Raw genomic sequence first — 56,279 nt, forward strand, 5'->3', positions numbered from 1 at the left:
AGTGTGGCTGATCATCCTCTAAAACCAGCTATAGATCGTAGACTTGGTAGGCCATTACCCCACCAACTATCTAATCTAACGCGGGCCGATCCTTCTCCGATAAATCTTTCCCCCGAAGGGCGTATACGGTATTACTCTCAGTTTCCCGAGGCTATTCCGTAGAGAAGGGTACGTTCCCACGCGTTACTCACCCGTCCGCCGCTCCCTCCGAAGAGAGCGCTCGACTTGCATGTGTTAGGCCTGCCGCCAGCGTTCGTTCTGAGCCAGGATCAAACTCTCAAGTTGAAAGCAACTTACGTTGCTATCCCTGACGTTCGAACCTCTGCACATCTGTTGACCCGGAGGCTAGTCCGGGTCGTCTCTGTTTGTTGTGCTTTGGTACCAAAGGTACCGAAAGCCGTCCAAACAGTGAAGCTGTCACTCTATCATCGGCCCGAAAGCCTAAGAGCGCGATATGCAGCGTTGATCATCGAAATGATCCAAACCGCCCACATATCTCTTCAGATACTCGCAATTTCAAAGAGCGTAGAGACAAAAACAACCAGTGCGCCCTAAACTATCGGCGCGCCGCCCGTCCTTACCTCTGAATTTCTTACACGCCTGACGATCAAGAAATCCCTCAGCAGCATCGCCACTTCAGTCCGTCTATCCCATCCCGCGTCCCGACATGCACCTCAGCGCCGCCGGTGAAGGGGGTTCTAAGGTTTCCAACTTTTACCCGCAAGCATAAAATTCAAAGAAACGTCACAAATTCCGCAGATCGCATTATTAGCGTTTAACTACAGATATTTATAACAGCAAAAAATCTGAATTTTTGCACTAAAACCGCTGGCATTGAGAGATCAGGACCACCCGGCGCAGGATTTCCCGCTGCTTCGAAGGCCTCTTCGAGTACTATGTGCTACTTTTGGACGCTGATTCACCCAAGTCCCAAGGTGCCACCGCCCGCTTTTCCAGACGTGCGAGAGTGGAAAAGCATGTCAGGCGGGCCGCTTGCGCGATCCGCCCGATGTCAGCTCACTCCAAAAATCAGGCGGTGCGAAGGCTGCGGCGCTTTCCCGTCAGGGGCAGTCGCAATGCCAGCAGAGCAAGGATCGCCCCCATGTAGATGTAGGGTTCGATCTGAAAGCCTTTGACCAGCAGGATAAAGTGCAGTGACCCGAGCAAGGCCGTCGCATAGACCAGCTTGTGTAGCTGCCGCCATGTCTTGCCCAGCCTGCGGATCGAGCGGTTGTTCGACGTGACCGCCAACGGGATCATCAACACGAAGGCCCCCATGCCGACCGTGATATAGGGTCGCTTCACGATATCAGCCCAGATCTGCGATAGGATCTGCACATCCAGCACCAGCCAGATCAGCAGGTGCCCGAGGATATAGAAGAAGGCCAGCAATCCAAGTGCGCGGCGATACTTCAGCAGGCTGATCCCTGCATAACGGCGCAACGGCGTGACACAGAGCCCGGCGATCAGTAGCCACAGCCCCCATTCGCCCATCTGATGCTCCATGTCCTTGACGGGATCGACCCCGAGCCGCCCGGTGACACCGGCCCAGAACAGGATCACCGGCGGCACCGCCCCAAGGATATAGAGCGGCCATGCAGGGACCTTGCGCAGCGTGCGATTGACAGGATCGGCGACGACACCGGGCAGCAGGGGAAGGGACAATGCCATCTCAGTAGTTCTTCTGCAGGTCCAGATCGGAATACATGCTGGCCACCTCGTCCCCGTAGCCGTTGAACATATCCGTCTCACGACGACTGCCGAAGAGCCCTGCGCCGATGACCCGCTCGGTGGCCTGGCTCCAGCGGGGGTGATCCACTGTCGGGTTCACGTTGCTGTAAAAGCCGTATTCCCGGTGGTTGGCATCCTTCCAGCTGGTGAAGGGCTGATCTTCCTGCAGGGTGATCCGCACGATCGACTTGATCGACTTGAAGCCGTACTTCCACGGCACCACCAGACGCAGCGGCGCGCCGTTCTGCGCGGGCAGGTCCTTGCCATAAAGGCCGGTCGCCATCAGCGTCAGCGGGTTCATCGCCTCGTCCAGACGCAGCCCCTCGCGGTAGGGCCAGTCGAGCACGGGACGCGAGACACCGACCATTTCATCCGGGCGGAAGGCAGTCTCGAAGGCGACGTATTTCGCGCCCGACTGCACCCCGACCTGATCCAGCAGCGCGCTCAGCTGAAACCCGTTCCAGGGGATGACCATCGACCAGGCCTCGACACAGCGCAGCCGATAGATCCGCTCCTCGATGTCCTTGCCCTTGAGGATATCCTCCAGCGCATAGGTGCCGGGCCGGTCGACCAGGCCGTTGATCTCGACACTCCAAGGCGAGGTGACAAGGCTATGGGCGTTTTCGGCGGGGTCTTCCTTGCCGGTGCCGAACTCATAGTAGTTGTTGTAGTTGGTGATCTCTTCGAGGGTATTGGGGGTCAGCCCCGTGGGCGCAGCAAAGGCCGGCCCCGCGATCGAGCCGATCCCAAGGCCAGCCATCGCGCCCGCCATGATCTGCCGCCGGTTCAGGTACAAACCCTCGGGTGTGACGTCGTTCTCGGTCAGTTTGCCGTTCCAGTTCCGCGCCATGAGGTCCTCCTGTCCTAACTCTCAGTTAAACTACGTCCTACCCCGGCTTTCAGTTTCGTCAAAATAAGGAATGGTAACGTCTGCGTGGCCATTGCGAAACATTTGCACCGGGTCCGACGGGGCAGCCCCCGTTTACTTGCGTGAATCCGGGGCCTGGACCGGGGCGGTATTGGGGTTGAGCGATGCGGGCAGATCGTCGCCGCCAAAGCTGGGGCGAATGTGGCGCAGCACGATGGAATCTCCGTTGGCCTGCACGATGCGCACATGGCGGCGGCGCATCAGGCGCGGCTCGGCCACGCCGACCGAGTGGGCGATCATCTCGACCTCCTTCACCACGGCCTTGGCGAAGTTCGCGACCTTGATGTACTTGCGCTCGGGCACCAGACCGCGTTGCAGGTGCGGATCGTGGGTGGTGATGCCCGTCGGGCAGGTGTTCTTGTTGCACTTCAGCGCCTGGATGCAGCCGAGCGAGAACATGAACCCGCGCGCAGAGGTGACGAAATCGGCCCCCGCGCAGATTGCCCAGGCCACGTCACCGGGGTTGACCATCTTGCCGCTGGCGATGATGCGGATGCGGTTTTTCAGGCCGAACTTGTCACGCATGTCGACCATGCGCAGCAGAGCCTCGCGCAGCGGCATCCCCACCATATCCATCAGCGGCATCGGGGCAGCGCCAGTACCGCCCTCGCCGCCATCAATGGTGATGAAATCGGGTGCGCATTCCGGGCCACGGGCGCGGATCATCTCGAACAACTCCTCATAGGCGTCCGAAGAGCCGATGACGGTCTTGAAGCCGACCGGCTTGCCCGTCACGTCGCGGATATGGCCGATCACGTCCAGCAGATCGCCGAAATTGTCGATCTCGGCATGGCGGTTCGGCGACACCGCATCCTTGCCCATCGGCACGCCCCGGATCTCGGCGACTTCGGCGTCAATCTTGGCGGCGGGCAGGATGCCGCCCTTGCCGGGCTTGGCGCCCTGCGCCAGCTTCAGCTCAAACATCCGCACCTGAGGTTTCGAGGCGACGGCGCGCAGCTTGTCGTCGCTGAGGTTGCCATCGTGATCGCGCACCCCGAATTTCGCCGTGCCGATCTGAAACACGATATCGCATTCGGCTACCAGATGGTGCGGCGACAGCCCCCCCTCACCCGTGTTCAGCCAGATACCGGCCTCTTTCGCGCCCATGCTCAGCGCCTCGACGGCGGGCTGTGACAACGCCCCAAAGGACATTCCCGAGATATTGAAAATCGACGGCGCCATATAAGGGTGTCGCGCATAGGGGCCGATCTGCAACGGCTTGGTCAGGGCGAACTGGTCATCCAACGGCGGAAACACCGCGTTGACGAAAATCGGCGTGCCGGGGATCGACAGGTTCTTGGTCGAACCGAAGGCCACCGTATTCCCCTGACCCTTGGCCGCCGTATAGACCCAGTCACGCTGCGCGCGGTTAAAGGGCATCTCCTCGCGATCCATGGCAAAGAAGTACTGGCGAAAGAACTCTCCCAGCTTGGTGAAGATGCCGCGGAACCGCCCGATCACGGGATAATTCCGCCGAACGGCATCCTCGCGCTGGCTGATGTCGAGCAGGAACATCACGACCACGGCAAGCGCCGCTAGGCCCATGGCAAACACAAAGGCCACGATCAGCCATTCAACAACTGGGGCGACCAGCTCCATACCGTAACTCCTCTCGCGGATTCTCCGCTCTCCCGGCACAATGTCCGACAGGTCATGGCGCAGCAACCGGAACTCTATGAAAACTTGACACGCGCGCGTATTAGTCTTGAACTGAGCGGCAGAAAAATGCTCAACCGCCCCGTCATTCTGACTCTCGGCCGGTCCGCGGACCAAGAGCCTCCATGAAACACACCGAAGTGCTCACCCGGTTGCCCAGATAAGATTTTTACGCTGATGAACACGCAAAGTTACATTCTGACAGATCTGTCTGCAAAGTTCGCCGCCGCGCGCTCTGCGGCCGACAGCTTTGCGATTCTGGCGGATGTAGCGCGCCCCTTTGGCTACACCCGGTTTCACTATACCCAAGGCTACCTCAATCAGGATCTGACCTTGTTTGACCGCGCCGCGCATTCGCGGATGGGCGCGGAATACTCCGCCATCATCGACGCCAATGCACATGAGCTGGCCGACCCCCTGATTGATCACTGCCTTGCCTCTGATCGTCCCAAGATGTGGTCCGAGCTGGCGACGGATTACCATTCGCCCTTGATGACCGAAAAACACCGCAAAAAGATCAACATCGTCAACGACTACGGCCTGCGCAGCGGTGTCACCTTCCGGATGCGGCGCACCCGTTATGGCAATGGCTGGTTTTATGCCGGCATCAGCTTTGTGCAGGAGCCGGGCGAATCCTCTGCTGAACATGACCGCGCCTATCTGGAGCATGCCGCCCACATCTCCAAGATCGCGGAAATTGCCGTCACCAGCATGAATGTTGGCGACATCTCGCGCCAGCGGTACGGATTGTCTGCGCGCGAATATGATGTGCTGAACCTTCTGGCCGAAGGTCTTCAGGTGCAGCAGATTGCAGATCGCCTCAGCCTGGCCGATCGCACCACGGCACATCATCTTGCCGCCATGCGCGCCAAGATGGGCGCACGCAGCAATGCGCAGGCCGTCGCGATGGCGATGAGGATGCAGGTGATCTGAGGGGCCGTCTGGATTTAAAATTTGCGGGTTTAAAAGTGGCGACCCGACTTCAGGTCGCCACTCTGAATAAATTGATTTAAAATATTATGTTGGATTTTCGGTGTCCCAACACGAGGACATTTGCCAAGGCGGCAGACCAGCCGCAATTGCACAAAGATGCAATTGACGCGGCCAGAGGTTCCGACCGCGTCAATCTCTAGTCTCCACAGACTTTTGTGGCTGAATCGCCCGCAGCGCCGGACCGTCACGCCCATCTTTTCAGCAGGCTCAGGCCCGGCACCACAGCCGTTTCAGTGCACCGTCGCTTCATCCGGCTTGCCGCGATCGCTGGCGCCGACCCGGTTGCCGATCAGCAACCCTTCGGCTCCTGCGGTCACCGGCACAGTGTCGCCATCGCGGATATCGCCCGCCAGCAACGCCTCGGCCAGCGGATCCTGCAGCACGCGCTGGATCACACGTTTCAGCGGTCGCGCCCCGAACACCGGGTCATAGCCTTCGTCCGCCAGCCATTTGCGCGCGCCATCGTCCAGCTGCAGCGTGATCTTGCGCGCCGCCAGACGTTTCAAAAGGCGCGACATCTGGATGTCGACGATCCCGGCCATATCCTTGCGCGCCAGACGGTCGAACACGATGATCTCGTCCAGACGGTTCAGGAACTCGGGGCGGAAGTGCGCCCGCACCGCGTCCAGAACATCGCGCTTGGCCTCACCGGCATCAGCCCCTTCGGGCAACCGGCTCAGCGCCTGCGCGCCGAGGTTCGACGTCAGGATGATCAGCGTCTGCTTGAAGTCGACCTTGTGCCCCTGACCATCGGTCAGCACGCCATCGTCCAGCACCTGCAGCAGGATGTTGAAGACATCGGGGTGCGCCTTCTCGACCTCATCAAACAGCACCACCTGATAAGGTCTGCGCCGCACGGCCTCGGTCAGCACACCGCCTTCGTCATACCCGACATAGCCCGGAGGGGCGCCGATCAGACGCGCTACGCTGTGCTTCTCCATGAATTCGCTCATGTCTATGCGCACCATCGCGTTGTCGTCGTCAAACAGGTACTCGGCCACGGCCTTGGTCAGCTCGGTCTTGCCCACACCCGTCGGCCCGAGGAACAGGAACGAGCCCAAGGGCCGGTTCTCGTCGTTCAGACCGGCACGCGCCCGGCGCACCGCATTGGCCAGCGCGCGAACAGCCGAATTCTGGCCGATGACGCGCTTATGCAGGCCGTCTTCCATGCGCAGCAGCTTCTCGCGGTCGCCCTCCAGCATCTTCGCGGTCGGAATGCCCGTCCAGCGCTCGACCACCTGAGCGATCTGCTCAGGCCGCACGGCCTCTTCAACCATGACGCCTTCGGCTTCCTGCTCTTCGGCCTCGCCCAGCTGTTTTTCAAGCTGCGGGATGATGCCATAGGACAGCTCGCCCGCGCGGGCGAGGTCGCCGTTGCGTTTGGCGATCTCAAGGTCCGCCCGCGCCCGGTCGATCTGCTCCTTGAGGTCGCGCGCCCCAGCCAGCTTGTCGCGTTCCGCCTGCCATTTGGCCGTCATGCTGTCCGAACGCTCCTGCACATCGGCAAGATCGCGTTCCAGCGTTTCCAGACGGTCCTTGCTGGCGGCGTCATCCTCGTTGCGCAGGGCCTCGATCTCGATCTGCATCTGCAGGATGTTGCGATCCAGCTGATCCAGTTCCTCAGGCTTGGAGTCGACCTCCATCCGCAGGCGGCTGGCGGCTTCGTCCACAAGGTCGATCGCCTTGTCGGGCAGAAAGCGGTCGGTGATGTAGCGATGGCTGAGCGTCGCCGCCGCCACCAGAGCCGAGTCGCTGATCCGCACGCCATGGTGCAGCTCGTACTTTTCCTTGATGCCGCGCAGGATGCTGATCGTGTCCTCGACCGTCGGCTCGGACACCATAACGGGCTGGAAACGACGGGCCAGAGCGGCGTCCTTTTCCACATACTTGCGGTATTCATCCAGCGTGGTCGCGCCGATGCAATGCAGCTCGCCCCGCGCCAGAGCGGGCTTGATCAGGTTGGCGGCATCCATCGCGCCGTCGGCCTTGCCGGCCCCGACCAGGGTGTGCATCTCGTCGATGAACAGGATCACCTCGCCCGCAGCCGCTTCGATTTCCTTGAGGATCGCCTTCAGCCGTTCCTCAAATTCCCCGCGGTATTTCGCACCGGCAATCAGGCTGCCCATGTCGAGCGCCAGCAGGCGCTTGTTGCGCAAGGATTCAGGCACATCGCCGTTGACGATGCGCAGGGCGAGGCCCTCGGCAATCGCGGTTTTCCCGACGCCGGGTTCCCCGATCAGCACCGGGTTGTTCTTGGTGCGGCGCGACAGCACCTGCATGGCGCGGCGGATCTCGTCGTCGCGACCAATGATAGGGTCAATCTTGCCCTCTTCGGCGCGCGCCGTCAGATCGAGTGCGTATTTCGAGAGCGCTTCAAAGGTATCCTCGGCGCTTTCCGTATCCGCCGTGCGACCCTTGCGGATGTCATTGATCGCGGCGTTCAGCTTTTGCGCGCTGACGCCCCCGGCCTCGAGCGCATCGCGCGCGCCGCCTTTGACCAGCGCAAGCGCGGTCAACAGGCGCTCAACCGGCACAAAGGTATCCTTGGCCTGTTTCGCGACCTTCTCAGCCTCGGTGATCACCTTGACGGTCTGGTTGTCCATATAGGTCTGGCCGGAATCGCCCCCAACCACCGGCACCTTCTTCAGCGCCACAGCCAGCGCCTGAGTGACAGCTTTCGCGTCACCACCGGCCTTGCCGATCAGATTGCTGGCGAGGCCTTCCTCGTCATCCATCAGGGCTTTCAAAATATGCTCGGGCAGCAGCCGCTGATGGTTTTCCCGAATGGCGATCGTTTGCGCCGCCTGAATAAAGCCGCGCGACCGCTCCGTGAACTTGGTCAAGTCCATGGGTGTCTCTCCTTTGTTGCAAGCGTTCCTCGGGCCGGCACCCTTCACGAGGCATGACCGGGTTGGAACCTCCTGACCAGAGATGGGGTGCGCCATCGGCGGGTTCAAGCCGGGTCCGGAACCGATAGGGAACTCTCTGGGAACTCTCTGGCGGGTTCGACCGTTTCGTCTGTGCAAGGGACAGGCACAGAGCAGAAAACCAGCGAGCAGGAGGTCCTCATGACGACGACCAAGACACGCATTTCGACGATCCGTTACAACCCCGCAGACCGGGCCTTCGAGGCCTCCGTGACGCTTTACGATCGTGGAGAAGCCTTCACTTACCCGATTTCACTGCGCGGCCCGATCACCATGGATTACACCGATGTCAGCGCCGCTGTCGTCGACATGGCCCGCCGTCGCCATACCCGCGATGACACCGCGATGCGTGCCCGCCGCCCCGACATGCACGGGTTCGAAAACCTGCCCGCCATCGTGCACCAGGCCACCAATGCCCTTTGGGACCGTTTGCTGCGCCGCGCAGCCTGATCCGCGCCCGCTGGTGACAGGGCCGCCCCTTTTGAGCGGCACCTCACCGCGGCGAGGCTGACCTTCGTCAGGAACCGTCAGAGCGTCTTTTCGAGACTTTTCAGCCTGAACATCGGTTCGAAAGGCCCCATTGCTTATATCTGCAATTGCGCCTGTCCCGCATCTTACCATGTATGCGACCACGTAGAGCCACAGCGGTGGAGGCTGTACACAGGCTACGGATACACCTGTAAAATCACGATAAACCTTAGTATACGCTAGACATTAACTTTCTTTAGATTTATTAATTCTCGAAAGTATAAAAACTTAAGCTTGGGTAGACCAGTCAGATCACCGTTCCACAGATTGCAATTCATGCAACGGGACATCGCTCCGACGCCACAATATCAATGTACGATTTACTTATTTGAAGCCTGAGAGGCGTTTTTCAATCCGCCATCTTCTATGATCAGACGCGCTGTAATTTGAGCAGCAACAGCGATCAGATCATTACCCGGAATGAAAATGCCTGTCTTTGATGTGCCTTAACGGGCGCTCGGCTTCTTCCGCCATGCGCTCGGCGCATCCGCTTTTCGCGCGGCCCTGCATTGTCTCATGACAGGGTAGCGCAGCCAGACCAGGTTGACGCCTCAACCGGCCGGTTCTGGAACAGGATGCAACACTGAGCGCGTCTAGGGTCCGGGACGACGGCTGCCGACCAGATATGCCCGGACCCCTTTTTTTGTCTCACCCTACGACTTGGGGCGGGGATCGTCCCCGGCAAGGCCTTTTCGGGCGCACCGCAGAAAAATCCCTGCAGAAAAATCTCACATGCACCCCGCCCTTGACGCGACCGCCCGGCCTGCGCATGACAACCCTGCCCTGTGCATCAGGGCCGCGCTGCACACCAAGGGGTCCCAAGATGACGCAAGATTACACTCAACCCGCCGATGATCGCCTGATTGTCGCCATGGACGTACCCAATGCCGTCGCCGGTCTGAAGCTGGCCGAACAGCTGGGCGATGCTGTCTCCTTCTACAAGATCGGGCTCGGCATGCTGACAGGCGGCGGCCTTGGCCTCGCCAATGAGCTCAAGCAGGAACACGGCAAGCGCATCTTTCTCGACATGAAACTGTTCGACATCGGCGCCACGGTCGAGGCTGCCGTGCGTGGCCTGTCGCAGTTCGATCTGGATTTCCTGACGGTTCACGGCGACCCCCACGTCGTGCGCGCGGCTCGTGAAGGCGCGGCGGGCACCGACCTCAAGATCCTCGCTGTGACGATCCTAACCTCGCTCGACCGGGCCGATCTGGATGCCAGCTGTCTGCGCGCGGGTACGATCCCCGATCTGGTCGCAGAACGCGCCGCCCGCGCGTTCGAGGCCGGCGCCCACGGCGTCATCGCCTCGCCGCAGGAAGCCGCGATGATCCGCGCCCTGCCCGAAGCCGAAGGCCGCCTGATCGTCACCCCAGGCATCCGCCCCGCAGACGACGCCTCAGACGATCAGAAACGCATTGCGACGCCAGCCAGCGCGATCCGCGACGGGGCCGACCATATCGTCGTCGGCCGCCCGATCTGGCGCGCGCCCGATCCGCGCATGGCCACGCAGGCCATCCTGGCGCAAATCGCCGCGATCTGAGGCAAAGCGATCTGGCGGGCCGACAGGCTCAGCCCGCCAGATACTCCGCCAGCCGGGACTGCAACCGGACAATCGCTCTGGGATCGGTCAGATAGTCGTCGATCCGCATCATCTGCCAGAACTGCCCCTCGTCCCCCAGCGCGATCTCGGCCCGCCGCTCGGCCCCCAGATGCGCCGCAAAGAACCAGACCTCGCGCCCCATGTGATCGTGGTAGAGACGGCCATAGTGCAGATCGGCCGCGCTCAGCCGCAGGCTCAGCTCCTCCTCCGTCTCGCGCAGCACGCAATCCACCGCACTTTCCCCCGCCTCGCGCCCGCCTCCGGGAAAGTCGAACATCCCCGGCTCCGCAATATCCGGCCGGTCGTCGCGCAGGATCACCGGCATCTCCTCTCCGAAGAAGATCACCAGCTTGGCGCCATGCACATCGCGTGCGCGCTGAAACGCTTCTTTTGAAATGTCGGTTTGCCTCATCATGGCGGGGGTATATCATGAACCCAACACACCGCACCCCCTTCCCAGATCTGTGACCCGCCCACATGCACGCCCTCTGCCGCGACTGCCTCACCGACTTCGACGCCGCCCGCGCGTCTGGCCTGCGCTGCCCCGCCTGCCGCAGCCCGCGTGTGATCGCGCACGACGAACTGATGTCGCTGTCCATCGCGCACATGGATTGCGACGCCTTCTATGCTTCCGTCGAAAAGCGCGACAACCCCGACCTCGCGGGCAAGCCCGTGATCATTGGCGGCGGCCGGCGCGGTGTCGTCTCGACGGCTTGCTACGTGGCGCGGATTCGCGGTGTCCGCTCGGCCATGCCGATGTTTCAGGCGCTCAAGCTCTGCCCCGATGCGGTGGTGATCAAACCGCGCATGGCAGCCTATGTCGAAGCCTCCCGTGCCATCCGCGCCATGATGGAGGAGATGACCCCCTCGATCGAGCCGCTGTCGCTGGACGAGGCCTTTCTGGACCTCACCGGGACCGAGCGTCTGCACGGCCACCCGCCCGCCGTCATGCTGGCCCGGCTGATCCGCCGGATGCGGGACGAACTGGGGCTGACCGGCTCCATCGGCCTCAGCCACAACAAGTTTCTCGCCAAGATCGCCTCGGACATGGACAAGCCGCACGGGTTTTCGGTGATCGGCAAGGCCGAGACACTGGAGTTTCTCGCTCCCAAGCCGGTGCGCCTGATCTGGGGCGTCGGCGCGGCGGGACAGGCCTCGCTGGACCGCGCAGGCATCCACACCTTCGCGGACCTGCGCCGCTGGGATCAACGCGACCTGGCCGCCCGCTTCGGCTCCATGGGCGACCGCCTCTGGCACCTGGCGCGGGGCGAGGACATGCGCCGCGTCACCGCCCATGCGCCGATGAAGTCGATCTCAAACGAGACGACGTTCTTCGAGGACACCTCGGACCCCGATCTGCTGGACGGGCATCTGTGGCGGCTGTCGGAAAAGGTGGCGGACCGCGCCAAGGCCAAGGACCTCGCGGGACGCGTCGTGGTGCTGAAGCTGAAGCGCGCCAATTTCTCGCTGATCACCCGCCGCCATGCGCTGCGCGACAGCACCCAGATGGCCGACCGGCTGTACCGCGAATCGCGCGCGCTGTTCGATGCGGTCGGGGATCAGGGGCCCTACCGGCTGATCGGGGTCGGGCTGACGGATCTGACCTCGGACGCCGATGCCGATCGCGCCCCCGACCTGCTGGACCCCAACGCCGCCCGCCGCAGCGAGGCTGAGCGCGCCACCGATGCGATCCGCGCCCGCTTCGGACCCGACGCCATCCGCAAAGGCCGCGCCCTGCGCTAGGCGGCTATTCGGCGGCCAGAGGAAGCCCTGCGCGGCCGAGATCGCTGATTTCCGACACCACACCGCGAATCACTTCGACGAAAGAGCCAAAGCTCGGCAAGGGCTCGATCCGGCGCTCATCCATATAGATCGCGCGGTCGATCTCGATTTGCACGGCATGCTGAGCGCGCCCGGGGCGGCCATAGTGCTGGGTGACATAGGCCCCGGCAAAGGGCGCATTGCGCACAACGTTCAATCCGGCGCTGGCAAAGGCGGCCTCGATCCGGTCGACCAGAAAACTGTCCGCAGAGGCGCCGAACCGATCGCCCAGCACCACCTCCGGGCGGCGACGGGCATTGCGCGCCACACCGTCCAGCGCCTCATGCGGCATCGAGTGGCAATCGAGCAGAATCGCCTCCCCGAAACCGGCGCGGGCCTCGTTCAGCAGCGACTGCAGCGTGGCGTGATAGGGGGTCCAGGTCCGCGCCAGCCGTTCCTCAGCCTCCTCCAGTGTCAGTTTACCGTGATAAATCGGCATTCCCCCTGCCACGACGCGGGGAATCACCCCAAGACCGGAGGCGATTCGCGGATTGTGCCCGCGTCGCCGCACGCCCTCGACCAGCGCCGGGTCGAGTTCATCGATTGCGCGGTTCATATCGACATAGGCGCGCGGCGTCGTCGCACAGAGCAGCGGCGCCCCAAACTCGGGCGCACAGGCGAATATCTGATCGACAAAAGCATCCTCGGAGGAGCGCACCTGATGCCTGTCCAGACGGGTTTTTTGCATCAAATCGTCAGGATAATCGCACCCGGAATGGGGCGAGGCAAACACCACGCTGGTGGTAAGCCGCTCGGGGCGGAAGAGATCATAGGCGGATCGTGTCATGACAACTCCGGATGCCCTTGGATATTACTCGAAAAAAGGAATGCCAAAAGCCCTTGATCCCGTCATCGACTCCTTTTATACGACCCGAACTGGCGAGGATATACGCGCTGCTTCAAGCGGAAACAGCGCAGTCCGAAACTGGTAATGGGTGATTAGCTCAGTGGTAGAGCACTTCGTTGACATCGAAGGGGTCACAAGTTCGAACCTTGTATCGCCCACCATGAATTCATCGGCAATCGCAGGATTGCCAACCGCGAAACACTGGCGCTAGCCGCGCCGCGACAAGAGGAGATGACCATGAAGGTTCGCAACTCGCTCCGCTCGCTGAAGCAGCGCCACCGCGATTGCCGCGTCGTGCGCCGTAAAGGCCGCGTCTATGTGATCAACAAGACGCAGCCTCGCTTCAAAGCACGCCAGGGCTGATTGCCCCGGCTGCCGCGACAGCAGCAACAGACTTACCGGAAAGGGTCGCTTTGGCGGCCCTTTTTCTTTGTGCCGTGTGCAAGTGGCCGGAGACGGAAGCCTCCGGCGGAAGTATTTCAGGCAAGATGAGGGAGCCTGGCGCGCCTAGTCGTAGACGCGCTGATCCTCGATCACGAGGCCGTCGTTGGGCAGGGAGCCTTTCGGAACGATCTCGATCTCGGCTTTCAGTTTCAGGGTCTGCATCACCGTGGAGAGGTAGCGCGCGCCGTCTTCGCCGTCGCTTTCGATGCGCACAATCATAATATCCGTCTCGTTCTGACGCCGGGCGATGACGCGGGCCCGGCTGACCTCGGCGTGCTGGCGCACGAAATCAGCCACCTGTTCGGGGCGAACGAACATGCCCTTGATCTTGGTGGTCTGATCCGCGCGCCCCATCCAGCCCTTGATGCGCAGATTCGTACGGCCACAGGGACTGACCCCCGGCAACACGGCGCTGAGATCGCCGGTGGCGAATCGGATCAGCGGGTAGTCGGGGTTGAGGGTGGTCACCACAACCTCCCCCACTTCGCCCGGCGCGACAGGATCGCCGGTGCCGGGGCGGACGATTTCGATGATCACGCCTTCGTCGGCGATCATCCCCTCCATCGCCGTGCTTTCGTAGGCGATATTGCCAAGGTCTGCCGTGGCGTAGCATTGCAGGCAGGTGATGCCGCGATCCGCATACTCCGCCCGCAGCGACGGGAACAAGGCGCCACCGCCGACGGCGGCGCGGGTGATCTGTAGCGGCAGGTTCAGCTCCTCCGCACGGTCGAGAATCACCTTGAGGTAATCGGGCGTGCCAGCATAGGCGGTGACGGCGAGGTCGTGGGCCGCACGAGCCTGCAGATCGGTCTGGCCGGTGCCTGCGGGCAGCACGGCCGCCCCCACCGCGCGGGCGCCATTCTCGAAGATCATACCGGCGGGCGTCAGGTGATAGCTGAAGCAGTTTTGAACGATATCGCCCTTGCCGATGCCACAGGCATGCAGGAAGCGTCCCATACGCCACCAGTCATGCGACGCACCACCGGGTTCATAGATCGGGCCGGGGCTTTGGAAGACATGGGCGAAGCCGCTGACCGGCAGCGTCGTCAGCCCGCCGAGCGGCGGTTGACCGCGCTGCGCCTGCATCAGGTCGGACTTGCGCAGCACGGGAAGCCGGCTCAGCGCGGCAACAGTGGTCACGCTGGCCGCATCGACGCCTGTCAGCCTGTCGCCATAGCCCGAGAGCCGCTGCGCCGCTGCAATCTGACGCGGTAGCTCTGCCGCCAGTGCGGCCTCGCGCGCGTCGATGCTGCGCGTTTCAAGCCTGTCGAAATGCTGTGTCATATTCGCCCCTCCCCAGTTGCGTTGCGGGTTCACCCGCGGTCACGACAGCCACCGCTTGCGCCGCCGGTAGGAGCGGACGTCGCGAAAGCTTTTGCGGCCATCGTCGGACATGCCGAGGTAGAATTCCTTCACATCCGGGTTCTCGCGCAGCTCGGCCGCCGGGCCATCCATGACGATGCGCCCCGATTCCAGGATGTAGCCGTAGTGGGCAAAACGCAGCGCCACGTTGGTGTTCTGTTCCGCCAGCAGGAAGGTCGTGCCCTCCTCCTCGTTCAGGTTCTTCACGATGGTGAAGATCTCCTCGACCAACTGCGGCGCGAGGCCCATGGAGGGTTCGTCCAGCAGGATCGTCTCGGGTTTGCTCATCAGCGCGCGCCCGATGGCGATCATCTGCTGCTCGCCGCCCGAGGTATAGCCCGCCTGACTTTTGCGGCGCAGCTTGAGGCGCGGGAAATAGCTGTAGACCAGCTCAAGATCGAGGTCGATCTCGGCGCGGCTGGCGGTGCGGGTGTAGCTGCCGGTCAGCAGGTTTTCCTCCACCGTCAGATGCTCGAAGCAATGCCGCCCCTCCATCACCTGAATGACGCCGGCCTTGACCAGACTGGCCGGATCGCGGTGCTGCACCGTCTTGCCGTGATAGAGGATCGAGCCCTTCGTCACCTCGCCCCGCTCCGAGTGCAGCAGATTCGAGATCGCCTTCAGCGTCGTCGTCTTGCCCGCGCCATTGCCGCCGAGCAGCGCCGTGATGCCGCCCTTGGGCACCGACAGGCTTACGCCTTTCAGCACGAGGATCACATGGTTGTAGATCACCTCGATGTTGTTCACTTCCAACAGGTTTTCCTGTGTCTTGCCTGCGTCCAGCATCGCGCCCCCCCTCGCCCTTTTCAGTGCCCCCCGGCCGGGTGTTCCGCCCGGGGGCCTTTTGCCTCAGTTGCAGCCCGGAGTGATGTTGTTCTCTTGGGCAAAGGCGGTGCTGTCCTCGATGATCAGCGGGTTCAGAACCTCGTCATCCGCCGGGAAGTAGTCGGTGATCAGCGACCATGTCTTGGCCTTGGCGTCCCATTGCGCCACCGCGCCCAGACCGTCGCCGCCGTGGTTGGCACAGCTGACCTTGAACTCGGGGCCGAAGTTCGGCAGGCCGAGCGCGGCCATCTTCGCCTCCGTCATCTCAAGGTTTTCCATGCCGTCGCGCATCTGCATCGGTGTCAGAGTCTTGGTGTCGTACATGGTCTGAGCGGTGCGCGCTGCCTCGGTCGCCAGCATCGCTGCGTACATGCCACGGTCATAGAGCGCGGTGCCCAGCTGATCGCCTGCCCCGGCCGCCTTGCCCGCATCAACGACGTATTTCTTCAGATCGTCATAGACCGGGTAATCGCTGCCAAGGTTGTGGAACGTCAGCGCCTTGTAGCCATCCGCCGCCTCGCCCGCAGGCAGCACGTCGTTTTCCGAGCCTGACCACCAGATACCGATGAAATGGTCCATCGGATAGCGGATGTTCACCGCCTCCTGAATGGCGACCTGGTTCATCACGCCCCAGCCCCACATGATCACATAGTCCGGTTTTTCACGGCGGATCTGCAGCCACTGGCTCTTTTGTTCCTGACCGGGGGAATCGACCGGCAGCAGGGTCAGCGTATAGCCGTGCTTCTTCGACAGCTCCTCAAGCGTGCGGATCGGCTCCTTGCCGTAGGCCGAGTTGTGATAGACCAGCGCGATTTTGAGGTTCGAAATATCGCCTTCATTTTCGTTCAGGATCTCTGTGATGGCATGGCTCGCGCCGTCCCAGTAGTTCGCCGGATAGTTGAAGATGTTGTGAAAGACTTCGCCGTTCTTGGCCGAAGTGCGCCCGTATCCCATCGAGTGCACGGGGATTCCATCCGCGGTTGCCTTGGGGATCAGCTGATAGGTGATACCGGTGGACAGCGGCTGGTACAGCAACGCGCCCTCGCCCTTGGTCGCCTCGTAGCACTCGACACCTTTTTCGGTGTTATAGCCGGTCTCGCATTCGATGACCTTGATCGGCTCGCCACCGATGCCGCCGTCGCGTTCGTTCAGCAGGGTCATGTAGTCCTGATAGCCGTCCGAAAACGGAATACCGTTCGCCGCATAAGGGCCCGTGCGATAGCTCAGATCCGGGAATACCAGATCCGCCATGGCAGGCCCTGCCACCAGTGTGGCCACGACGGCGCTTGCGAAAAGTCTCTTCATCAGGTGTCTCCTCCCAGTGATGTTCTGATGTTTTTTCTTGCGCGCCGGGCCTCCTCTCCCGGCGCGATCTCCGGCCCTAATGTGGAAAGGGCCAGAGCCGCAGTTTCTCCTTCGTCAGCCGCCACAGCTGCGCCAGCCCGTGCGGTTCCGCGACCAAGAAGACGATGATCAGCGCGCCGACGATCATGATCTCAAGATGCGCCGCCAGATCCGTGGGCCAGCCGAGTGTGCCGACCAGCGTGTTCTTCAGCAGCACCGGCAGCAGCACCAGAAACGCCGCCCCCGCCAGCGAACCGAAGATCCGCCCCAGCCCGCCGATGATCACCATGAACAGCACCAGAAAGCTCTTGTTGATGCCAAAGGCCTCGCCCACTTCGACCGCGCCGAGGTAGACACTGAAGAACAGCGCCCCGGCGATGCCGATGAAGAAGGAGCTGACGGCAAAGGCGCTCAGCTTGGCGCGCAGCGGGTTCACCCCGATGATCTCGGCAGCGATATCCATGTCGCGGATCGCCATCCATTTGCGCCCCGTGGCACCACGCGTCAGATTGCGCGCGATCAGGGCGGAGCCGGCCAGAAACACCAGACAGAACAGATAGGTCGCCCAGGCCTCGGTATGCGGACCCGTCACCGGGACACCGACCACCGTGCGTTCCGGCGCGGAGATCTGCCCCGAGGCGGAATAGTTGTAAAACCACGGCACACGGTTGAACAGCCAGACCAGAAAGAACTGCGCCGCCAGCGTCGCCACCGCCAGATAGAAGCCCTTGATGCGCAGGCTCGGCAGACCGAACAGCACCCCGACAAAGGCCGTGATGCCCCCCGCGATCAGCACGTGGAAAAAGATGTTCACCTCGGGAAAGGCGGTCATCAACTTGTAGGTGGCATAGGCACCGACGGCCATGAAGCCGCCGGTGCCCAGACTCACTTGCCCGCAAAAGCCGACCAGGATGTTCAGACCGATCGCCGCGATTGCATAGATCAGGAACGGCAGGGCCACGGCATTGGCCCAGTAGTCGTTGATCACGAACGGCACGATCCCGAAGGCCACGACGAGGGCAGCGTAAAACGCCAGCCGGTCAAACCGGATCGGAAAGGTCTGGCTGTCGTCCTCGTAGCTGGTCTTGAAATCGCCGGCCTCGCGGTACAGCATCTCAGACGCCTTGGTCCGGGGTCTGCCCGACCCAGTCGATGCCTGCGCAGATCAGCTTGTAGGCAAAGATCGCGCCCAGCACGCCGAGGCCAGCCAGCACCAGAATAACGATCTCATGGCGCTCTTTCATCGGGGCATTTGCCGCGGCCCAGTAGCAGAACACCCAGAATCCGCTCCAGGTCACGGCTGCTCCGGTCATCATTGTCTTGGTCATCGTCACTCCTCCCAGAGTCTTGATGTGATCACCCGGTGCCCGGACAGGTCCGGGTGGGCGGGTGTCGCGCACAGCGCGCAGTCGGTCTCCCGGGCCAGTCCTGACGGGCGCACTCCTCACTGTGCCCGTCAAACCCGTTCGATCAGTCTCTCACCGAACAACCCTTGCGGGCGAAACACAAGGAAAACGAGTGCCAGAACGTAGGCAAACCAATTCTCGGTTGCGCCGCCCACCATCGGGCCGATGGCGAATTCAAACAGTTTCTCTCCGACGCCGATGATCAGACCACCGACAATCGCCCCGGGGATCGAGGTGAATCCCCCCAGCATCAGCACCGGCAACGCCTTCAGCGCGATCAGGCTCAGGCTGAACTGAACGCCGCTCTTGGTGCCCCACATGATCCCCGCGACCAGCGCCACGAACCCGGCGATGGACCAGACCAGCACCCAGATGAAATTCAGGCTGATCCCCACCGAGAGCGCCGCCTGATGGTCATCCGCAACCGCGCGCAGGGCCCGCCCCTGCTTGGAGTATTGCGAGAAGATCATCAGCGCGATCACCAGAATGGCGGCAATCACTGTCGCCCAGATATCCAGATTATCGATGAAGAACCCGTAACCGAACGCATCGAAAGTCGTGGTGTCGATCCAGCCGTTGATTCCCTGCGGCAGCCCGACATCCAGCTTCTTGATGTCCGCGCCCCACATCAGATCTCCGAGGCCTTCCATGAAGTAGGCCAGCCCGATGGTTGCCATGAACAGGATGATCGGCTCCTGGTTGACGAGGTGGCGAAAGATCAGATGGTTCACCGCCCAGGCCATGACCACCATCACCACCGCGGTCAGCAGGATGCCGATCAGCCCGGACAGCTGCCAGCCAAAGACATGCAGATCGGTACCAAACGCGGCGTTGATCAGATGCGCGAAGGGCACCTGCCCCTCCATGATCCCGACCAGAGTCATGGCGGCAAACAGCGCCATCACGCCCTGCGCATAGTTGAAGATCCCGCTCGCCTTGTAGATCAGCACGAAGCCCAGAGCGACCAGCGCATACAGCACCCCCGCCATAAGCCCGTTCAGCAGAACCTCCATCGCATACAGCAGCTGATCCGGCATCACATCGCCTCCCCAAGGTCATTTTCGGCAAGGCAAAATGCTGCGCTGCAATACCCACCGGATACCGACGCGATACCGTTCAGATACCGACAGGCCGATTTCGGGCTTTGCCAAGGTCTTGCTGCAGTGCGGCGATCAGTCATGAGCCACCCCCAGATAGGCGTCGATCACCGCCTGATTGTTGCGCACCTCATCCGGTGTGCCGTCACCGATCTTCTTGCCGTAATCCATCACGACCACCCGATCGCTCAGATCCATCACGACGCCCATGTCATGCTCGATCAGCGCAATGGTGGTGCCGAATTCGTCGTTCGCGTTCAGGATAAAGCGCGACATGTCCTCTTTTTCCTCGACGTTCATGCCTGCCATCGGCTCGTCCAGCAGCAGCAGATGTGGCTCTGCCGCGAGTGCCCGCGCCAGCTCGACCCGCTTTTTCAGCCCATAGGGCAGACGCGAGACCGGGGTCTTGCGGATCGCCTGAATCTCAAGGAAATCAATGATTTTCTCAACAAATTCGCGATTATGCACCTCTTCCCGCTCGGCCTTGCCGCGCCAGAAAGCCTGCTGGAACAGGTTGGTTTTCATGAAGTTCAGCCGGCCGGTCATGACGTTGTCCAGCACCGTCATCCCCTCGAACAGAGCGATGTTCTGGAAGGTCCGCGCAATCCCCTGACGGGCCACCTGATAGGGCCGCATCGGCGCACGCCGGCTGCCATTATACCAGACCTCGCCTTCCTGCGGGTGATAGAAGCCACTGATAACGTTGAGCATACTCGACTTGCCCGCGCCGTTTGGCCCGATGATTGCGCGGATCTCGCCCTGCCGGATATCGAAGGAGATGTCCTTGATCGCGACCACCCCGCCGAACTTGAGGGTGATATTGCGCATCTCCATCATCACCGCGCCGATCTTGCGACCATCCTCGGTGATGTGGCCCTCGGATCTGTCCATCTCGGTGTCCATAACATATTGTTCTGCAAGGCTCATTCTGCGGCCACCTGTATTTGTGCAGGCGTCACCACAGCCGCATTCCGCAGCTGCAACGTCGCTGCGATATGGCCCTTGCGCCCGTCTTCATAGGTCACTTCGGTGCGGGTGCTGATGGTGCTCTCGTCGCTATAAAGAGCCTGGATCAGATCGGCATATTTCTCCTCGATGATGCGCCGTCTCACCTTGCGAGTCCGGGTCATCTCACCATCGTCCGCATCCAGTTCCTTGTGCAAAATCAAGAACCTGTGGATCTGGCAGCCTGACAGCATCTCATCCTCGGCGACCGAGGCGTTGATCGCCTCGACATGCGCCTGAATGGCGTCGAGCACCTGAGGATGCCCCGCCAGCTCCTGATAACTGGAATAGGCGATATTCTTGCGCTCAGCCCAATTGCCAACGGCGTTCAGGTCGATGTTGATGAAGGCGGTGCAGTGTTCCCGGCCATTGCCAAAGACCACGGCCTCCAGGATGTTGGGATAGAATTTCAGTTTGTTTTCAACGTATTTCGGTGCGAACAGCCGCCCGTCAGCCATCTTGCCGACGTCCTTGGCACGGTCGATGATGCGCAGATGCCCGGTGTCGGCCTCGATGAAACCCGCATCTCCCGTCGCCACCCAGCCCTCGCCATCCTTGGTCGAGGCGGTGCTTTCGGCGTTCTTGTAATAGTACTCAAACACACCCGGCCCGCGATAATAGACCTCACCACTGTCCCCGATCCGGATCTCGACACCGGGCGAGGCGACGCCCACCGTATCGCTGCGCACCTGCCCGTCGGGTTGCTGGGTGATAAAGACGCTGGCCTCTGTCTGGCCATAGAGCTGCTTCAGGTTGATCCCCAAAGAGCGATAGAAATCAAAGATTTCCGGGCCGATCGCCTCGCCCGCGGTATAGCCGACACGCACACGCCCCAGCCCCAGCGTATCCTTCAGCGGCCCATAGATCAGCGCATTGCCGAGGCGGTAGCGCAGCCTGTCCAGCCCGCCAACAGGCTTGCCGTCAAGGATGTCGCCGCCAACCCGCCGCGCCAGCCCCATGAAGTGATCGAACAGCCCCTTCTTCAAGCGCCCGGCATCTTCCATCCGGATCATCACATTGGTCAGCTGCGTCTCGAAGATCCGAGGCGGCGCAAAGTAATAGGTCGGCCCGATCTCGCGCAGGTCGGTCATCAGCGTCGCCTCGCTTTCCGGGCAATTGACGCAAAACCCGGTCCAGTAGGCCTGCCCGATGGAGAAGATGAAATCCCCCACCCAGGCCATCGGCAGATAGGCCAGCACCTCATCCCCCGGACGCAACTTGTCGAAATCTGAGGAGTTTTTCGAGGTCTCGATGATGTTGCGGTTCGACAACACCACGCCCTTTGGCTTGCCCGTCGTGCCCGACGTATAGAGCATGACGCAGATATCATCGTAGGTGATCGCGCCCTGCCGCCGCTCCAGCTCGGCCGTCAGCGTGCCGCGTGCGGCGTTGCCACGGGCCTGAACCCCCGCGAAATCATGCAGATGCGTGTGGTCGTATTTCCGCATGCCCTTGGGATCGAGGTAGATCATCTGCTCCAGGGCGGTCAGTTGGTCGCGGATCTCGCTGACCTTGTCGACCTGCTCTTGATCCTCGGCAATGACGAAGCGCGCGCCGCAGTGATCCAGCACATAGGCCATCTCCTCGGCGGCGCTGTCGGAATAGAGCGGCACTGGCACCGCCCCGATCATCTGCGCCGCAACGATGGACCAGTAGAGATGTGGCCGGTTCGAGCCGATGATCGCAACGAAATCACCCCGCGCCACGCCCAGATCCAGCAGCCCGAGCGCCAGCATGCGGATTTCGTCGCGCGTCTGCGACCACGTCCAGCTTTGCCAGATGCCGAATTCCTTTTCGCGATACGCCGCCTTCTTTGGATAGGCCTTGGCGTTGCGATCCAGCAGAGCCGGCACCGATTGCACGGCTCCGCCCGCGTTTTGGGCACTTGCAGTCACAGTCTTTCCTCCCTCTGTCCGACCCTCCCAAGCCGGACCCCACTCTCCTTCAAGCGGATCGTAGGGGATCACCCTAGCGACAAACCCAGCCTTGTCGCCAATTTTTACTGGATCATGTCCAAAACCTAACGAATTGTTACGGGTACTGCGGGCGCGAAGAGATCTCGCTGCAGTTGCAAACAGACACCCTTTCGCCAAGGCCCGATCCGCGTTAGCCATGAGGGAGGGAGGACAGGATTTGAACACCAGCGCGTCACAGAAGGACTTGATGACGACGGCCGGTCTGAACCTGATCCAGCAGGCCCTTTCCATTTATGATCAGGATCTTAGGTTGGTGCAGGCCAATCGCCAGTTTCAGGCCATGTTCAATCTGCCGCCAGAACTGGTGCGCAGCGGCGCGCGGTTTGAAGACACCATCCGCCACCTTTGTGTCACGGGTGAATACGGCCCGATCGACGATATCGAGGACGCAATCGAGCGTCGAGTGGAAACCGCCCGCGCCTTTCAGCCCCATTATATGGAGCGGACCCGCGCCAATGGCCGCATCGTCAGTGTCGAAGGGGCGCCGCTGCCGCAAGGCGGCTGGGTCACCGTTTACACCGACATCACCGCTACCAAGCAGCAAGAGGCCCTCTTGCGCGCAAGGTCCGAGGAACTGTCGGACGAGTTGCTGACCCGCGCCGAGGAGCTTGCCGCGACCAACCGCCAGCTGACCTCGGCCAACACCCGGCTGGAGGAAGCCCGCCGCAGCTTGGCCGAGATGGAGGCCCGCATTCGCCTGACCACCGAGATGCTGCCCGCCCATATCGCACATGTCTCGCCACAGCACATCTACACCTACTCGAACCGCCGGCTGAGCCGCATTCTGCCCGGTCGGCCCTCGCATATCGTCGGGCTGCATATCGCTGACGTGCTGGGGCCTCAGGTGCATCAGGCCGTGCGCCCCTATATCGACGCCGCTCTTGAGGGGCGCGCCGGGGTCGTCGAGTTCACGGACGAGGCCAGCAGTCGCCGTATTCGCACGGCCCTGACCCCGAATGGCCCCGATGGCGTCTATATCATGTCGATGGACGTCACCGAGGAAACCCAGACCCGCGCTGCCCTGACCCAGACCCGCAGACGAGAGCTGGCGGCGCAGGTGACCTCGGGGATGGCGCATGATTTTTCGAACCTGCTGACGATCATCATGGGGCTGCAATCACAGCTGTCGCGACTTGCCCTGCCGGAGGCGGCGCAAACATTGGTGACCGCGACACAGGGCGCGGCGAAACGCGGCGGCGACCTGCTGAACCGGATTGCCGACATGACCGGAGGACGCGAACATAGCCCCGGCGCAACCGATTGGTCCGCCTTCATGCGTGATTTCGAAACCCTCGCCCGCTCCGCCCTGCCAGAGGCGGTCAGTTTGCGGATCGACAACAGCGCTCAGGCAGAGCGCCTCTGGCTCGACACGGGCATGTTGCAGGACAGCCTGCTGAATCTGGTGCTCAACGCCCGGGATGCGATTGGCGAAGGGCCCGGCGAGATCGCGATCACCTCAAGCAACGTCCAGGGGACCTGGCTGCAAATCCGCGTCTCGGACAGTGGCCCCGGATTTTCGACCACGGCACTGGAAAAGGCGACCTATCCGTTCTTCACCACGAAGGGCAACGAAGGGTCGGGTCTGGGTCTGTCGATGGTTTATGACATGACGCAGCGCGCCGGGGGCCGCATGCGCATCGCCAATCATGCAGTCGGTGCCGAAGTCACGCTGTCCTTGCCTTGGCGCGAGGCGCCGCAACTCTCCGCCGCTGGGGGGCTGGCGCTTTTGGTCGAGGACAGTCCTGATCTACGCCACTCCATCCGGCAGATGCTGGTCGAGACGGGCTACTCGGTGATAGAGGCCCCGACCGCCGGTGAAGCTATTGAAATTATTCAAAATCTGGATAGCCTGACCCTGATCCTGAGCGATCTGTCACTGGAGGGCAGCGCCACGGGCATCGACCTGTTCGACAAACTGCCAGAGGGCGCGCCGCCCTTCCTGATGATGACCTCTCTGCGCCCGGACCATCCCTTGCACAGGGCCGCAAGGGTGCGCGGGCCGGTGCTGCAGAAACCTTTTGACGCCAACCAGTTACGTATTTTTCTGCGTCAGGGGGCGCGTGCCGTATGAACCAGCCTCTGGTCACGATCCTGGACGATGAACCCGAGATCAGGCAGATCCTCTCTGCCGCCCTTGAGGAGGCAGGATTCCGCACCCGCGCCTTCGCGCGCGCCACGGAGTTCGAGGTGGCGCTGAAGACCATCACCCCCGATGTCTGTCTGGTCGATCTGTCGCTTCCCGACCGGGACGGGCTGACACTGGTGCACCGCCTCGCGCTGGAAAAAGGCGCAACGATCATCATCATTTCGGGTCGTGCGCAGGTTCAGGACCGGGTGACGGGGCTTGAGCTGGGGGCCGATGACTACATCATCAAACCCTTCGATCCGGTCGAGGTCGTCGCCCGCATTCGTGCGCGTCTGAGGCGCGATCACCCGGTCACAGGCTCCGGAGCCGGGCAAATTGCGCATTTCAACGGCTGGACCGCGCATTTCGACCGCTTCGCGCTGGAGGATGCCGAGGGTGGCGAGACTCCGTTTTCCCATGCCGAAGCCGAGGTGCTGCGGCTGTTTCTGGAACGCCCGAAACGCCTCGTCTCGCGCGCGACGATGCAGGAGGTGCTGGGCGGCGCGGCCGGGGAAAGCTTTGATCGCGCGATGGATGTGCGCATCTCGCGCCTGCGCACAAAGCTGCGGGAGGACACGAAAAACCCGCGCCTGATCAAGACGATCTATGGCGCGGGCTATATCTTTCTGGGCGACGTCAGCTGGGGCTGAGCCCCTCAGCGGGAAGCGATTTTTTCCACGGCCTGGGCCAGAACCCTGAGGCCCGCCACCAGATCCGCCTCGGCCGTGTCTTCGGCGAAGTCATGGCTGATCCCGTTGATCGAGGGCACGAACAGCATCGCCACCGGCATCACCCGCGACAGGCTGGCCGCATCGTGTAGCGCCCCCGATTGCATCTTGCGCCAGCGTCCGGGCACTTGCGCCTCAGCCGCAGCGGCCAGAGCGGCCTGAAAGCCAGCGTCCATCGGCACAGGGTCCAGCGCCAGCATCTCGGATATCTCAAGCCCCAGACCGGTGTCGGCGGCGACCTCAGCGGCGCTTACGCGGACGATCTCCTCCATGCGGTCAAGACGCGCTGTATCACCGTCGCGCCACTGCATCGAAAAGCTGCACCGCCCCGGCACGATTGAGTGCGAACCGGGGTACAGATCGACATGGCCCGTGGTCCAGACGCTTTGCGGAGTGACGACATTGCGAAAGCGATCCTCGATCAGCGCCTGAAAGCGCAACATCCCCGTCAGCGCATCGCGGCGGCGGTGCATCGGCGTGGTGCCCGCATGGTTCTGCTCGCCACTGAAGGTGAGGGTCAGATCACGAATGCCAACGATATCAGTGACAACGCCGATCGCTTCGTCCGCCTCATCCAGCCAGGGGCCTTGTTCGATATGACATTCGACAAATCCGGAAAAGCGCGCAGGATCCACCTCTCCAGTCACCAGATGCGCCATTTTCGCGCGTCCTTCGGCAAAGCTGAGGCCCTTTGCGTCGCTCAGCGCATCCGCCTCGGCCAGCGTCGTGCGGCCAGACCAGACGCGGCTGCCTGTCATGACGCCAAAGCGTCCCTCTTCGTCCTGAAAAGACACGGCTGAGATGGGGAGACCGGCCTGCACGCCCGCGCGCGCCAACTCAAGCCCGCAGATCACGCCAAGTGCGCCGTCCAGCCAGCCCCCCTCAGGTTGGGTATCGCTGTGCGAGCCGACCAGCAGGGAGGTCCCGGGTGCAAGGCCCCAGACGGTGCCAACAGGGTCGATGACAGCATCAAGCCCAGCCTCGGCATATTGCGCGGCCAGCCATTCGCGGGCGGCGATATCGGGCTCGGAATAGGCTTGCCGGACGACACCCTTGCCCGTTCCAGCGGCCCCAAAACTGCGTAAGTGGTGCAAATCGGCCAGAAAACGGTCTGGATCAACGGGAATCATAAAAGGCCTCCGACATTACAGGTCGGCCTCTAAGATCACAACTTGGTCAGGAAAAGCAAACCCGCACGCGGACTTAGCCGCCGCCACCGCGCATCAGCTCGTCTTCTTCGTCCTGAGCGGAGAGGCCTAGCGCATCCAGCCCATTTTCCAGATGATCCGACAGATGCGGCGATCCCATCAGGTAATCGGCGGTCGGGATATGGGCCTCTTCGCGGGCCATGCGCATGGCCTCGTCAAGGTCTTCGGGATCATAGGATTCCCGCCCGATCCACATCAGCGCAACCAGGCTGACCAGCTCGTCCTCGTTCAGGTTTTCCAGAAACGAGCGGAGCTCACCTTCGGCACGTTCTCTTTCGCGCGACATCAGAACGATGCTGGCGATCTTGTCCATGGAGATTTCAAGCATGGCGATTCCTTCCTTGCTGGACGGAGTGTAGCGCATGTTTTCCGGCTCCCCGCCTTGATTCAGCGCAAGATCACGTGACCGGCTGACCCTGAGCAAGGCTTTCCAGCGGCGTCGCATCATCGGCTGTCAGCTCTTCAAAGTCGAAATTATCGAGGCGCAGTGCACGTTTACCGGCACGCTCGGCCGCGGTGCCGATGCCGTCGAGGTCGCGGCGCGCCTGATCAAAGTGCGTTTCCAGCTTGCCGACACGCTCCACCACCAGCTCGACATCGCGGTGAAGCAGATGCAGCGTCTTGCGGATCGCACCGGCCTGTTCGCGCATCCGGGCGTCCTTGAGGATCGCGCGCATGGTGTTCAGCGTCGCCATGCAGGTCGTCGGTGAGACGATCCAGACGCGGGCGTTGAAGCCCTCGCGCACCACGTCAGTGAAATTGGCGTGCAGCTCGGCATAGACCGCTTCGGAGGGAAGGAACATCAGCGCGCCGTCTGCCGTCTCGCCCTCAATGATGTAACGGTCTGAAATCGCTCGGATATGATGGCGCACGGACTGGCGGAACAGCTGGGCGGCGCGAGTCTTCTGCTCCGGCGTTTCGGCGCGGCGCAGGGCCTCGTAGGCCTCAAGCGGGAACTTGGCGTCGACGACGATGGGGCCGGGCGGGTTCGGCAGGTGGATCAGGCAATCGGCGCGGCGGTCGTTGGAGAGTTTCGCCTGCAGGGTATAACTGTCGGGCGGCAGCGCTTTGGAGACGATGTCGTTCAACTGGATCTCGCCAAAGGCACCACGGGTCTGCTTGTTGGACAGGATGTCTTGCAGTGACAGCACGTCCCCGGACAGTTTCGTGATATTTTCCTGAGCTTTGTCAATCGTTTGCAGACGCTCTTGCAGGGCGGTCAGGCTCTTGACGGTGTTCTCGGAGCCGCCGCGAAGCTGGGCGTTCATCTTCTCCTGCATCTCTGCAAGCGCGCGCGCCTGCCGCATCGCATTGTCGTGCAGGCGGTCGTTCATCTGCTGCTGGACGTGGGCCATGCGGGCCTCCATCGACTGCAGCATCTGTGCCTGTCCGGTCGTTTGTGCGTTGGAAACGTTCGACAAATTCCCGGCGAGCTGTTCTTGCCCCCGGCCCAGACCTTCGACGTGACGGGACAGTTGCGTCATCTGCCAGATCAGCGGATCCGAGGCGCGACCGGCCGAGCGGATCGAAAAAATCAGCAGGATCAACAGGATAACGAACCCCGCCCCGCCGCCGAGCAGAGCAAGCGTCAGCGGGTCGGACAGGTCGAGCGTGAGGGAGCCGATTTGCATCATGTACGCCCGAAAAGCCGTTCGATATCAGAGAGTTGCAGCTCCACATAGGTAGGGCGGCCATGGTTGCACTGACCGGAGTGGGGCGTCGCCTCCATCTGGCGCAGAAGTTCATTCATTTCAGCGACTTGCATACGTCGACCCGAGCGAATGGAGCCGTGGCAGGCAACGCGCGACAGGATCGCCTCGACCCGCGCTTGCAGGGCCATGCTGTCGTCCTGATCGGTGAGCTCGTCCAGCACGTCGCGGATCAGCGCCTCGGCGTTGATCTCACCAAGGATCGCGGGGGTTTCGCGCACGGCGATGGCGCCGCCGCCGAAGGCCTCGATATGCAGACCAAAGCGCGCAAGATCGTCTGCGGCCTCCAGCAGGCGGCTGGCATCTGATTGAGAAAGCTCGACAATCTCGGGGATCAGCAGGGCTTGCGAGGGCACACCATTGGCGGCCATCTGCGCCTTCAGCTTTTCATAAACCAGCCGTTCGTGGGCGGCGTGCTGGTCGACGACGACCATGCCGCGCGTGGTCTGGGCGATGATGTAGTTCTCATGCACCTGCGCGCGGGCGGCCCCCAGGGGATAGGCCTCAAGTGGGGTCTGCGCATCGGTTTCGGGGGGCAGTTCGGCGCGGGCCGAGGGGGTCGGCGTCAGGCTTGGGAAGGTCTGTGCATTCCCCTCCGAAAAGCCCGAATTCTCATGTCGGTATCCCGTCGGTATCTGAACGGTATCTGAACGGTGCTTTGGATCGTACTGATAGACACGCGGCGCCTCGGGCGCGAAGGCCTGCTGCGCGGCACCGAGGGCGGCTTGCGAGGGGCGCTCGGGGCGGAAAGCACCGAGGGTCGCGCCTGCGACCGTCGTTGAGGCGCGGTGCCCGGCGTCGGCAAGAGCATGGCGCAGGCCCGAGACGATGAGGCCGCGTGCGATGGCGGGATCGCGAAAGCGGACCTCAGATTTGGCAGGATGGACGTTGACGTCGACCAGCATCGGATCGCAGTCGATGAACAGTGCCGCCGCCGGATGACGGTCGCGGCTGAGGAAGTCGAAATAGGCGGCGCGCAGGGCCCCCATCAGCAGCTTGTCCCGGACCGGGCGGCCATTGACGAAGAGGAACTGCGCCACCGCCGCGCCGCGCGAATAGGTCGGCAGGGCGGCGTAACCGGTCATGTGCAGGCCTTCGCGCTCGGCATCAATCGCCAGTGCGTTTTCGGCAAATTCGCGGCCCAGCACGTTGGCGAGGCGACCGTGCAGGGCATCGAACATGTCGCCGGTTTCAGGGTCGGCGCGGAACAGCACGCGGCCCTCACCGCCGCCGGACGTATCGCGCAGGATGAAGCCAGTGAAGGGCTCGGCCATGGCGAGGCGCTTGATGATGTCGGTGACGGCCTGCGTTTCGGCCCGGTCAGTGCGCAGGAATTTCAGGCGAGCGGGCGTGGCGTAGAAGAGATCGCGCAACTCGGCCACGGTGCCGGAGTTGAGTGCGGCGGGGCGGACGGGGTCGGTGTGGCCCCCGCTGACGCGGATCTCAGCGGCCTCATGACCTTGGGCACGGGAGGTCAGGGTCAGGCGACCGACCGCGCCGAGGGAGGGCAGCGCCTCTCCCCGGAAACCGAAGCTGTGGATATTGAGCAGATCGGAACCGTCGATCTTGGAGGTGGCGTGGCGCGACAGGGCCAGCGGCAGCGCCTCGGGCGCAATGCCGCAGCCGTCGTCGCGCACGCGGATCAGGGTCTTGCCGCCATCGGCGATGGTGATCTCGACCCGCTTGGCACCGGCGTCGAGGGCGTTTTCCACCAGTTCCTTGACCACGGAGGCGGGGCGCTCAACAACCTCACCTGCGGCGATGCGGTTGATCGCGGACTCGTCGAGCTGGCGGATGACAGGCTGGCTGTCGCGTATGTTGGGGTCTGGGCGCTGCATGTCGCAAGACTTAGCATGGCTGTGGTGAGTCGGGAACGGGGGGAAACACCACGGGCGGCGGTTTGCTGTAGATGGTTAACCGCGCTTGTGCCGGGCGGTCTGTAGGGCCGGGTTCACCCCGCCCTACCCCTTCGTGGCGGCCGCGTACCAGTCGATGATCGCCTGACGCTCTGCCGGTTCGATGAAGCTGACGTTGGCGGGGGGCATCGCGTGGCTGAGGCCCGCCTGCAGGTAGATCATGCGGGCGTTGCGGGTGATATTGGCGGGCGTGTCGAGGCGCACGCCCTTGGGGGCCCAGAGGATGCCGTCATAGAACGGCTCGGCGTTGTGACACATCGAACAGCGGCCCATGACGATATCGGTGACATGCTCGAACCCCTCCGCTTCGGCAAAGCGGGTGACGATGCCGGCCTCGGGGTCTTCATCGGCGCGGAACATCGGCGCGGTCGACAGCCATGCGATGGTGAGGAAGATGATCGCCGTGACCAGCCAGGCCCAGTAGGGCGTGCCCTTGCGCATGTGCATGGTGTTGAAGAAATGCCGGATCGTGACGCCCATCAGGAACACGAGGGAGGCGATGATCCAGGTGTTCTGCGTCGAAAACGCCAGCGGGTAGTGGTTGCTCAGCATCATGAAGATGACCGGCAGCGTCAGGTAGTTGTTGTGGGTCGAGCGCTGCTTGGCGATCTTGCCGTATTTGGCGTCGGGTTTGCGCCCTGCCTTGAGGTCGGCAATCACGATGCGCTGGTTCGGCATGATGATGAAGAAGACGTTCGCGCTCATGATTGTTGCCGTAAAGGCTCCGAGGTGCAGCAGCGCGGCGCGGCCGGAAAAGACGTGGGTGTAGAAATACGCCAGCCCGACGAGGATGATGTAGAGGGCGATCATCAGGCGGGTGTTGTCGTCGCCGAACTTCGATTTGCAGATCGTGTCATAGGCCAGCCAGCCGAGGGCGAGCGACGCCAGCGAGATGGCGATCGCCTGCCAGGGCGCGAGGTCCATGACCGCGGGGTCGATGAGATAGAAATCCGCCCCGAGGTAGTAGACCAGAAACAGCAGGAAGAAACCCGACAGCCAGGTCGAATAGGCCTCCCACTTAAACCAGACGAGGTGCTCGGGCATGGCGTCGGGGGCAATCAGGTACTTCTGGATGTGATAGAAGCCACCGCCGTGGACCTGCCATTCCTCGCCATCCGCGCCGGAGGCCAGGTTGCGGTCGCGGTGCAGCCCGAGGTCGAGCGCGATGAAATAGAACGAAGATCCGATCCAGGCGATCGCGGTGATCACATGCAGCCAGCGCACTGCGAATTCCAGCCAGGCCCCGATGGCCGCGATGTCATACATCTGTCCCAATCCTTTTTTGTTTTTGGTCTTTGCGAAAATTCTAAGCACGGATCGGCGGGGGCGGCAATTGCATGGGCGTGCAACGGTGCCGCAGGGCGCGGCGGAGGGCCCCGGGCCGGACCTCTGCCGACATGAATGTGCGGACATGAAAAAGCCCGGGCGCGAACGCCCGGGCCAATTTCAGGCAGTCTCAGAAAGCAGAGCTCAGCCTTTGGAGAACTCGGGGTAAGCTTCCATGCCCAGCTCGGCCATGTCGAGACCCATGATCTCGTCTTCTTCGGACACCCGCAGGCCAACAACGACCTTGAGGATCATCCAGACGATCGCAGAGGCGACGATCGTGAAGATACCGACAGTGACGATACCATAGAGCTGCGTACCGATGGAGGCGTCGCCGTTGGTGAAGACAACCGCGATGGTGCCCCAGATACCGCAGACCAGGTGAACCGGGATCGCGCCGACAACGTCGTCGATCTTCAGTTTGTCCAGCATCGGCACGGCGAGAACCGCAAGGATACCACCGATGGCACCGATGATCGTTGCCGCACCCAGACCGGGGGTCAGGGGCTCGGCCGTGATCGAGACGAGGCCAGCCAGAGCGCCGTTGAGCACCATGGTGAGGTCGGGTTTCTTGTAGAGGATCTGCGTCAGGATCATCGCCGCGATGGCACCGCCGGCAGCTGCCGTGTTGGTGTTTGCGAAGATGCGCGAGATGTCAGCAACGTTGGCAGCCGTGTCCATGTAGAGCTGCGAACCGCCGTTGAAGCCAAACCAACCCAGCCACAGGATGAACGTACCCAGAGTGGCGAGCGTCAGGTTGGAACCGGGGAACGGGGTGACGGTGCCGTTCTTGTACTTGCCGATACGCGGGCCGAGGATCAGCGCGCCGGTGAGGGCACACCAGCCACCAACCGAGTGCACAACGGTCGAGCCAGCGAAATCGAGGAAGCCTGCTTCGTTCAGGAAGCCGCCGCCCCATTTCCAGGACGCCTGGATCGGGTAGAGGAAACCGGCAAGGATGAGGCAGAAGATCAGGAAGGGCCACAGCTTGATGCGCTCGGCGAGGGTACCGGAGACGATCGAGCAGGTGGTGGCGCAGAACATCAGCTGGAAGAAGAAGTCCGACCCCACCGACGCATAGGTCAGGTCAGGTGTGGTATCGGCCAGGCCAACGGGATCAAGCGCTGCGGGCGAGAAGGCACCGATGACGTTGAGGACGGTCCAGCCGTCGCCCGGGTACATCAGGTTGTAGCCGACGAGGTAGTACATGATCGCAGCAATCGCAAAGAGCGCGACGTTCTTCATCAGCTGCATCGTGGCGTTCTTCTGACGCACGAGGCCGGCTTCGAGCATGGCAAAGCCCGCGCCCATGAACATCACCAGGAAGCCGGTGACGAGGAACATGAACGTGGTGAAGATATAGCCGATCTCTTCCATCGGAGGCGTCACGTCAGCCTCTTGCGCAAGGCCGAGACTGGGCAGCGCGATCAGCGCGGCAGCCAGGCCAAATTTGGTAACGGTTTTCATTATTGAGTCCTTTCCCCTGTCCGGTCGCAGTTCAGAGTGCGTCGTCGTTGGTTTCGCCGGTCCGCACCCGAACCGCCTGCTGGATATCCAGCACGAAGATCTTGCCGTCGCCGATTTTCCCGGTCTTGGCTGTCGTCGTGATCGTCTCGACGACCTGGTCGGCCATGGCAGCCGTCACAGCGATCTCGAGTTTGATCTTCGGGACGAAATTGACCGCGTATTCCGCACCGCGGTAGATTTCGGTGTGACCCGATTGCGAGCCGAAGCCCTTGATTTCCGTCACCATCATCCCGCGCACGCCGATTTCGGTCAGCGCCTCGCGGACCTCCTCAAGCTTGAACGGTTTGATTGTTGCGATAATGAGTTTCACTACTTTCCCCTTCCTTGTTGCGGACACGGGTCCACAGTTTGGCCCCCGCAGATAAGCCGTCCCTGCTAGGAATGCGGAACTACGGGCCGGGTTGGCGAGACCAAATTGCGTATCCTCTGCCATTTTTTTGGACGCATTTGAAAAATTGCACACTATTTGTGCAAATCAAAAACACTTTGCCCCTGCGCTTCTGCCTCAACATTCACGGCCAAAGCCTGTAACGTGTCGAAAAGCAAAAAGCTCCGGGCAGTACAAATGAGTGATTCAGGACGTCGCAAACCGACCCTCGTGGCGGACAAGCGAGCGGGCGCACCGCGCGCACGCCCCAGCTCGGCCAAGGCCGGTACAGGCAAGCCTGCGGCCAAGACGGCAAAACCTGCCGCCCGGTCCGCCGCGCCGGGGTCGCGTCAGCAACCGCCCCGCAAGCCGCCGCGCAATGGCGGCGGGGGTGGTGGTCGTGGGGGCGGGCGCAGGCCTCGCAACCCCATCGTGCGGCTGTTCCGTTGGATCGTCGGCCTGATCTGGCGCATCGTCTGGCGGCTGACCGCGGTCAGCGTGGCGCTGGTGCTGCTGGCCTCCGCCTATGTCGCGGTGACGCTGCCCCCGGTGGATGAGCTGTTTGACGGGCGCGCCCGTGGCTCGGTGACGATGCAGGACACCGCCGGTCAGGTCTTTGCCTGGCGCGGTGATCAGTTTGGCGGCGTCGTGGATGCACAGAGCGTGTCGCCCAACCTGCGCCATGCCATCGTCGCCACCGAGGACCGGCGTTTTTACAAGCACTTCGGTGTCAGCCCGCGCGGCGTCGCAGGCGCCATCCGCATCAACCTTAGCGAGGGACGCGGGCCGCTGGACGGTCATGGCGGCTCGACCATCACCCAGCAGACGGCCAAGCTGATCTGCCTTGGCGTGCCCTACGACCCCAAGCAGTGGAAGAACGAAACCGCCTATGAGGACGATTGCCGCCAGACGACCCTTTGGCGGAAGGTGAAAGAGGCCGTCTATGCCATCGGCATGGAGATGCGCTATTCCAAGGACGAGATCCTGACGGTCTACATGAACCGCGCCTATCTGGGCGAGGGCACCCGTGGGTTCGAGGCCGCCAGCCAGCGCTATTTCGGCAAGTCCGCCGCCAATGTCACCCCGGCTGAAGCCGCGATGCTGGCCGGTCTGCTGAAGGCGCCAACGCGCTATGCACCGACGAACAACCTGGCCCGGTCGCAGGATCGTGCCAGCGTGATCGTCGGGCTGATGCAGGAGCAGGGCTATCTCGACGCCGCGCAGGCCAAGAACGCAATTGCGAACCCTGCAGGCCTGTCCGCCGCCGCCGAGGCGCAGTCGGGCGGCTATTTCGCCGATTGGGTGATGTCGTCGGGTCCGGATTTCCTGACCAAGAAATCGACGCAGGACGTGATCTTCAAGACCACGCTGGATCAGCGCATCCAGAAAGCTGCCGAAACCGCGATGAAGTACATCTTCGAGGAGAAGGTGAAGGACACCTCCAAGGCGCAGGCCGCGATCGTGGTGATGAGCCCGGATGGCGCTGTGCGCGCCATGGTGGGCGGACGCGATACCCGGGTGAAGGGCGTCTTCAACCGCGCCACGCAGGCGTTGCGTCAGACCGGCTCGGCGTTCAAGCCCTTTGTTTATGGCACGGCGCTGGATCTGGGCTGGCACTACAACGACGTCGTGCAGGATGAGCCTCTGACCGTGAACGTGGCGGGCTCGGGCCCGTGGCGGCCCGAGAACTATGACCACAAGTTCCGTGGTCCGGTGACGCTGGAAGAGGCGCTGATGAAGTCGCTGAACATCCCGGCGGTACGGCTGGCGATGTCGGCGGGTCTGGACAATGTGCGCAAGGTGGCCTCGGACTTCGGGATCGAGAGCGATCTGGCGCAGGGCCCGGCCCTCGCGCTCGGCGCATCGGAATCGACGCTGGTCGAGATGGTCGGCGGCTACGCAGGCATCCTGAACGGCGGGTCTTCGGTCGAGCCCTACGGAATCGAGTCCGTGACATTGCAGGGCGACAGCCAGCCCCTGATGGGCACCGACGGCGGCATCGGCGAACGGGTGATCAGCGAGGCCGCTGCGCGCGAGCTGATCTACATGATGCGACAGGTCGTGGCGCAGGGCACCGGCACGCGCGCCGGACTGCCCGACCACGAGATCGCAGGCAAGACGGGCACCACGTCGTCGACCCGTGACGCCTGGTTCATCGGCTTTTCAGCGGATTACGTGGCCGGCGTCTGGATGGGTTACGACGACAACACCCCACTGACCGGCGTCACTGGCGCGGGCCTGCCCGCCGAGATCTTTCACGAGGTCATGGTCCGGGTCGAGGATGGGATCGAACCCAAGCCCCTGCCGATGCTGCGCCCCGATCCCAATGCCGGGCGCACTGTCGCGGCCAGCAGCGATGGCGCAAGTCAGGGCCAGGGTCAGGGTCAGGGCGCGCAGCCCCAGCGGCTCGACACGATCATCCAGAAGGCGCTGAAGGATATCTTCGGGCTGAACTGATCGGTCGCCATAGAACGAGAAAGGCCCCGAATGGCGCGAACCATTCGGGGCCTTTTTTATGATGAGCCCGGTTTTATGGACCGGGCCGGGGGCGCATCGCGACAGCCTCAGCCTGCGGTTTGCAGATCCGCCGTCAGCGCGGCGATATCGCCACGGCGCTTGTCCAGCATGGCGCCGATTTCTTCACGTTCGGTCAGGCGCATGGAGATGCCCTCGATGAACATGTCGAAGAACAGATCGCGGCCCGAGCGGTCGGAGACCAGGAACTTGACCTCGAACGGAGCCTCGCCGCGCAGATAAGCGGTCGAGACGACCTCGCGCCAGGTCTTGACCTCCTTCACGGAGTTGACCTCGATCCGGCCGCCGACAAACTCGCGGAAACGCTTGCCGTACTTGCGGGTGATGTAGCCGCGGAAGGCCGCCGTATAGGCCGCCTGCTGGGCACCGGACAGGCCGCGCGCGGCAGGCCCGAGGCAGGATTGCGCGATGATCGCAACATCGGCGTACTGGTCGAAGATCTGCTCAAAGTCCTTGATGATCGCCGCTTCGGATTTACCGGAGGAGATCACCTGGTTGATGCGCGCGACAAGGCTATCGACCATGGTCTTGGCCTGCGCATCGGTCAGCGCCAGAGCGGCGCGCGGAGACAGAAACAGCGGCGCGATTGCGAGCGCCAGAGCGCCGCCGACGAAGTGCCGGCGCGTAAGATTATTCAGCATATGGGTCACCATAGGGGTCATCAGAACTGTTGGAAGCGGGCGCGCCGTAGGGGTCGGCGTAGGGATCCTCGGCAGCGGAGCCCGTATTGATATCGCCCAGCTTGTAATGCCGTCTCTGCAGATAGATCGAGCGCGACTGCGCATAGCTGTCGGCACTGTCATAGAGCACCGAATCGACCGTATCAGCATAGCGGCCACGATAGCCGATGGCGCTGACCACGCGGGCTTCGGTCCCGTAGGACTTCTCCGGCGAGGGAAGGATATAGCTCAGCGGATTGGTGAAGAAATCGACGATGCGACCTGCGGTGTCCCGCTCGGTCGAGGGGCCACGGATGGGAAGCTCCATATAGGCCCCCTCCTGCACGCCCCAGACATAGAGGGTCTCGCCGAAGTCGGTGTCGCGCGCGGGAATGCCCCAGAGCGTTGCGGCATCAATCAGGCCGCCGACGCCGATGGTCGAGTTCATCGTGAAGCGCACGGTGTTGATGAAGGCGTCCTTCAGGCGGAACTGCAGGACATCGTTCACCACATCCGCCGGGGTCGCAAGGTTTTCCCCGAAGTTCTGCACGAGGGTCGCGAATTCTTCGGGAACAACAGTGGCATAGGCCACCCCGACCGGGCGCAGAACAGCCTTGTCCAGCCCTTTGTTGAAGGCATGGATCTTGCGATTTCGCGCCTCGTAGGGATCGAAATACTGCTGCGTCGCGGCCTCTGGCGACGGCCGTGCACAGCCCGCCATTGCGAGTGTTGCCGAGACCAGAATCAGGGACAGGACAGCGCGGGGCGAGGACACGGCGTTCAGCGTCGCGGAGAGCGCGTTGCGAGAGATCATGCAGAGAACATTCGTTTTAAATTCCGTTGAGAGGGGCGCGAATTGCGACAACCGTTTATCTAATCCTTAAACGCTTTGCGGCCATAGAAATAGTGGAGTTCGGGGATTGCTGTGGCCAATTGGCGACAAATTCCCCCGGTCTGGCCAGTAAGGCATGTCGTATAGGCAGTCTATGTCTGCGACATCTCGCGGGAAACCCGGAAATGGTAATCGGCGGAAAGGCGCATATTGTGCGGCAGCGAAATCGTGAACGGCAGACCGATACAGGGGCGCAGGAACTTCGCGATCTGCGACGCCAGAGCCGTGGGCTTTACTGGAGCGCGGCGCTGTTTTCGGTTTTCGCCAACCTGCTGATGCTGACGGGGCCGCTGTATATGCTGCTGGTCTATGACCGGGTTCTGACCTCGCGCTCGGTCGAGACGCTGCTGGCGCTGACTGTGCTGGCGGGGTTCCTGTATCTGACCATGGGGCTGCTGGATCTGGTGCGCGGGCGCATCCTGTCGCGGATTGGCGCGCGCTTTCAGGCGGCGCTGGACCCGCGTGCCTATGACGCCGCGCTGCGCCGCTCGGCGCTGCAGCCCGACCCCGACGCCGACACCGCCCTGCAGGACAGTGAGGCCATTCAGCGGCTGCTGGCGTCACCGGTGCCCGCCGCGCTGTTCGATCTGCCGTTTACGCCACTGTTTCTGGCGGCGATCGCTCTGTTCCATCCTTTGCTGGGGATGCTGGCGCTGGCCGGTGGCGCGCTGCTGATCGGCGTCGCGGGCCTGAGCCGGATGCGCAGTCAGGCGCCCCAGAGGCAGGCGCTGACCGCGGCAATGGCCGCGCAGGCGCAGGCGGATCAGATGCGCGCCGAGGCCGGGATGATCCGCGCCATGGGCATGGGCGAGGCCGCCTTTGCCCGCTGGCAGGGCCTGCGTGGCCGGGCATTGGCGCGGCAGGTACAGGCGGCGGATGTCACGGGCGGTTTCTCGGTTCTGACGCGGACGCTGCGGCTGGTGCTGCAATCGGCGATGCTGGGCCTTGGCGCCTGGCTGTCGCTGCGCGGAGAGGTCTCGGGCGGGGCGATGATCTCAGGCTCGATCCTGCTGGGGCGGGCGCTGACCCCGATCGAGACGCTGATTTCGCAGTGGCCGCTGGCGCAACGCGCCCGGCAGGGGTGGCAGAGCCTGTCGCGGTTGCTGGGGGCTGTCCCCGTGGTCGCGCCGCGCACAGGACTGCCGCACCCGCGGGCGCAGATCGAGGCGATGCAGGCCACCGTGATCCCGCCGGGTCAGGCGATGGCGTCACTGCGGATGCTGACCTTTTCCATCGCGCCGGGGCAGGCGCTTGGCGTGATCGGACCTTCGGGGGCGGGCAAGTCGACGCTGGCACGGGCGATGACGGCGGCCTGGCCCTGCGCGGGCGGCAGCATCCGGCTGGATGGGGCCTCTCTCGCGCATTACGACTCGGCGGTGCTGGGTGGCCTGATCGGCTATCTGCCGCAGCGGGTCGAACTGTTCGAGGGCACCATCGCCGAAAACATTGCCCGCATGGCCGCGGTGCCTGACGATGCCGCCGTCGTCGCGGCTGCCCGTGCCGCGGATGCCCATGATATGATCCTGAAGATGCCCGAGGGCTATGACACGCGGGTGCGCCCTCATGGCAGCCGGCTGTCGGGAGGGCAGATACAGCGGATCGGTCTGGCGCGGGCGATGTATGGCGCGCCGGTGCTGCTGGTGCTGGATGAGCCGAACTCCAACCTCGACAACGAGGGGAGCGAGGCGCTGAACGCCGCAATCCGTGCGATGAAGGCCGACGGGTGCGCGGTCATGATCATGGCACACCGCCCGGCTGCCATTCAGGAATGCGATCTGCTGCTGATGCTCGAGGGCGGCAACCGCGTGGCCTTCGGCCCGCGCGACGAGGTGCTGCGCAAGGTGGTCCAGAACCACGACCATATCCGGCGGGGGGCTTCACAGGGCAGCCTGCAGGGGGGTGTGCAATGACCCGTGGCAATGCGACGACCGACACCGCCTATTCCGTGCGCCTGCCGATGCTGCTGGGACTGGCCACGCTGCTGGTCCTCGTGGCGGGGTTTGGCAGCTGGTCGGCCCTGACCCGGATCGCCGGTGCCGTGGTCGCCCCCGGCCAGCTGGAGGTCGAGCGCAACCGACAGGTGGTGCAGCATCCCGAGGGCGGTGTGGTCGAGGCCGTACTGGTCGCCGAAGGCCAGCATGTCGAGGCCGGAGAGGTGCTGGTGCAGCTGTCGCCCGAGACGCTGCGCTCCGAACTTGCCATCGTTGAGGGACAGTTGTTCGAACTGATGGCCCGGCGCGCCCGACTGGAGGCCGAGCGCGAAGGCGTCAGCACCATGACACCGGCGCCGCTGCTGTCTCAGGTCGCCGCCCGGCAGCCCGACGTCGCTGAGCTTCTGGCGGGTCAGGATCAGCTGCTCAGGGCCCGCCGCGCGGCGCAGGATCAGCAGGTCAGGCAGGTCCATGAACGTGTCGAGCAGGTCAACAGCCAGATCTCCGGGATCACGGCGCAGTCAAACGCGCTCGACACCCAGCTGACTCTGATCGCGCAGGAACTGGCGACGCAACGCCTGCTGTTGGGCAAGGGGCTGTCACAGGTCACGCGCGTGCAGGCGCTGCAACGGGAGGAGGCGCGGCTGCGCGGCTCTATCGGCGATCTGACCGCGCAAAAGGCCCAGGCCGAAGGGCGGATCACGGAGATCGAGCTGGATCTGCTGAAACTCGACACCGAACAGCAGGAGGCCGCGATCACCACCCTGCGCGATCTGCGCTACCGCGAAATGGAACTGGCGGAGCGGCGTCGCGCCCTGATCACACGGCTGGACAAGCTGCAGATCACGGCGCCTGTCGCGGGGCTGGTCTATGACCTCTCGGTATTTGCGCCGCAATCGGTGCTACGCCCGGCGGAACCGCTGCTCTACCTCGTGCCGCAGGACCGCCCGCTGGTGATCGCGGCGCAGGTCGATCCGATCCACATCGACGCGCTGCATCTGGGACAGGAGGTGCAGCTGCGCTTTCCCGCTTTTGATCGCCACTCGACCCCGGAACTGGCGGGGCACCTGACCCGGATCTCGGCCGATGCCTTCCGCGACGAGGCGACCGGGCGCACCTATTTCCGCATCGAGATCCACATCGATGAGGCCGCGCTGGCGACCCTGCCCGCAGGGCTGACGCTGCTGCCCGGGATGCCGGTCGAGGCCTATTTGCGCACCGAAGATCGCACGCCGCTGGCCTATCTGGTGAAACCGCTGACCGATTACTTCGCCAAGGCGATGCGCGAGGGCTGAGGCACCGGGCTGCGCGCTGTCCCCGGCCAGGCGCAATGGGTCAGGCGAGGCGCGATCAGCGCACGCGAAGCGGCCGCGCCGCAGCGCGACCCTGCCATATCCTCCCGAAGCACGGGACGTGAAAGCCCCGCATCGACAGCATTCGCGGTTGCAATCCCGGCCCCGGATTGTAGCGTCCCCGCGAACGCGCCCGTCGCGACGCGCCCCGCCCCCATCTGGAGAACACCATGAGCAATGCCATCGAATCCCGCCTCGCCGAGCTTGGCATCACCCTGCCCGTCGCCGCCGCTCCGGCTGCCAACTACGTGCCCTTCGTCGTCAGCGGCAACATGGTTTTCGTGTCTGGTCAGGTCAGCCAGGACGCCAATGGTCTGGTCAAGGGCAAGCTGGGCGACGACATGGAGATCGAGGCCGGTGCCGCTGCTGCAAAACTCTGCGCCATCGGTCTGCTGGCTCAGGCAAAGGCCGCGTGCGGCGGGGATCTGAGCAAACTCAAGCGGGTCGTCAAACTGAACGGCTTTGTCAATTCCACCGGCGATTTCACCGACCAGCCCAAAGTGGTCAACGGGGCTTCGGATTTCCTTGTCGAGGTTCTGGGCGATGCAGGACGGCATGCCCGCTCTGCCGTGTCCGCCGCGGCGCTGCCCTTTGGCGTTGCCGTCGAAATCGAAGCCATCTTCGAGATCGCCTGATGACCCGCCCGCCGCTGCCGCAGGCTTTCCTGCACGCCCCGATTGCCCACCGTGCCTTGCATGACCTGACGCAGGGCCGCCCGGAAAACAGCCGTGAGGCGATCGAGGCCGCGGTGGCGGCGGGCTTTGGCATCGAGATCGACCTCCAGCCCTCCTCCGACGGGGTGGCGATGGTGTTTCACGACAACACGCTGGACCGGCTGACCGGCGAGACCGGGCCGATCAAGGCCCGCACCGCCGCCGCGCTGGCCGCGATCCCGCTGACCGGCGGCCCCAGCGGCATCCCGACCTTCGCCGAGGTGCTGGAGATCGTCGCGGGCCGGGTGCCTCTATTGGTCGAGATCAAGGATCAGGACGGCAAGATGGGCGACAATATCGGCGCGCTCGAAGCGGCTGCGGCGGAGACCGCGCAAGGCTATGATGGCCCGCTGGCCTTCATGTCGTTCAATCCGCATTCCGCCGCGCGCATGGCCGCGCTGGCCCCCGACACTCCACGCGGGCTGATCACTGCCGCCTATGATCCGAAGGACTGGACAATGCTGAGCGCCGAGACCTGCGCGCATCTGGCCATGATCCCCGATATGGACCGCGCAGAGGCCTCCTTCATCAGTCACCACGCGCCTGACCTCGGCCGCGCGCGTGTGCGCGAGATTGCGGCGCAGGGCTGGCCGGTGCTGTGCTGGACCATCCGCAGTGCCGAAGCCGAAGCCGAAGCCCGCCAACTTGCCGACAATGTGACCTTTGAGGGCTATCCGGCGGCCATTCCCGCTTGATCCCGCGCCCTCTCGGCACAGATAGTCCCGGGCATGGATAAAGCCCCCGACACCACGATTGAAATCCGCACCCTGTCCGCGATCCGCGGGCTGGACAGTGCCGATTGGGACGCCTGCGCCTGCCCCGAAGCGGCGGACGGCGGGCGTCCCAATGACCCCTTCACCACCTGGCGGTTTCTGAACGCGCTGGAGATCAGCGGCTCGGTCGGGCCCGGGTCTGGGTGGGAGCCGCACTACCTCGCCGCCTATGATGGCGAGACGCTGATCGGCACCGCGCCGCTTTATGCCAAGGGTCACAGTCAGGGCGAATATATCTTCGATTTCAGCTGGGCCGATGCCTTTGAGCGTGCCGGCGGGCGCTATTACCCCAAGCTGCAGATCGCGGTGCCCTTCACCCCCGCGACGGGGCGGCGCTTTCTGGTCAAGCCGGAGTTCCAGACCACGGCGACAGCCGCGCTGGTGCAGGGGGCCGTGCAACTGGCGTCGGACAACGACCTCTCCAGCCTGCATGTGACCTTCTGCACCGAAGCTGAGGCCGAGGCGGGCGAGGCCATGGGCCTCATGCGCCGCCATTCGCAGCAATTTCACTGGCACAACGAAGGCTATGCGGATTTTGACGCTTTTCTGGCCACGCTGTCGTCGCGCAAGCGCAAGAACATCCGCAAGGAGCGCCTTCAGGCACAGTCCTTTGGCGGCACCATCCATGCGCTGACCGGCGATGATATCCGCCCCGAGCATTGGGACGCCTTCTGGCGGTTCTACACCGACACCGGCAATCGCAAATGGGGCACGCCTTACCTGACCCGCGCCTTCTTCGACGCGGTACAGGATAGCCTGCGTGACGATGTGCTGCTGGTGCTGGCCGAACGCGACGGGCGCTATGTCGCCGGAGCGCTGAACTTTATCGGCCGCGAGGTGCTTTTTGGCCGATATTGGGGCTGCACCGAGCACCACCCCTGTCTTCACTTCGAATTGTGCTACTATCAGGCCATCGACTACGCCATCGCCCATGGCAAGGCCCGTGTGGAGGCAGGCGCGCAGGGCGAACACAAACTGGCGCGCGGCTATCTGCCCGCCCACACCCATTCACTGCATTGGATCGCCAATCCGGGGCTGGCCCATGCCATCGATGAATTCCTGCGGGCCGAGGCCCGCGCCGTGGACGAAGACATCGAAGTGCTGACGGCCTATGGCCCCTTCAAGCGCGATCACCAGGAGGAACAAGATGACTGAAAAACTGAGCGAATCCGGACGCGAGACGCTGCTGGCGCCTCTCTACGCAACCGGCTGGGAACTGGACGCCGAAAAGGACGTTCTCAAGAAGACCTTCAAGTTCGAGGACTTTACCGAAGCCTTCGCCTTCATGACTCGCGCCGCGCTCTGGGCGGAAAAGTGGGACCACCACCCCGACTGGAGCAACGGCTACAACAAAGTCACGGTCAAACTGACGACGCATGACGTGGGCGGAGTCACCGCCCTCGACGCGAAACTGGCAAGAAAGATGGACCAGATCCTGGCATGAACCTAGACACTTTACTGAATACCGAAATCTGGAACGGCAAAAGCCTTGGCGACCTGCTGACACTGGATTTCTTGGCGAGTTTGTTTGGCAATGTTCTTGCCGCCGTGTTGATCCTTGTCGTTGGCCTGGTTCTGGCCGGCTGGGCCAAGCGGCGGATCACCAACCTGTCGAAACGGCACCAGCGGCTGGACGAGACGCTGTTCGAATTCCTCGGCTCGATCCTGAGCTATGCGATCATCGCCTTCGCGTTTCTGTTCGTTCTCAATACCTTCGGGGTGCAGACGACCTCGGTCGTGGCGGTCATCGGTGCCGCCGGTCTGGCCATCGGTCTGGCGCTGCAGGGCACGCTGTCCAATATCGCGGCCGGTGTCATGATCATCTTCTTCCGCCCGATCAAGAACGGCGATTTTGTCGAGGTGAACGGGCAGATGGGCACCGTCAAGAACATCTCGCTGAACTTCACCGAGCTGGCGAGCCTGTCGAACACCCAGATCATCATTCCCAACAGCGAAGTCTGGGGCAATACGATCGTCAACTATTCGATCTACCCGACGCGGCGCGCCGAGTGGGTCTTTGGGGTGGGCTATGGCAGCAACCTCAAGACCGCCGAGGACATCATCCGCGACACCATCATGTCCGATCCGCGCAGCCATGCCGAGCCCGAGCCGTTCATTCAGGTCAACAATCTGGGTGACTTCTCGGTCGATTTTCTGGTGCGGGTCTGGTGCGATCGCGCCGATCTGTTCCAGTTTCAGGCGGACATGAAGCGCAAGGTCAAGGAAGCGCTGGACACGGGCGGGATCGACATCCCCTTCCCCACGCGCACCCTTGTGCAGCCGCAAAAAGGCGAACAGGCCTCAACCGCCAGTACCGTCGATTAAACGCACGATATCGCGCCCCGGCCCAAGACAGGATCGGGGCGTGTTTACGTCAAACGGTGTCGTTGTTGAGAAGACTGAGCAGGGCGGGCAGATCCCCCTCCTCCGCAAGCGCCATGGCCTCGCTCACCAGATGAGCCAGCCGCGCCAGCGCCACGTCCCGGGCATCGGCACCACAGGCAAGGCTCCAGCGGATATGACGCCAGTAGGCCGCACGCAGGGCCGTGACCAGAATATGATCCCCAACCAGTGCCACCGTCACCTCCAGCAGGGCGGAAAGGCTGGCGAAGAGCTTCTCATCGCTGGCCAGACTGTCATCGCGCAACGCGCGGCGGGCCTCGCCCAGCCGCAGGTGCACCACGTCGGGAAGGCGAACTTCGGCAAGGGGACAGGTCGCCGCGGCGGTGAGAATGGCGCGAAACGCCGTTTCATCGGCGTCCTGAGCGGCGGGCAAAAGCGGCGGCACGATGGTGCCGATGCCCGAGCGGGTTTCGACCAGACTTTCATAGGCCAGCATCTGCAGCACCTGACGGATCGGGGTGCGCGAGACGCCGAATTCGGTGGCCAGCTGGCCTTCGTGCAGCAGCATTTCGTCGGTGCCTGCGCGCAGGCAGATGCGTTCGCGGATCACTGCCGCGATTTCGCCGCTGTTTTTTCTCATGTGCGTCGTAACCTGTTCGGGGCGTGAATTCTGCTCGGCAAAAGCCATCATCATCTCAATAAGTCATTGTATACCAAAGCACAGGATCTGGAAACGTCCCAGACGGCCTGGAAACGGGAGACCTCATTTGCCCCAGACGCCCCCAGACGGCATCGATCCCGAGACCTCTGTGCGCGCCACGGTGCCGATGACCGGGGGCGGGCGTTGCGTGCTGTCTGGCTTTCCCGGCTTGCAGACCGGGGTGGACGGAGGCGCCTATATCGACCCGGCGCAAATGGAGCTGACGGTGGAGCGGATCGCGCACCTTGGCGCCGAGCTCTGCCTGTTGTTGCCCGAGGCCGCGGAGCTGCCGGAAAGTGCCCTCGATCAGGCGAGCAAGGCCCTTGGCGCGGTGGGACTCGAGGTGATCCTGCTGCCGATCCGCGATTTCGAAGCGCCCGATGCGGCCTTCATGGACCTGTGGTCGGCGCTCGGGCCGCGTCTTCATGCGCTGCTGAACCGGAACGGCACCTGCGCTGTCAGCTGCCAGTACGGGGCGGGGCGCAGTGGTCTGGTGACCGCCCTTTTGCTGATCGAACGCGGGATGCAGACCGAGGCCGCGATCGCCCATGTGCGCGCGCATTTCGCCGAAGCGGTGGAGAGCGAGGTGCAGGTCGCATGGCTGAAAGGGCGCGGCTTTCCTGAGGCTTGAGCGGCCCGCGCCCGTGTGGAGCGCCCCTCAAGTCCCCTCATTCTGCGGCGTGATCGGCTGGAAGCGACACCTGACGCCAACGCGCGCCGTTTTCAGACTCATTCCGTTGACATCATGCTTTTGCGAAGCTACGCCTTACGTCAGCGTCAAGCATATTCATTCCAAAACCAAGACGCTCGATACCCTCACGGGGTCGACAAGGGGAATGGGGTAGAAGTCGCAGCATCGGGGCAATCGCGCCTGCTGTACAGGCCCGAAGCCTTGGGGATAAGGCTTCGGGTTTTCTCGTTCTCAGGGCCTGCCACCCACACCCCGCGCCCTTTTGGGACGCGACGCGCGAGTGGCGTTGAGGCGACGCAGCGCCTCAAAACCCGCAGGATTTACATCGAGTCGAGCAGACCTTCGCCCGCCGAGATATCGCAGACGCCGGCGTTCTCTTCGACGTTCAGCGCTTTGACGACACCGTCCTCGACCAGCATCGCATAGCGCTTGGACCGGTCGATCAGACCGACGGGAGGGGCCGAGAATTCCAGGCCGAGGGCCTTGGTGAATTCGCTGACCGGATCGCCAAGGAAGGTCAGGCCAGCCGCGCCAGCCCCGGTCGATTCGGACCAGGCGCCCATGACGAAGGGGTCGTTGACGGAAACGCAGATGATCTCGTCCACGCCCTTTTCGTCGAACTGGGCTTTGGTGCGGATGAAGCTGGGCACATGCGCCGTGCTGCAAACGCCGGTATAGGCACCGGGCAGACCGAAGATGACGACCTTGCGGCCAGCGGTCTTTTCCTTGATCGTCACCGGCGCCGGGCCCTTGTCGGTCAGGGTGACGAGGGTGGCGTCGGGCAGGTGATCCCCTGTTGAGATGCTCATATGCTTGTGTCCTGTCGTTGATTTGTGTTCCACATGGCGGCGACTATAGCTGTCCCGCGCGGGGGAGCCAGACACAGTAAGGACTATTTGATGACGCATATCGCCGTGATCGGGGCCGGGCAGGCCGGAGCATCGCTGGTCGCCAAGCTGAGAAGCCTTGGCCACGACGGAGAGATCACCCTGATCGGAGGCGAAATTGCGCCGCCTTATCAACGCCCTCCGCTGTCCAAAGCCTATCTGCTGGGCGACATGGCCGAAGAGCGCCTCTATCTGCGGCCGCTCAGCTGGTACGAAGACAACAAGATCACTCTGAAGTTGGGCGCGCCGGTCGAAGCAATTTCCCCTGCCGCGAAAGAGATCATCGTCGGCGGTGAAGTGATCCGCTACGACCAAATGGCGCTGACGACCGGATCGGTGCCGCGGCATCTGCCAGAGGCGCTCGGCGGGACGCTGGGCAATGTCTTCTCTGTGCGCACACTGGCGGATGTCGATGCGATGGAGCCGCAGTTCCGCGAGGGCGCGCGGGTGCTGATCGTCGGCGGCGGCTATATCGGGCTGGAGGCGGCAGCGGTCGCCGCCAAGAAGGGCCTGAAGGTGACACTGATCGAGATGGCGCCGCGCATTCTGCAACGGGTCGCGTGTGAGGCCACCTCGGACTATTTCCGCGCGCTGCACACCGCACATGGCGTCGACATCCGCGAAACCACCGGGTTGGAGCGACTGGTTGGGACCGGCGATGTGACCGGCGCGATCCTGGGGGACGGCAGCGAGATCGAGGCGGATTTCGTCATCATCGGCATGGGCATCCTGCCCGATGAGGTGCTGGCCGAGGAAGCCGGCCTCGACATCGAAAACGGCATTCGCTGTGACGCAGAGGGACGCACCAGCGATCCCTCGATCTGGGCGGCGGGCGATTGCGCGAGCTTTCCTTACAAGGCCGGGCGGCTGCGGCTGGAGAGCGTGCAGAACGCCATCGACATGGCGGAGTGCGTGGCGGAAAACATGCTCGGCGCGGGCAAGGTCTATGATCCGAAGCCCTGGTTCTGGTCGGATCAGTACGACGTCAAACTGCAGATCTCGGGGCTGAACACCGGCTATGATCGGGTGGTCCTGCGCCATGGTGACAAGGGCGCGGTCAGCCACTGGTACTATGCGGGCGAGGCTCTGCTGGCCGTTGATGCGATGAACGATCCGCGCGCCTATATGGTCGGCAAGCGGCTGATCGAGGCGGGCAAGACGGCAGATCCGGCGCTGGTCGCGGATGCGTCGGTCGACCTCAAGACCCTGATGCGCGCCTGATGCGGATCATCGCGGGAGAGTTCCGGGGCCGCAGGCTGGCCGCGCTCGGCAAGGGCGACGCGGGCGCACATCTGCGCCCCACCACCGACCGCGTGCGCGAGAGCCTGTTTTCCATCCTGTCGGGCGGGCGCTTTGGCGACCCGATCGACGGCGCGCAGGTGCTGGACCTGTTTGCCGGGACAGGTGCGCTCGGGCTTGAGGCGCTGTCGCGCGGTGCCGAGGCCTGCACCTTTGTCGATGATGGACGGGTTGCCGGGCGGCTGGTGGCTGAGAATATCGCGACGCTGGGGGTCAAGGACCGGGTACGCCTGATCAAGGCCAATGCGACCCGCCTGCCCGCCTGTCCCGAGGCGCAGGCGACGCTGGTGTTCCTCGATCCGCCCTATGGCAAAGGCTTGGGCGAAGTCGCGCTGGCCAGTGCGCTGGCGCAAGGCTGGATCGACGACGAGGCGTTGATTGTCTGGGAGGAAAGCGCGCGCATCACAGCGCCGGAGGGCTGGGAGGTGATCGATGCCCGCCCCTTCGGCGACAGCACGATCAGCTTTCTGCGCCACGTCTGAAGCAACTGCGGTGCGTGGGGGACACGCACCGCCAAGGCAGGATCAGTCCTGCTTGTAGGTGGGGTGGAACAGACCGCCGGGCGACAGGGTGAACACCTCGCAGCCGTCCGCAGTGACACCGATGGAGTGTTCGAACTGCGCCGAGAGCGACTTGTCGCGGGTCACGGCGGTCCAGTCATCGGCCAGAACCTTGGTTTCCGGGCGGCCGACGTTGACCATGGGTTCGATGGTGAAGAACATGCCTTCCTCCAGAACCGGGCCGGTGCCGGGGCGGCCATAGTGCAGCACGTTCGGCGGGGCGTGAAAGACGCGGCCCAGCCCGTGGCCGCAGAAATCGCGCACGACCGACATGCGCTGCGCCTCGACGTAGGCCTGAATGGCGTGGCCGATATCACCGAAGGTATTGCCGGGTTTGACGGCCTCGATCCCCAGCATCAGCGAGTCGTGCGTCACCTCGATCAGACGCTCGGCCTTGCGAGGCAGCGTGCCGGCGACGTACATCCGCGAGCTGTCGCCGAACCACCCATCCAGAATGACCGTGACGTCGATGTTCAGGATATCGCCGTCTTTCAGCTTTTTGTCGCCGGGGATGCCGTGACAGACGACATGGTTCACCGAGATGCAGGAGGCGTGCTTGTAGCCCTTGTAGCCGATCGTCGCCGAAGTGGTGCCGTACTCGGTCACCTTTTCCTCGATGATGCGGTCAATCTCGGCGGTGGTCTGGCCGACAAAGACATGCTCGGCCACGTCGTCCAGAATGCGTGCGGTGACTTCGCCCGCCTTGCGCATCCCCTCGAAATCAGAGGCTTCGTGAATGCGGATGCCTTCGCGTGTCATGCGGCCACGGTGTTCCTGTTTCAATTCAAATCGCCCTTATCTGTACGGTCTCGCCCAATGTGTGGCGGAGACGACGATAGGGTCCGGCAGGCGCCACAGGGCTGATTTAGTGCACTCTGACGCGAAATGCCAGAGAAGCGGAGGGATTGTGATGCGCGCGATGTCAGGGCGCAGGCAAAGCCGCCCCCAGCGTGATGTCCTGAGGCGAGATGCGGCAGGCGAAGGCGAGCGCCTCGACCCCGGCAGCACGCGCCTCGGCGTAGGCTGCGGCATAGGCGGGGTCGATGTCCGCGGCAATCGCGGTGGTGTGCACATCGGTGCGCTGCACGAGGTAGAGCATGACCGCCCGCTGCCCGGCGCGCGCCACCTCGGCCAGTTCGCGCAGGTGCTTCTGGCCACGCAGGGTCTTGCTGTCGGGAAATTCCCCCAGCCCCGGCTGGCGCGACAGGGTCATCGACTTGACCTCAACATAGCAATCTACGCGCCCTGGATGACGCAGCAGGAAATCGATGCGGCTCGACTCACTGCCATATTTCTGTTCTGGAAGGACCTGCGCATAGCCCTCAAGCCCCGGTACCTGCCCCGCCATCAGCGCCTCGCGCAGGGCGCGGTTGGGCACAGAGGTATCGACGCCGGTGAAATGGCCGCCGTCGTGTTCGACCAGCCGCCAGCCATATTTCAGCTTTTTCTTCGGATCGTCGTTGGGTTCGACCCAGATCCTGCTGCCCGGCTCGGCCAGACCCAGCATCGAGCCGGGGTTGGCACAATGGGCGACAGCCTCGGTCCCGTCCCCCAGACGGATATCGGCGAGGAAACGCTTGTAACGTCTTAAAAGCGTTGCCGGAACAAGGGGGGTTTGAAAGCGCATGAGCGCGCCCTATAGATTTCTGTAATCACACTCAAGGAGGCTGCCCCCATGCCAAATCCCACCGCTGCCATGCTCGTCATCGGCGACGAGATCCTTTCGGGGCGCACCCGGGATGCCAACATGTACTTCCTTGCCAACGAATTGACGAAGATTGGCATTGATCTGAAGGAAGTCCGCGTGGTCAGCGATGATGCCAAGGCGATCATCAAGGCGGTCAAGGCTTTGTCCGCCGCCTATGACGAGGTGTTCACCTCGGGCGGGATCGGGCCGACGCATGACGACATCACCGCCGATTGCATCGCCAAGGCGTTTGACCAGCATATCGACGTGCGCGACGATGCCCGTGACCTGCTGGTCGCCCACTGGAACGGGCGCGGCGTCGAGATCACCGAGGCCCGCCTGCGCATGGCGCGCATTCCCGATGGCGCGACGCTGATCGACAACCCGGTGTCCATCGCGCCGGGTTTTTCCGTCGGCAACGTGCATGTGATGGCCGGGGTGCCCAGCGTGTTCGAGGCCATGGTCGCCTCGATCCTGCCGCGCCTGACCGGGGGCAAACCGCTGCTGAGCCAGTCGCTGCGCATCGACCGGGGCGAGGGCGAGATTGCCGGGCCGCTGCGCGCTCTGGCGGGCGATTATCCTGAGCTCTCCATGGGATCCTACCCCTATCAGCGCGACGGGATCTATGGCGCCACCATCGTGATCCGGGGCAGCGACGGCGCGATGATCGACGCCGCCATGACCCGTCTGGCCGAGCTGTTTCCCGCATGAGCGCCCCTGCCAGCAAGACCGTCGCGCAGGAGACCGCTCTCTACATGGCTGTCGTCGATGCAACCTGGCCTCCGGCGCAGATGCGGCATCAGGGGGCATGGTTGCTGCGCCGGGGCGGTGGCGGTGGCAAGCGCGTATCGGCAGCCTCAGCCGTCGGGGCGGTGACGGATGCGGATATCGTCGAAGCCGAAGCCGCGATGCGCGCGATGGAGCAGCCGCAGCTGTTCAGCCTGCGCCCCGGCCAGGAGGCGCTGGATGCCAAGCTGGCGGCGCGCGGCTATGTCATCGTTGATCCGGTCAATATCTACGCCTGCCCGGTCGACACTCTGGCGACGCGGGAGAAACGTCCCGAGCAACACAGCCTCGCCACTTGGGAGCCGCTGGCGATTCAGCGCGAGATCTGGTCCGCAGGCGGGATCGGCGCGGCGCGGATCGAGGTGATGCTGCGCGCAGGCGAACCGCGCACCACGCTGATCGGGCGCTACGACAATTCGCCCGCAGGCACCGCCTATGTGGCCGTGTCGGATCACGTGGGCATGTTGCACGCGCTCGAGGTTCTGGAGGAAATGCGTGGCCGTGGCATGGGCAAGGCGATGATGATCGATGCCGCAAGGTGGGCCGCCCAAAACGGCGCGCAGACCTTTTCGGTCGTCTGTACGCAGGCGAATGTCGCCGCAAATGCCCTCTATAACGCTCTCGGCATGACAAAGGTCGGTCATTACCATTACCGTCAGAAAGACTGACAGGAGGAGATGGTCATGAACGAGAAGATAACGGCGTTGGATCTGCCGATGGTGTCACCGCTGCCCGAACGGACGCAGGCGTATTTCGATCTGTGCGAAGACAAGCTGGGCATGGTGCCGAACGTGCTGAAGGCGCATGCCTTCGACATCGCCAAGCTCGATGCCTTTGCCGCACTCTACAACGATCTGATGCTGGGCCAAAGCGGGCTGAGCAAGCTGGAGCGAGAGATGATTGCGGTGGTCGTCAGCTCGATAAACCACTGTTTTTATTGCCTGACCGCCCATGGCGCTGCCGTGCGTGCGCTGTCGGGCAAGCCCGAGCTGGGTGAGGCGATGGTGATGAACTATCGCGCCGCTGACCTGTCGCCACGCCAGCGTGCCATGCTCGATTTCGCCGCCAAGGTCACGACCGACAGCGCCACGATCGGCGAGGGGGACCGTCAGGGCCTGCGCGACGTGGGCTTCAGCGACCGAGACATCTGGGACATCGCCAACACCACCGGCTTTTTCAACATGTCCAACCGCGTTGCCAATGCGATCCACATGCAGCCCAACCCCGAATACCACGGGCAGGCGCGCTGAATGCGGCGGCGGGCACGACAGGCCAGAGCGCTGACACTGACCCTCCTGCCCGCCCTTCTGGGGATGACCCTGCTCGCCCCGATCTGCGGGCAGGCGGCGCCTCTGAGCTTTGAGATACCCTTTGCGGGGCGCCAGACCCACAGTGACACCCGCATCGATTCTTTCGCGCTGCCGACCGCGCCCTTCGCCAAGGGAAAGGTGCCCAGTCTGGCGCTGGAGGGGAATGTGACGCGGTTGTCCTGGCAGGTGAGCGGCCAGATGACAACGCTACAGCTGCTCGCTCCGCTGCGGGAACAGCTTGAGGGCATGGGGTTTACGCCGGTTCTGCAATGCGACACCGATGCCTGTGGTGGCTTCGACTTTCGCTTTGGTGTTGATGTCATTCAAGCCCCCGACATGAACGTTGATCTGTTCGATTTTCGCGCCCTGACCGCCCAGAGGGGCACCGGAGAGGACGCCGATTATGTCTTTCTTCTGGTCAGCCGGGCAGGCTCCGTGGGCTATGTTCAGCTGGTCCACATCACGCCCGGCCAAGTCGATCTGACGGTGCCCGAGGCCGATGATGCGCCCGGATCTGAAGCGGTGCCCGGCGTGACCATGCCTAGGGCAGAGGCCAGCGACATAGCGGCCACGCTGACCGCCTCAGGGCGTGTGGTGCTGGGCGATCTGATCTTTGCCACCGGGTCGTCCGAACTGGCGGAGGCCCCCTACCCCTCTCTGAGCGCGCTGGCCGATTTCCTGAAAGTCAGTGCCGGACGGAGGGTGGTTCTGGTCGGACATACCGATACCGAGGGCGGGCTTGAGAGCAATATCGCCCTGTCCAAACGCCGCGCCCGTGCCGTGATGGAGCGGTTGACCCGCCGCTATGATGTGCCCGCAAGCCAGATGTCCGCCGAGGGGGCGGGCTATCTGGCGCCGATGGCCAGCAACGAGACAGAGGCCGGACGCGAGACCAATCGCCGTGTTGAGGCCGTGTTGCTGAGCCTCAGCTAAGGAATTGATTTCAAACGCAGGCTTACCACTCCAACGGTCCCTTGTCGCGGAAGGCTGCCTCCAGAAAATCGACGAAGGCGCGCACTTTCGGCTGGGTGAATCGGCCCGGTGGATAGACGGCATAGATGCCCTGCAGATCAGGGGGCAGGTCCGGCATGGCGTCCTCGACCAGCCCCTTGGCCAGTGCCTCCGCGCAGAGGAAGCTGGGCAGATAGGCGATTCCCAGACCCGAGATCGCGGCGTTCAGCAGGGATTGCCCGTCATTGACCGACAGCCAGCCGGCAGTGCGAATCTGGCGCTGCTCGCCCGAGGGGGCGGTCAACCGCCAGACATTGCCGCTGTCGAGGTTGGAATAGTGCAGCAGCTTGTGATCGTTCAGGTCGTCAATGCGGCTGGGGCGGCCATAAGCGGCGATGTATCCGGGACTGGCGACCATGCGCTGCGCGGTCTCTGTCAGCTTGCGCGACAGCAGGGGCGACCCCTCGGGTGCGCCGACCCGGATGGCCATGTCAAACCCCTCCGAGATCAGTTCGACATGGCGGTTGTTCAGCACCATGTTCACCGTAACATCAGGAAATTGCCGCAGAAACTCGCCCAGAACGGGGCTGAGATGGTTGACGCCAAAGTCGGTTGCCACGGAAATCCGCAGCAGGCCTGAGGGCGCGGATTGCATGGAGGTGACCAGCGCGTCGGCCTCGCCCGCGTCATTCAGAACGCGGCGGGCCCGGTCGTAGTAGGCCAATCCGATCTCGGTCGGAGAGACCCGCCGGGTCGTGCGGTTCAGCAGACGCGCGCCGAGGCGGGCTTCGAGAGACGAAATATGCTTGGAGACAGCGGACTTGGAAATCCCCATCTTTTTCGCGGCATCGGTGAATCCTCCCTGATCCACGACGGTCGCGAATGCCTCCATTTCAGTGAGCCTGTCCATTCTGAACGCCTGCCTCGCTATATGATACTGACGTTTATTAGCGTCAATTCAGGCAGGAAAGGGGCAGTGGACGGACAATAAAGCGGTTTTGTCTGGGATCGTTGAAGGCAGAGAAACGGTGAAACAATACCCCAGCGAAACAGAAACAACCGATGTCGGTATCGCGTCGGTATCTGAACGGTATCTGAACGGTGCGAAAACCGGGCAATCGCGGCTAGGCCTGCGGCAGGGTTTCGACACAATGACGGCGAAAGGCGCGCTTGAGCATGTCGAGCTCGGCGCGCAGCAACAGCACTTCGGTGTGCAGCGTGTCGCCCAGCACATCGCCCGACAGGATGGCGAAGGCGTTGAGCACGGCATTGGAGGGACGGTGGCGGATCAGAAAGACCTGCACGCCGTCGGCAATAGACTCGGCCGGGATCGGAATGACGATGGCGTATTCGCCGGGTGTCTCAAGCGCCTCAACCGTGACGCCGCGGATCGGGGCATCGTGCAACAGCACCTCGATCTCGGTTCCGGCGACGTCGGTCTCGGGGCCGGCACCGGGCAGGACCAGCAGCCCTTCCCACTTGCCCGCGTGCAGGCGGGTCTTGGTCAGTGTCGCGTCAGGCACGGCGGCGTCTCCTGCTTGTGATGCATCCTGTCACAGCTCGGCACGGGGGCGGCGGCACAGGGTCACATCCCTCAGTATCAGTTCGTTCATCGCGGGGTCTTTAAAGATCAGATCGACCCAAGCCTTTTCGATCCGCTTTTCGTTGATATTGGTATAGGCGAGGTCGAATTCCACCATCACCTCATCCTCGCTCAGCGGCAGCTGCAGAACGATCTGTTCGGTGTTGGGGCCGTGCTTGATGTTGAGCCGGGCAAACAGGTCGACCGGTTTTTCCATCTGCACGGCGGTGTCCAGCCGGATCAGGTGGCGCCGTCGCAGCCCGTCGATCGCGGCCTGCGGCAGGTCGATGGCGATCGACAGGAAGGTGCCCGAAAAGGCAAAGACATCCATGCGCAGCGCAAAGGGCGCGAGGTCACTTTCGCGGAAATTGCGCACCTGCCTCAGAGAGATCTCGGAGGCGTCACAGTCGTGAAACACGCCGACCTCGTCGCCCAGCACCTCGCCGGAATGCACCGAGGCGAGGCCGGATTTCGGCAGCGGCGCCCGCCAGAGCTGGGGACGCCAGCCCCAGTCCGCGTCAAAGGGGACGTGAAATGCGCTGGAGCCGATGGCGGGCAGCGCGAGGCGGCTGTCGGCGACATAGATCAGATGGTCGAGTTCGTCGCGCAGGGTGCGGGCCTGCGCCCATTGGCCGCGCAATCGCGACAGATGGCACCACTCGGCCTGGGAGGCGCGGTCGCGCCAGCGCAGCAGTTCGCGCCGTGCCACCCATCTGCCCAGAACCGACCTGTCCGATTTTGCCATGATCCCCGCCGTCGTTACCCGTATCCGCTGCCGCAGCGCGTCTGCGATTTCCCTGCAAGTCCGGGCGGTTGGGCACAGAGCGCGCGCTGCTTGCCCGGACATAGGGGCAAGCATAGGCGCAAAAGGTTGACTGAAACAAACGGGCAAACGGATCGGGGTGGATTTTTCGCGGCTCAGCCTGCTTTGGCGGCGACCTCGGCCGGGGCTGGCAGTTTGGGGCTTTTCGCGCGCATGGTTTTCGCCATGTCGAGGATCAGCGCCCGCCCGCCCTTGTCGGCGACGGTGCTGCCCTCAGGCCCGTAGGCGGCGACAGAGACCAGATATCCGTTGAGCAGGAAGGCCCCGCGCCATTGCCGCGGATCGGCACCGGGGGCGAAGGTATCGCCGCCCTTGGCCAGATGCAGCAGCCGGACCGCGGTCACGTCTTCGGCCGAGAGGACATCGCTGCGGGGAAATTCCGCCGAGAGCGTGCGCGCATCGGCCAGAT

53 protein-coding genes, 1 tRNA gene and 1 rRNA gene (2 of these 55 only partly in view) are annotated in these 56,279 nt (G+C 63.1%); 23 read left to right on the top strand and 32 right to left on the bottom strand.

All coding sequences use genetic code 11. The features are described from left to right. The 4 genes from F3W81_RS13055 to F3W81_RS13070 form a co-directional block, all read right to left on the bottom strand. Window positions 1-285: ribosomal RNA gene (locus tag F3W81_RS13055) — 16S ribosomal RNA — on the bottom strand; it reaches 1,179 nt to the left of the window's first position. Window positions 286-1,029: 744 nt separating this feature from the next. Next, complete coding sequence (gene msrQ, locus F3W81_RS13060; protein WP_193079581.1) at window positions 1,030-1,671, bottom strand: protein-methionine-sulfoxide reductase heme-binding subunit MsrQ; 642 nt, start codon at window positions 1,669-1,671, stop codon at window positions 1,030-1,032. 1 nt (window position 1,672) lies between these two features. Next, on the bottom strand, window positions 1,673-2,581 hold the full coding sequence (gene msrP, locus F3W81_RS13065) for a protein-methionine-sulfoxide reductase catalytic subunit MsrP (protein WP_193079582.1): 909 nt from the start codon (window positions 2,579-2,581) through the stop codon (window positions 1,673-1,675). A 132-nt stretch (window positions 2,582-2,713) separates the two neighbouring features. Beyond that, the gene (locus F3W81_RS13070) at window positions 2,714-4,258 is read right to left on the bottom strand and encodes an FMN-binding glutamate synthase family protein (protein ID WP_193079583.1); all 1,545 of its coding nucleotides are present in this window, start codon (window positions 4,256-4,258) and stop codon (window positions 2,714-2,716) included. Window positions 4,259-4,492: 234 nt separating this feature from the next. Between F3W81_RS13070 and F3W81_RS13075 the strand changes: the two genes are divergently transcribed. Then, the gene (locus F3W81_RS13075) at window positions 4,493-5,248 is read left to right on the top strand and encodes a helix-turn-helix transcriptional regulator (RefSeq protein ID WP_193079584.1); all 756 of its coding nucleotides are present in this window, start codon (window positions 4,493-4,495) and stop codon (window positions 5,246-5,248) included. Between the two features lie 290 nt (window positions 5,249-5,538). Here F3W81_RS13075 and clpB read toward each other — a convergent pair whose 3' ends face one another. Continuing rightward, window positions 5,539-8,157, bottom strand: a complete 2,619-nt coding sequence (clpB, locus tag F3W81_RS13080) for an ATP-dependent chaperone ClpB (protein ID WP_193079585.1) — start codon at window positions 8,155-8,157, stop codon at window positions 5,539-5,541. Between the two features lie 219 nt (window positions 8,158-8,376). Between clpB and F3W81_RS13085 the strand changes: the two genes are divergently transcribed. Continuing rightward, window positions 8,377-8,685 (top strand): hypothetical protein, encoded by a 309-nt coding sequence (locus F3W81_RS13085; RefSeq protein ID WP_193079586.1) that lies wholly within the window; start codon window positions 8,377-8,379, stop codon window positions 8,683-8,685. A gap of 901 nt (window positions 8,686-9,586) precedes the next feature. Continuing rightward, entirely contained in the window at window positions 9,587-10,303 is a 717-nt protein-coding gene (gene pyrF, locus F3W81_RS13090) for an orotidine-5'-phosphate decarboxylase (protein ID WP_193079587.1), read from the top strand. Between the two features lie 28 nt (window positions 10,304-10,331). On the opposite strand, the gene F3W81_RS13095 is transcribed toward pyrF, so the two are convergent. Beyond that, window positions 10,332-10,778: an NUDIX domain-containing protein gene (locus tag F3W81_RS13095; RefSeq protein WP_193079588.1), complete on the bottom strand. Its 447-nt coding sequence runs from the start codon at window positions 10,776-10,778 to the stop codon at window positions 10,332-10,334. 62 nt (window positions 10,779-10,840) lie between these two features. On the opposite strand from F3W81_RS13095, the gene F3W81_RS13100 reads away from it, so the two are divergent. Continuing rightward, window positions 10,841-12,106: a DNA polymerase IV gene (locus F3W81_RS13100; protein ID WP_193079589.1), complete on the top strand. Its 1,266-nt coding sequence runs from the start codon at window positions 10,841-10,843 to the stop codon at window positions 12,104-12,106. Between the two features lie 4 nt (window positions 12,107-12,110). On the opposite strand, the gene F3W81_RS13105 is transcribed toward F3W81_RS13100, so the two are convergent. Next, on the bottom strand, window positions 12,111-12,971 hold the full coding sequence (locus F3W81_RS13105) for an N-formylglutamate amidohydrolase (RefSeq protein WP_193079590.1): 861 nt from the start codon (window positions 12,969-12,971) through the stop codon (window positions 12,111-12,113). 146 nt (window positions 12,972-13,117) lie between these two features. On the opposite strand from F3W81_RS13105, the gene F3W81_RS13110 reads away from it, so the two are divergent. After that, window positions 13,118-13,192, top strand: a tRNA-Val gene (locus F3W81_RS13110). Between the two features lie 76 nt (window positions 13,193-13,268). Then, a complete protein-coding gene (gene ykgO, locus F3W81_RS13115; RefSeq protein ID WP_072857948.1) occupies window positions 13,269-13,394 on the top strand; it encodes a type B 50S ribosomal protein L36 in 126 nt (41 codons plus the stop codon). Window positions 13,395-13,538: 144 nt separating this feature from the next. Here ykgO and F3W81_RS13120 read toward each other — a convergent pair whose 3' ends face one another. From F3W81_RS13120 to F3W81_RS13155, 8 genes are all read right to left on the bottom strand, one after another. Further along, complete coding sequence (locus F3W81_RS13120; protein WP_193079591.1) at window positions 13,539-14,759, bottom strand: phenylacetate--CoA ligase family protein; 1,221 nt, start codon at window positions 14,757-14,759, stop codon at window positions 13,539-13,541. Window positions 14,760-14,798: 39 nt separating this feature from the next. Next, window positions 14,799-15,623, bottom strand: coding sequence for an ABC transporter ATP-binding protein (locus F3W81_RS13125; RefSeq protein ID WP_193079592.1), 825 nt, complete (start codon window positions 15,621-15,623; stop codon window positions 14,799-14,801). 63 nt (window positions 15,624-15,686) lie between these two features. Then, the gene (locus F3W81_RS13130; protein ID WP_193079593.1) at window positions 15,687-16,967 is read right to left on the bottom strand and encodes an ABC transporter substrate-binding protein; all 1,281 of its coding nucleotides are present in this window, start codon (window positions 16,965-16,967) and stop codon (window positions 15,687-15,689) included. A gap of 76 nt (window positions 16,968-17,043) precedes the next feature. Next, entirely contained in the window at window positions 17,044-18,120 is a 1,077-nt protein-coding gene (locus F3W81_RS13135) for a branched-chain amino acid ABC transporter permease (protein WP_193079594.1), read from the bottom strand. 1 nt (window position 18,121) lies between these two features. Continuing rightward, window positions 18,122-18,334 carry a hypothetical protein gene (locus F3W81_RS13140; RefSeq protein ID WP_193079595.1) on the bottom strand — a complete coding sequence of 71 codons (213 nt, stop codon included), beginning with the start codon at window positions 18,332-18,334 and terminating at the stop codon, window positions 18,122-18,124. A 128-nt stretch (window positions 18,335-18,462) separates the two neighbouring features. Then, window positions 18,463-19,449, bottom strand: a complete 987-nt coding sequence (locus tag F3W81_RS13145) for a branched-chain amino acid ABC transporter permease (protein WP_193079596.1) — start codon at window positions 19,447-19,449, stop codon at window positions 18,463-18,465. 135 nt (window positions 19,450-19,584) lie between these two features. Beyond that, window positions 19,585-20,436 carry an ABC transporter ATP-binding protein gene (locus F3W81_RS13150; protein ID WP_193079597.1) on the bottom strand — a complete coding sequence of 284 codons (852 nt, stop codon included), beginning with the start codon at window positions 20,434-20,436 and terminating at the stop codon, window positions 19,585-19,587. Next, the gene (locus tag F3W81_RS13155; protein WP_226941676.1) at window positions 20,433-22,409 is read right to left on the bottom strand and encodes an AMP-binding protein; all 1,977 of its coding nucleotides are present in this window, start codon (window positions 22,407-22,409) and stop codon (window positions 20,433-20,435) included. The genes F3W81_RS13150 and F3W81_RS13155 overlap by 4 nt, the downstream gene beginning before the upstream one ends. A 268-nt stretch (window positions 22,410-22,677) precedes the next feature. Between F3W81_RS13155 and F3W81_RS13160 the strand changes: the two genes are divergently transcribed. Both F3W81_RS13160 and F3W81_RS13165 read left to right on the top strand, forming a co-directional pair. After that, window positions 22,678-24,561 carry a PAS-domain containing protein gene (locus F3W81_RS13160; RefSeq protein WP_193079598.1) on the top strand — a complete coding sequence of 628 codons (1,884 nt, stop codon included), beginning with the start codon at window positions 22,678-22,680 and terminating at the stop codon, window positions 24,559-24,561. Then, on the top strand, window positions 24,558-25,265 hold the full coding sequence (locus F3W81_RS13165) for a response regulator transcription factor (RefSeq protein ID WP_193079599.1): 708 nt from the start codon (window positions 24,558-24,560) through the stop codon (window positions 25,263-25,265). Before F3W81_RS13160 ends, F3W81_RS13165 begins: the two co-directional genes overlap by 4 nt. Before the next feature lie 5 nt (window positions 25,266-25,270). On the opposite strand, the gene F3W81_RS13170 is transcribed toward F3W81_RS13165, so the two are convergent. The 7 genes from F3W81_RS13170 to F3W81_RS13200 form a co-directional block, all read right to left on the bottom strand. After that, on the bottom strand, window positions 25,271-26,473 hold the full coding sequence (locus F3W81_RS13170) for a hydantoinase/carbamoylase family amidase (RefSeq protein ID WP_193079600.1): 1,203 nt from the start codon (window positions 26,471-26,473) through the stop codon (window positions 25,271-25,273). A gap of 73 nt (window positions 26,474-26,546) precedes the next feature. Continuing rightward, window positions 26,547-26,879, bottom strand: a complete 333-nt coding sequence (locus F3W81_RS13175; RefSeq protein ID WP_193079601.1) for a DUF3775 domain-containing protein — start codon at window positions 26,877-26,879, stop codon at window positions 26,547-26,549. 70 nt (window positions 26,880-26,949) lie between these two features. After that, entirely contained in the window at window positions 26,950-28,185 is a 1,236-nt protein-coding gene (locus F3W81_RS13180) for a DNA recombination protein RmuC (RefSeq protein ID WP_193079602.1), read from the bottom strand. Further along, entirely contained in the window at window positions 28,182-30,098 is a 1,917-nt protein-coding gene (gene mutL, locus F3W81_RS13185; protein ID WP_193079603.1) for a DNA mismatch repair endonuclease MutL, read from the bottom strand. The genes F3W81_RS13180 and mutL overlap by 4 nt, the downstream gene beginning before the upstream one ends. Window positions 30,099-30,221: 123 nt before the next feature. Next, window positions 30,222-31,442: a urate hydroxylase PuuD gene (locus F3W81_RS13190; protein WP_193079604.1), complete on the bottom strand. Its 1,221-nt coding sequence runs from the start codon at window positions 31,440-31,442 to the stop codon at window positions 30,222-30,224. A 204-nt stretch (window positions 31,443-31,646) separates the two neighbouring features. Beyond that, entirely contained in the window at window positions 31,647-32,969 is a 1,323-nt protein-coding gene (locus tag F3W81_RS13195; RefSeq protein WP_193079605.1) for an ammonium transporter, read from the bottom strand. Between the two features lie 31 nt (window positions 32,970-33,000). Continuing rightward, a complete protein-coding gene (locus F3W81_RS13200; protein ID WP_119400263.1) occupies window positions 33,001-33,339 on the bottom strand; it encodes a P-II family nitrogen regulator in 339 nt (112 codons plus the stop codon). Window positions 33,340-33,594: 255 nt separating this feature from the next. On the opposite strand from F3W81_RS13200, the gene F3W81_RS13205 reads away from it, so the two are divergent. Beyond that, window positions 33,595-35,853 carry a transglycosylase domain-containing protein gene (locus tag F3W81_RS13205; RefSeq protein ID WP_193079606.1) on the top strand — a complete coding sequence of 753 codons (2,259 nt, stop codon included), beginning with the start codon at window positions 33,595-33,597 and terminating at the stop codon, window positions 35,851-35,853. A 107-nt stretch (window positions 35,854-35,960) separates the two neighbouring features. On the opposite strand, the gene F3W81_RS13210 is transcribed toward F3W81_RS13205, so the two are convergent. After that, a complete protein-coding gene (locus tag F3W81_RS13210) occupies window positions 35,961-36,572 on the bottom strand; it encodes an MlaC/ttg2D family ABC transporter substrate-binding protein (RefSeq protein ID WP_193079607.1) in 612 nt (203 codons plus the stop codon). Next, entirely contained in the window at window positions 36,562-37,404 is an 843-nt protein-coding gene (locus tag F3W81_RS13215; protein ID WP_226941677.1) for an MlaA family lipoprotein, read from the bottom strand. The genes F3W81_RS13210 and F3W81_RS13215 overlap by 11 nt, the downstream gene beginning before the upstream one ends. A 203-nt stretch (window positions 37,405-37,607) precedes the next feature. Here F3W81_RS13215 and F3W81_RS13220 point away from each other — a divergent pair, with 203 nt between their 5' ends. From F3W81_RS13220 to F3W81_RS13250, 7 genes are all read left to right on the top strand, one after another. Beyond that, a complete protein-coding gene (locus tag F3W81_RS13220; protein ID WP_193079608.1) occupies window positions 37,608-39,392 on the top strand; it encodes a type I secretion system permease/ATPase in 1,785 nt (594 codons plus the stop codon). Then, window positions 39,389-40,708: an HlyD family type I secretion periplasmic adaptor subunit gene (locus tag F3W81_RS13225; protein WP_193079609.1), complete on the top strand. Its 1,320-nt coding sequence runs from the start codon at window positions 39,389-39,391 to the stop codon at window positions 40,706-40,708. The genes F3W81_RS13220 and F3W81_RS13225 overlap by 4 nt, the downstream gene beginning before the upstream one ends. Before the next feature lie 227 nt (window positions 40,709-40,935). Next, window positions 40,936-41,400 (top strand): RidA family protein, encoded by a 465-nt coding sequence (locus F3W81_RS13230; RefSeq protein WP_193079610.1) that lies wholly within the window; start codon window positions 40,936-40,938, stop codon window positions 41,398-41,400. Continuing rightward, window positions 41,400-42,173 carry a glycerophosphodiester phosphodiesterase family protein gene (locus tag F3W81_RS13235; protein ID WP_193079611.1) on the top strand — a complete coding sequence of 258 codons (774 nt, stop codon included), beginning with the start codon at window positions 41,400-41,402 and terminating at the stop codon, window positions 42,171-42,173. The genes F3W81_RS13230 and F3W81_RS13235 overlap by 1 nt, the downstream gene beginning before the upstream one ends. A 33-nt stretch (window positions 42,174-42,206) precedes the next feature. Next, window positions 42,207-43,406: a GNAT family N-acetyltransferase gene (locus F3W81_RS13240; protein ID WP_193079612.1), complete on the top strand. Its 1,200-nt coding sequence runs from the start codon at window positions 42,207-42,209 to the stop codon at window positions 43,404-43,406. After that, on the top strand, window positions 43,399-43,695 hold the full coding sequence (locus F3W81_RS13245; protein WP_193079613.1) for a 4a-hydroxytetrahydrobiopterin dehydratase: 297 nt from the start codon (window positions 43,399-43,401) through the stop codon (window positions 43,693-43,695). The genes F3W81_RS13240 and F3W81_RS13245 overlap by 8 nt, the downstream gene beginning before the upstream one ends. After that, complete coding sequence (locus F3W81_RS13250; RefSeq protein ID WP_193079614.1) at window positions 43,692-44,576, top strand: mechanosensitive ion channel family protein; 885 nt, start codon at window positions 43,692-43,694, stop codon at window positions 44,574-44,576. Before F3W81_RS13245 ends, F3W81_RS13250 begins: the two co-directional genes overlap by 4 nt. A gap of 49 nt (window positions 44,577-44,625) precedes the next feature. On the opposite strand, the gene F3W81_RS13255 is transcribed toward F3W81_RS13250, so the two are convergent. Further along, complete coding sequence (locus F3W81_RS13255; protein ID WP_226941678.1) at window positions 44,626-45,234, bottom strand: GntR family transcriptional regulator; 609 nt, start codon at window positions 45,232-45,234, stop codon at window positions 44,626-44,628. Window positions 45,235-45,361: 127 nt separating this feature from the next. Between F3W81_RS13255 and F3W81_RS13260 the strand changes: the two genes are divergently transcribed. Then, window positions 45,362-45,925, top strand: coding sequence for a phosphatase domain-containing putative toxin (locus tag F3W81_RS13260; RefSeq protein WP_193079616.1), 564 nt, complete (start codon window positions 45,362-45,364; stop codon window positions 45,923-45,925). Between the two features lie 380 nt (window positions 45,926-46,305). Here F3W81_RS13260 and F3W81_RS13265 read toward each other — a convergent pair whose 3' ends face one another. Beyond that, on the bottom strand, window positions 46,306-46,794 hold the full coding sequence (locus F3W81_RS13265) for a peroxiredoxin (protein WP_193079617.1): 489 nt from the start codon (window positions 46,792-46,794) through the stop codon (window positions 46,306-46,308). Between the two features lie 90 nt (window positions 46,795-46,884). Between F3W81_RS13265 and F3W81_RS13270 the strand changes: the two genes are divergently transcribed. Beyond that, complete coding sequence (locus F3W81_RS13270) at window positions 46,885-48,093, top strand: NAD(P)/FAD-dependent oxidoreductase (RefSeq protein ID WP_193079618.1); 1,209 nt, start codon at window positions 46,885-46,887, stop codon at window positions 48,091-48,093. Next, window positions 48,093-48,653: a 16S rRNA (guanine(966)-N(2))-methyltransferase RsmD gene (rsmD, locus tag F3W81_RS13275; protein ID WP_193079619.1), complete on the top strand. Its 561-nt coding sequence runs from the start codon at window positions 48,093-48,095 to the stop codon at window positions 48,651-48,653. Before F3W81_RS13270 ends, rsmD begins: the two co-directional genes overlap by 1 nt. 42 nt (window positions 48,654-48,695) lie before the next feature. Here the strand turns inward: rsmD and map are convergent, their stop codons facing one another. Together map and sfsA are read right to left on the bottom strand one after the other, a co-directional pair. Next, window positions 48,696-49,490 (bottom strand): type I methionyl aminopeptidase, encoded by a 795-nt coding sequence (gene map, locus F3W81_RS13280; protein WP_193079620.1) that lies wholly within the window; start codon window positions 49,488-49,490, stop codon window positions 48,696-48,698. Between the two features lie 163 nt (window positions 49,491-49,653). Next, a complete protein-coding gene (gene sfsA, locus F3W81_RS13285; RefSeq protein WP_193079621.1) occupies window positions 49,654-50,358 on the bottom strand; it encodes a DNA/RNA nuclease SfsA in 705 nt (234 codons plus the stop codon). A gap of 48 nt (window positions 50,359-50,406) precedes the next feature. Between sfsA and F3W81_RS13290 the strand changes: the two genes are divergently transcribed. From F3W81_RS13290 to F3W81_RS13305, 4 genes are read left to right on the top strand one after another with little or no spacing between them, the layout of a single operon-like run. Then, window positions 50,407-51,129, top strand: coding sequence for a competence/damage-inducible protein A (locus F3W81_RS13290; RefSeq protein ID WP_193079622.1), 723 nt, complete (start codon window positions 50,407-50,409; stop codon window positions 51,127-51,129). Then, a complete protein-coding gene (locus F3W81_RS13295) occupies window positions 51,126-51,872 on the top strand; it encodes a GNAT family N-acetyltransferase (RefSeq protein ID WP_193079623.1) in 747 nt (248 codons plus the stop codon). The genes F3W81_RS13290 and F3W81_RS13295 overlap by 4 nt, the downstream gene beginning before the upstream one ends. Window positions 51,873-51,887: 15 nt before the next feature. After that, a complete protein-coding gene (locus F3W81_RS13300) occupies window positions 51,888-52,454 on the top strand; it encodes a peroxidase-related enzyme (RefSeq protein ID WP_193079624.1) in 567 nt (188 codons plus the stop codon). After that, window positions 52,455-53,447, top strand: coding sequence for an OmpA family protein (locus F3W81_RS13305; protein ID WP_193079625.1), 993 nt, complete (start codon window positions 52,455-52,457; stop codon window positions 53,445-53,447). A 22-nt stretch (window positions 53,448-53,469) separates the two neighbouring features. On the opposite strand, the gene F3W81_RS13310 is transcribed toward F3W81_RS13305, so the two are convergent. From F3W81_RS13310 to F3W81_RS13325, 4 genes are all read right to left on the bottom strand, one after another. Continuing rightward, window positions 53,470-54,375, bottom strand: a complete 906-nt coding sequence (locus F3W81_RS13310; RefSeq protein ID WP_193079626.1) for a LysR family transcriptional regulator — start codon at window positions 54,373-54,375, stop codon at window positions 53,470-53,472. A 214-nt stretch (window positions 54,376-54,589) separates the two neighbouring features. Continuing rightward, window positions 54,590-54,988: a hypothetical protein gene (locus tag F3W81_RS13315; protein ID WP_193079627.1), complete on the bottom strand. Its 399-nt coding sequence runs from the start codon at window positions 54,986-54,988 to the stop codon at window positions 54,590-54,592. Between the two features lie 30 nt (window positions 54,989-55,018). Further along, complete coding sequence (locus F3W81_RS13320; RefSeq protein WP_193079628.1) at window positions 55,019-55,792, bottom strand: DUF6478 family protein; 774 nt, start codon at window positions 55,790-55,792, stop codon at window positions 55,019-55,021. A 173-nt stretch (window positions 55,793-55,965) separates the two neighbouring features. Next, a protein-coding gene (locus tag F3W81_RS13325; RefSeq protein ID WP_193079629.1) for a hypothetical protein crosses the window boundary here: on the bottom strand, window positions 55,966-56,279 show its end. The gene runs 382 nt beyond the window's last position; the window shows 314 of its 696 coding nt (coding positions 383-696); its start codon lies off the right edge, out of view; the stop codon is at window positions 55,966-55,968.

Source organism: Pseudooceanicola spongiae (genome assembly GCF_014899185.1).
GTDB lineage: Bacteria > Pseudomonadota > Alphaproteobacteria > Rhodobacterales > Rhodobacteraceae > Pseudooceanicola > Pseudooceanicola spongiae.

Excerpts from the sequence above, each read along its gene's own strand:
- msrQ (WP_193079581.1), bottom strand. The coding sequence starts at position 1,671 with ATGGCATTGTCCCTTCCCCTGCTGCCCGGTGTCGTCGCCGATCCTGTC.
- msrP (WP_193079582.1), bottom strand. The coding sequence starts at position 2,581 with ATGGCGCGGAACTGGAACGGCAAACTGACCGAGAACGACGTCACACCC.
- F3W81_RS13070 (WP_193079583.1), bottom strand. The coding sequence starts at position 4,258 with ATGGAGCTGGTCGCCCCAGTTGTTGAATGGCTGATCGTGGCCTTTGTG.
- F3W81_RS13075 (WP_193079584.1), top strand. The coding sequence starts at position 4,493 with ATGAACACGCAAAGTTACATTCTGACAGATCTGTCTGCAAAGTTCGCC.
- clpB (WP_193079585.1), bottom strand. The coding sequence starts at position 8,157 with ATGGACTTGACCAAGTTCACGGAGCGGTCGCGCGGCTTTATTCAGGCG.
- F3W81_RS13085 (WP_193079586.1), top strand. The coding sequence starts at position 8,377 with ATGACGACGACCAAGACACGCATTTCGACGATCCGTTACAACCCCGCA.
- pyrF (WP_193079587.1), top strand. The coding sequence starts at position 9,587 with ATGACGCAAGATTACACTCAACCCGCCGATGATCGCCTGATTGTCGCC.
- F3W81_RS13095 (WP_193079588.1), bottom strand. The coding sequence starts at position 10,778 with ATGATGAGGCAAACCGACATTTCAAAAGAAGCGTTTCAGCGCGCACGC.
- F3W81_RS13100 (WP_193079589.1), top strand. The coding sequence starts at position 10,841 with ATGCACGCCCTCTGCCGCGACTGCCTCACCGACTTCGACGCCGCCCGC.
- F3W81_RS13105 (WP_193079590.1), bottom strand. The coding sequence starts at position 12,971 with ATGACACGATCCGCCTATGATCTCTTCCGCCCCGAGCGGCTTACCACC.
- ykgO (WP_072857948.1), top strand. The coding sequence starts at position 13,269 with ATGAAGGTTCGCAACTCGCTCCGCTCGCTGAAGCAGCGCCACCGCGAT.
- F3W81_RS13120 (WP_193079591.1), bottom strand. The coding sequence starts at position 14,759 with ATGACACAGCATTTCGACAGGCTTGAAACGCGCAGCATCGACGCGCGC.
- F3W81_RS13125 (WP_193079592.1), bottom strand. The coding sequence starts at position 15,623 with ATGCTGGACGCAGGCAAGACACAGGAAAACCTGTTGGAAGTGAACAAC.
- F3W81_RS13130 (WP_193079593.1), bottom strand. The coding sequence starts at position 16,967 with ATGAAGAGACTTTTCGCAAGCGCCGTCGTGGCCACACTGGTGGCAGGG.
- F3W81_RS13135 (WP_193079594.1), bottom strand. The coding sequence starts at position 18,120 with ATGCTGTACCGCGAGGCCGGCGATTTCAAGACCAGCTACGAGGACGAC.
- F3W81_RS13140 (WP_193079595.1), bottom strand. The coding sequence starts at position 18,334 with ATGACCAAGACAATGATGACCGGAGCAGCCGTGACCTGGAGCGGATTC.
- F3W81_RS13145 (WP_193079596.1), bottom strand. The coding sequence starts at position 19,449 with ATGCCGGATCAGCTGCTGTATGCGATGGAGGTTCTGCTGAACGGGCTT.
- F3W81_RS13150 (WP_193079597.1), bottom strand. The coding sequence starts at position 20,436 with ATGAGCCTTGCAGAACAATATGTTATGGACACCGAGATGGACAGATCC.
- F3W81_RS13160 (WP_193079598.1), top strand. The coding sequence starts at position 22,678 with ATGACGACGGCCGGTCTGAACCTGATCCAGCAGGCCCTTTCCATTTAT.
- F3W81_RS13165 (WP_193079599.1), top strand. The coding sequence starts at position 24,558 with ATGAACCAGCCTCTGGTCACGATCCTGGACGATGAACCCGAGATCAGG.
- F3W81_RS13170 (WP_193079600.1), bottom strand. The coding sequence starts at position 26,473 with ATGATTCCCGTTGATCCAGACCGTTTTCTGGCCGATTTGCACCACTTA.
- F3W81_RS13175 (WP_193079601.1), bottom strand. The coding sequence starts at position 26,879 with ATGCTTGAAATCTCCATGGACAAGATCGCCAGCATCGTTCTGATGTCG.
- F3W81_RS13180 (WP_193079602.1), bottom strand. The coding sequence starts at position 28,185 with ATGATGCAAATCGGCTCCCTCACGCTCGACCTGTCCGACCCGCTGACG.
- mutL (WP_193079603.1), bottom strand. The coding sequence starts at position 30,098 with ATGCAGCGCCCAGACCCCAACATACGCGACAGCCAGCCTGTCATCCGC.
- F3W81_RS13190 (WP_193079604.1), bottom strand. The coding sequence starts at position 31,442 with ATGTATGACATCGCGGCCATCGGGGCCTGGCTGGAATTCGCAGTGCGC.
- F3W81_RS13195 (WP_193079605.1), bottom strand. The coding sequence starts at position 32,969 with ATGAAAACCGTTACCAAATTTGGCCTGGCTGCCGCGCTGATCGCGCTG.
- F3W81_RS13205 (WP_193079606.1), top strand. The coding sequence starts at position 33,595 with ATGAGTGATTCAGGACGTCGCAAACCGACCCTCGTGGCGGACAAGCGA.
- F3W81_RS13210 (WP_193079607.1), bottom strand. The coding sequence starts at position 36,572 with ATGCTGAATAATCTTACGCGCCGGCACTTCGTCGGCGGCGCTCTGGCG.
- F3W81_RS13215 (WP_226941677.1), bottom strand. The coding sequence starts at position 37,404 with ATGATCTCTCGCAACGCGCTCTCCGCGACGCTGAACGCCGTGTCCTCG.
- F3W81_RS13220 (WP_193079608.1), top strand. The coding sequence starts at position 37,608 with ATGGTAATCGGCGGAAAGGCGCATATTGTGCGGCAGCGAAATCGTGAA.
- F3W81_RS13225 (WP_193079609.1), top strand. The coding sequence starts at position 39,389 with ATGACCCGTGGCAATGCGACGACCGACACCGCCTATTCCGTGCGCCTG.
- F3W81_RS13230 (WP_193079610.1), top strand. The coding sequence starts at position 40,936 with ATGAGCAATGCCATCGAATCCCGCCTCGCCGAGCTTGGCATCACCCTG.
- F3W81_RS13235 (WP_193079611.1), top strand. The coding sequence starts at position 41,400 with ATGACCCGCCCGCCGCTGCCGCAGGCTTTCCTGCACGCCCCGATTGCC.
- F3W81_RS13240 (WP_193079612.1), top strand. The coding sequence starts at position 42,207 with ATGGATAAAGCCCCCGACACCACGATTGAAATCCGCACCCTGTCCGCG.
- F3W81_RS13245 (WP_193079613.1), top strand. The coding sequence starts at position 43,399 with ATGACTGAAAAACTGAGCGAATCCGGACGCGAGACGCTGCTGGCGCCT.
- F3W81_RS13250 (WP_193079614.1), top strand. The coding sequence starts at position 43,692 with ATGAACCTAGACACTTTACTGAATACCGAAATCTGGAACGGCAAAAGC.
- F3W81_RS13255 (WP_226941678.1), bottom strand. The coding sequence starts at position 45,234 with ATGAGAAAAAACAGCGGCGAAATCGCGGCAGTGATCCGCGAACGCATC.
- F3W81_RS13265 (WP_193079617.1), bottom strand. The coding sequence starts at position 46,794 with ATGAGCATCTCAACAGGGGATCACCTGCCCGACGCCACCCTCGTCACC.
- F3W81_RS13270 (WP_193079618.1), top strand. The coding sequence starts at position 46,885 with ATGACGCATATCGCCGTGATCGGGGCCGGGCAGGCCGGAGCATCGCTG.
- rsmD (WP_193079619.1), top strand. The coding sequence starts at position 48,093 with ATGCGGATCATCGCGGGAGAGTTCCGGGGCCGCAGGCTGGCCGCGCTC.
- map (WP_193079620.1), bottom strand. The coding sequence starts at position 49,490 with ATGACACGCGAAGGCATCCGCATTCACGAAGCCTCTGATTTCGAGGGG.
- sfsA (WP_193079621.1), bottom strand. The coding sequence starts at position 50,358 with ATGCGCTTTCAAACCCCCCTTGTTCCGGCAACGCTTTTAAGACGTTAC.
- F3W81_RS13290 (WP_193079622.1), top strand. The coding sequence starts at position 50,407 with ATGCCAAATCCCACCGCTGCCATGCTCGTCATCGGCGACGAGATCCTT.
- F3W81_RS13295 (WP_193079623.1), top strand. The coding sequence starts at position 51,126 with ATGAGCGCCCCTGCCAGCAAGACCGTCGCGCAGGAGACCGCTCTCTAC.
- F3W81_RS13300 (WP_193079624.1), top strand. The coding sequence starts at position 51,888 with ATGAACGAGAAGATAACGGCGTTGGATCTGCCGATGGTGTCACCGCTG.
- F3W81_RS13305 (WP_193079625.1), top strand. The coding sequence starts at position 52,455 with ATGCGGCGGCGGGCACGACAGGCCAGAGCGCTGACACTGACCCTCCTG.
- F3W81_RS13310 (WP_193079626.1), bottom strand. The coding sequence starts at position 54,375 with ATGGACAGGCTCACTGAAATGGAGGCATTCGCGACCGTCGTGGATCAG.
- F3W81_RS13320 (WP_193079628.1), bottom strand. The coding sequence starts at position 55,792 with ATGGCAAAATCGGACAGGTCGGTTCTGGGCAGATGGGTGGCACGGCGC.